Genomic DNA, 57,671 nt, shown 5'->3' on the forward strand with positions numbered 1-57,671 from the left:
ATTCCATACCGATTCTAATATATAATATATTGCTAATTTCTTATTTAATAGTTAGGTTTGATGTTAAATGTGTTCTGAGTACCGGACCTGGTCTCTGTATTTTTCCTTCAATTTTTTTTAAATTTTTTTGTAAAAGTACTATAGTTTTTTTTGAGTCTTCTTGTATGTTCTATAGTAAAAGTATGACAGGCTCTATCATGAGTTATGTAGCTAATCACATAATAGTACAGAATGAGGAATTATTGCAGGTCTACGATAAATCAGTGTTCTTAGGAAGGTTATGAAAATATTAGTTACTGTAGGTACAGGTTCTTTTGATTCCTTGGTAGAGCGTTGTGATAAAATCTCATCTAATTCAGTCGATGAATTTACTTTCCAAATTGGCAAAGGAGGATATCAACCTAAAAACGGTCTTTATTTTGATTTTTCTCCAGACTTAAATCTTACGGATTTTGATTTAGTAATATCACATTGTGGTGCTGGCACAGTTTTTAAGTGCCTTAACAGTAAAATTCCTTTGATAGCCATTCCTAATTTGGAGCGCAGTGATAAACATCAGTCTGAATTAGGATGTTATCTAGAAAAGCATAACTTTTGTTGTACATGCTTTGATTTGACTCACCTAAACAGATTAATTGTAGACTATGATTTTAAAAATTATAATGATTATAATAACATTTCTTTTTTTGGTGTTAGTGAGGTCATTGATATTATAAGTGATAGTTTTAAGGAATAGACATGAATATATTAGTCACGGGCTCATCAGGATTTGTTGGGGATTATTTTGTAAAGGCTGTTCAACCAGATTTATATCGAACCTCAACTTTATCATTTACGAAGTTTTTAAGTGGAAGTTATGATAAGTCTACTTTTTCTAATATCTCAGTCGTTATTCACTGCGCAGCACGAGTTCACGTTATGAATGACCATTCGTCTGAACCGTTAGATGACTACAGAAAAGTTAATACAATAGGAACTATTAAGCTTGCACAGCAAGCATTAGAAGCTGGTGTCAAACGCTTTATATTTGTTAGCAGCATAAAAGTTAATGGTGAGTCGACCCTAAGTGGTATACCTTTCACCGCAGTTGATCCAAGAGCCCCTGAAGACTTTTATGGGAAGTCTAAATCGGAAGCTGAAGAACAGTTGTTAGAATTTGCTAAAGAAACTGGGTTAGAGGTCGTTATTATACGACCAACATTGGTTTACGGGCCCGGAGTTAAGGCTAATTTTGCGTCGCTATTAAAATTAGCTTCAAAAGGTTTACCTTTGCCTTTCGGCAACATAAAACATAACAAACGAAGTCTAGTTTCAGTAAAGAACCTGGTTGATCTGATTATGAACTGTGTTGAACATCCAAAGGCTGCAAATCAAATATTTTTAGTTTCTGATGATCATGATTTATCTACTGCCTCAATGGTAAAGCATATGTCATATGCACTCGGAAAACCCAGTAGATTACTGCCAGTACCTTTATGGTGCTATCGCTTCGTTGGTAAGTTAACTGGTAAGTCTGATTTAGTAGATAGGCTTATAGGGTCTTTACAGGTCGATATATCACATACTAAAGATACGTTAGGTTGGGTTCCTCCACAGACGCTTGAGCAAGGTTTTAAAGAAACCGCAGAGTATTTTCTTCTCAATAAAAATAAATAGAGTACATAAATGATCCGCATTATCGATTTTTTAGCCTCCTTCTTTGGACTGTTATTGCTTTGGCCTGTTTTATTGGTCGTCACAATTATTGGCATGTTTGATACTGGTTCGCCTATTTTTGTTCAAACCCGTGTAGGCCGAAATAAAAAGCCTTTTAAATTGATTAAGTTTCGCACTATGTCTGTTGAAACCAAATCAGTCGCTAGTCACTTAGCGAGTAATGCTTCAATTACAAAATTGGGTAGCTTCCTACGTAAAACTAAGATTGATGAATTACCGCAATTAATTAATGTGATTAAAGGTGAAATGAGTTTGGTTGGTCCTCGACCGAACTTATTTAATCAAGAAGAGTTAATTAAAGAGCGCGATGCGTTAAGGGTTTACGATGTTTTACCTGGCGTTACAGGTTTAGCTCAAGTTCAAAATATTGATATGTCTACACCTGCTTTATTAGCAAAAACTGACAAGCAGATGATTGATAGCCTAAATGTTAAAGATTACTTCAAGTACATCATGATGACAGTCTCAGGTAGTGGTTCTGGTGACGCGGTAAAATAAATATGTGTCTCTGGTTATTAGTTTATTTTGCGCAGTTTTAGGAAATTAATTTATGTCTCGTAAATATTTTGGTACTGATGGAGTTCGTGGAAAGGTTGGTGAGTTTCCTATCACACCCGATTTCGCAATGAAGTTAGGTTGGGCTGCTGGGACTGTTTTGGCCTCAAGCGGTACTAAAGAAGTGTTAATCGGTAAAGATACCCGCATTAGTGGCTATATGCTTGAGTCGGCGATCGAGGCTGGTCTATCTGCAGCAGGTATTAATGTCGCGTTAGTTGGGCCTATGCCAACACCTGCGGTTGCTTATCTAGCCTCGACTTTCCGTGCTGATGCTGGCGTTGTTATCAGTGCTTCACATAATCCTTTTTATGATAATGGGATTAAGTTTTTCTCTAATTCAGGCACTAAGCTTAATGATGAGCAAGAACTTGAAATCGAAGCTCTGCTAGATAAAGCGATTAATCATAATGCGATGCAGTGTGTAGAGTCTGCTGAATTAGGAAAAGTAAGACGTATTAATGATGCTGCTGGGCGCTATATTGAATTCTGTAAAGGCGTATTCTCTAATGAGCTGTCATTAGCAGGGCTAAAAATCGTAGTAGATAGTGCCAACGGGGCAGCCTATCATATCGCGCCTAATGTCTACAGAGAGCTTGGCGCTGAAGTGGTTAGCATCAATGACAAGCCTAATGGGCTTAACATTAATGCCGAGTGTGGTGCAACAAGCCTAGATAGCTTACAAACTGCTGTGATTGTGCACGAGGCTGATTTAGGTATAGCGCTTGATGGTGATGCAGATAGAGTGATGTTCGTTGACCACAATGGCCATGTTGTTGACGGTGATCAGATCCTGTATATATTGGCAAAGTCTGCAAAACAGCAAGGGACTATGTCTGGTGGTATTGTTGGGACATTAATGTCTAACTTGGGCCTCGAGATTGCGTTAAAGGGAATGGACATTCCTTTTAAACGCGCTAAAGTAGGTGACCGCTATGTTGTAGAGCAATTAAAAGAGACCGGTTGGCGTATAGGGGGCGAGGGTTCAGGACATATTTTGCATTTGGATCATGCATCCACTGGTGATGGTGTGGTGGCTTCGTTATTGGTGTTACAAGCAATATTAGAAGCTCAACAATCATTGGCTGAGATCGTTTCTGGTATGAAAAAATTACCACAAGTACTGATCAATGTGCGCTTGTTGACTAATAACGCCGATGAAATTTTAAATTCTAACGTCGTTCAACAAGCTGTTATTGAAGCTGAATCAGTCTTGGCTGAAAATGGTCGTGTGCTACTACGTAAATCGGGTACTGAACCACTTATCCGAGTGATGGTTGAATCTACCGATGTCGAAATGTCTCAAGCACAGGCAGAATATATTGCAAATGCTGTCCGCTCTTAATTTACAATTTACATTGGTCTAAATGAAATATAAGCCATAGAGTGCGAAAGCGACTATGGCTTTTTTTGTTATAGAGTTACTTGCTCTTTCATCAACAAATCAAAAGCCTTTCCATCTGTTCTAGACGCATTAGCCACATATGGCGCATACACATCAAATAGAAGTCTTGTATCGCTGTGCCCTAGCATTTGCGACACGTATAGCGGATTTTCGTGTGCAGCGATATGTAGTACGGCCGCAGTATGGCGTGTTTCATAAGGGCGTCTTGGTTTTAGCCCTGCTTTTTTAAGTGCTGGATACCATAGCTTTCTACTCACATAGTGTGTTTCTAATGGTGTGCCAGACGGTCCGATAAACACAAAGTTTGAATCTGATTGGCTCGCCTCTTTAACCCGTTTAAATGCTTCATACACCGAATCACACATCTTAAGTTCTCTACGAGATTTCGGTGTTTTTACATCACATGTTTCGCCATTGACCCAGTTTTGTCTTATACGGATTAAACGGTGGTCAAAATCAATATGCTGCCATTCTAATCCATGCACCTCACAACTTCTCATCCCAGTCCAGAAGCGGACGATAAAGTAATCTTTCCATTGTTTGGGTACATGCGTTAAAAATTGGCGCACCTCATCAATTGTCATCGGGTGTGATTCGGCTTTTTCTTCTTTGAGAGAGCGATAGCGTCTCAATGAATAATCAAACTTACACTCTTCTGCTGCAAGGCTGACTATCGCCACTAGCGGCCACAGAATATTATTGATGCGCCTATTCGATAGCAGCCGAGTACCATCCTTTTTCTTGCCCTCCATTAATTCCTGACGAAAAAAATCAACTTGCGATAGAGTGACTTCGTTAAGCAAAGTATTGCCAAACTGGGGGATTAGGTATTTATCCAGCGTATTACGCACAGTATCGCGGTAGCTGTTTTTCCATTTGGCTTTTTGTCGTTCAAACCATTGAATAGCAAACGTATCAAAAAATGGATATTGGCGGTCGGGATATTTGTCTCGTTGTAGCTTCTCAAACTTGGCGACTTTTTTACTTTTTGGAAAGTAATCGCGGTACTGAAAACTGCCTAAATCAATTTCAGCATTCATTTGCTTGAGGGTGGCTTTGGCACTAGCGAGGTTTTTAGGTGTGGCCATCAGTTTGGTGCCTTCACGAAAACGGCAGCCATAGAGGTGTAGGTCGAACTGAATGCGCCCGTTAGGACGGATGCGAATATGAGCCATAATGGCCTCCATTGATTGCAGATCGTTAAATAGATCTGTCCCTTACCAATGGAATTCGTTAGAATTTGTCCATCGGCTGGATTCGGTTAATAGACTGCGCAGCCGGTACGGGGTAGGGTGGTTGCCGCCACTCTGCCCCAACTGCTTTTTTTATAGGTTAACTTATTTTCTACTTCTCGCTTGTCAGTCGCGTTTGCCTGTCTCGCTTGTAAAACACGCTTTCTTAAAGCAAAAGCTAACCTAGCTTACTTATTTTGTTTTTTTTCCTTTTCTTTGTTGCTAATGACCAATATTGCTTAAAATAGGACTATTGGTTAAAAACACATCTATTACTATAGCTGTAACTGTATATTTGTCCAGTGCTAATGGGAAGTGCTACTCAGAGGTACTATTCACAAGTACTAATCGTAACCACTAACTACCTTGAAAAACGCCGCTACAAGTACTAATCACAAGTGCCGCTTATAAGCTATGTTCATAAGTAGTCGTCGTAGCGTTAATCAGTGCATGTTGTTATCAAAGGCGCATCAACACTTACTTATGCTGTTAATGCCGCTGACTGATAATAGCGATGTTTTCAAGATAGCCCTGTGTCAGAATCGTTGTCAGCGCTAACGCTAGTGCTAATTGATGTTAACTGTAATTTAAATCGTTAAGTACAGACAATGCTTTATGACTGCCAAATATTTTGGTCACACAGTGGATATAGAGCAGCCATTATCAACTTGATACTTTCAGTGTTTTTCAAGGTGGTCAGGCACCCTGTGTCGGTATTGCAAGCTACCTTGAAACACGCTGCTACTTTCAGCGTTTCGATTGCTGTTTGCAGCAGTTATCTACTCTGAAGCGCTTAAAGTTAGCCTGAGTTGACACCGACCACATAATCACACATCCTCAAAACCAAGCATATCAAATTGATTTGATTCATCACCGATAGCATTTTGTTGTTTTAGCATGATTTCTAGTTTGGCTTTTGAATTAAGTACCAACTCCATTTTGGGTGAGGCGTATTCGATATCAGTGATGCTTTGATAAGGATCGCTATTATTTCTGTCGTTATAAAAGCCCAGCTTTAACTCGCCTTGCTCATTAATTAATACTGCGATTTTCATTTGTTCTGCGCTAGTCATATCTTTGATCGGCACACGATTAAGCTGACTTAAGTTGATGCTGTATAGCGAGGGCTTGTCACATTCGATATGTTTGGTGCGGATAAAACGGTTACTACCGGTTTCTTCAACTAAGCTGGCAAGCATGACATAGTCTGCATCGATATAGAGTAGCGCTTGGTTGGCTTTTTTTAACGGCGTAATCGACAAGTACTTTTTAAGATCTTCCTTAAAATCGTAAATGTTGATGATAATTTTCACTTCGGTTCGATACACTGTTTCTTTTTTCAATCGATATTCACGCAGCGATGCCAACGAGCTTGAGCTCACGCGGTTCCCATCACTAAATATCGCGCGTTCATCATCCAAATAATACTGGATCTGCTCTGCATCCGAGTTATGGCAGATCCGTTCCAGTTGTACCACGCTTTCTTTGTTGAGCAATATGCCATGTGTGACGTCCATATTTTCTGGTAGCGCACAGGTTTGAATGTTGTTATCACGCTCAATGCGGACTTTTTGCTGCTCTTTATTGAGTTCAAACACATCAAAAGGTTGGTGAGAATCGGCGACTTCAAGGATCACCCTAGCTGAATCTGTTGGTAATACTTGGTAAGTTTGATTTTTATGTTGTTCAAGAAAGGCAAGGTGGGACTCTATCGGCGGTTTGGCTTGAATATAGAGGCGAGAGACTTGCGCCATCAGGCCATTAAGAAGCGGTAGTTTTTGCTGTTTGCCATATTCCACTTCGATGCTGATTGGGGTTTCATCTAAGGTGTTTTTTGACTCCGCTCGCCACCATGTACTAAAGCTACTGGCACATAATGACCATTGACCTTTTTTGAGCCCCCAGTCGCTATTAAGTGGTAACTTAACCATAGAGGGAAAATCGCTCTGCCCACCAATTAAATAGCCGACCTCTTTGGTCTCTATCACCACGGTGACATAAGGGATCGGATCTTTGTCGCTGATGTCGTCAACTAGGTGGCTTATGTCTCGTTTACTGTCAGCATTAAATTCAAGTTTTGGCATGTTGGGATCCTCTTAAGCAGTGATAGTTGATAAATTATCAAAATATTGGGTGAGTGGACGTTTGAATGTTGCAGCGGAAAAAGGTGTGTGCAGGGTGATGTTAAGGCAGGTGTCACCAGCAGGTATAACCTTATGCTGCACCTTGTCTTGTTTGCGCGCAAAGCGGCTTTTGACCAATCCTAGTTTATGGCTGTTAAGGCTTTTTCGGTTTTGCACTAAGGTCAGTGTCGCATCGAATGATTTCATTGCGCCTTGATGACATAAGCTTTGAAACGCCTTAAGCGTGCGCTGGTTACAGGGGCAATTGAAGACCATATCGAGCTTACTCGGCTCATCTAGCCTTGCTAAACTTTTACTCGCCTTTGCTTCAATTACTCTTGCACCGCCTAAGTGCTTAATCGCAGTGCGTTGCTTTTTATCCAGCACGAACCCTTGGTGTTGCCCCAATTGCTGCCACGCTTCGCTAAGGGTTTTCATGGTAAGCTCACCCGTTGTCAACATGCGTATCGCCTGGCCATTCATGAGATAAAAAGTTTGTTCGCTATGCCATTGCCTTGGTATATGCTCACTCCATTGTTTCAACCACTTATCGTCGCTCCATTGTTTATGCTTAGAAATGGCCTGTTTGGGTACCACCCTTTTTAGGAGTTGCGCCTCACTAAAGCTGGGTTGATGGTACTTTTTGGCTTGTTCAGGCAACGCTGCATATTCAGGACTGAGCTCTGCAAGCACTCTGGAGATATCATTTGACCCGGTAGGAATATCTAAAAGGTAGCGCAACTCATCACGGCTGTAGTTGCGTTTATGTGGTTTAAATAGCGGAATGATCCGCTCAAGGCCATGCAGATAATGACGCCGAGTGGTGGCATAGTGTGCATGGCCAAATTGAGCGCTAATCACGTCAAAAAGCAAGCTGTCGTTTACCTCGCTAAAATCGCGGCCTTCTAACCAAAAACTAAAGCGTGCTAAGCAATTTTGCTGAGTCAGCATCGTTTGCATGGCGTTATCATCGAGCAACGAGGCTAAATGGTTATCTGCGCGCTCATAGGCCAAATGCAATCCTTGCAGATAGGTGAGTTCTACACCTGAGTGGCGTAAATGATGAAAACGTACCTGCTGACCAAACAACCCTTTGAGCACTTGCGTCACCGGATATAGATAGTGACTGGCGCGTGAAGCAATCGATTCACCACATAAGGCCAATAATGGTTGTGCGTTATCACTCTCTGCATGCATCTTAATGACGATACGTACGAGCTTTGCAGCGACTTTTGGCATGACGATATACACATGGCGAGTTTGCCGACTTTTTGTTTGGCCCTCAGGAGTCCCTGTAATCGTCAGCTGAAAACGGTTGTTTTGATTGCCGACTTGACGAATATCGCCGACTCGAAGACGCAATACCTCTCCTCGACGTAAAGCGCCGTAAAACCCAAGTAAGGCTGCAACACTGGCAAACAGCCGTTGCAGCACGTGACCATTGTTGGATGATAGTAAGTGCTCGATAACCTGATGTAACTGCGAGACGCTCAGCCGAAAAGGATCAATACGAGCAGGTAAGCTTGGCTTTTCAAACTGACTTAAATCAAGGTGGTCGGTTAATGGTTGCTGTGCCACGCTGCGCAAAAATTGGTAGAAATGCCAAGCCTGAGAGTCTTTGCTCTCAAGCATTGCAAATGCTTGCTGCGCCCATTCGACTAATTTATCGGGTTCGCAGGCTGCTTGATATGATAACGGAGCAAGGTTTTTGTAAAAGTTGCTATAGCGGTCGACAGTATCCGCAGGGAGGTTGTCACGTTTAATTCCGCCCTCAATAAATAGCGATTCACAAAAGTGAAACAGCAGTTTGGGGAGGATGTTATCTTGAGTCCAATTGGGCACCAATGGCATGACGGCTGATGCTGATATGGTGCTTTTACGGCGGTAATACTTGATTAAATCTCTGTGCGGCCAATGAGGCTTGCTCGATTTTGATGTAATGCTGCCTTGCTTTTCTAATTGAGGAAATACGATAGGCTGATAAAGCGAATTTTTGACTGCAACAGGTAGAGTCGGGTTGTAGGTGTACGCCAATGTTGCGACATGGCGTTGAGGATCGGAAATATCACGCAATAGCTCGGCAGGCACTTGATAATGATGATGCCACAACGATTGAAACGTGCGCTGCCAGTGGGCTGCCGAGCGCGGAGTGAGGTAATAAGGCTGCGCCGATAACTCCTGATTTAACGCTTGTATCAGTGCATTGGTGGTTGGCACCTGAGTTTGCTGCAGCATATATTGTTGTAAGAGCCGATAAGCAAACAACGGCAATGGCAACCGAGTAAAGCTTGGTTGAGTGTTGTTAGCAAACGCAGCGATAGGCGTTGGGTGCGGCACCTTAAGGGTATATTGACCTTCAAAATACTCAATGGGCTCAGCACTACTGAGAACCGCTTGCCAGTAATTCAATGGCAGAGGAGCGACCTCTATGTAGAGTACAGTAAGTAACCAGGCTAATTCGCTTTTTAACTCGCTCTTAGGTTCGGCGATAAAGTGCTGGCGTTGCAGTTGGTAGCCTCGAAGTAATGTACCTGCATTGTCGTTGAGGATTTGTATTTTACGCATCCACTTGAGTGCAATATCTGTGAACTGTTTTTCTTGTCGCTTAGGCAGCGTCCAATCACAGACATCATGCAGATATTGTAAGACTTGGTTTCGTGCTCGTTTAAGTCGGCGTTGACGCCCCGTGGGGATGTCGGTAATAGCTTTATTGATTAGCTTTAGGTTTACAGCCTTGAGTTGACGTTCGCGGGAGTGCGGTTCCATGCGCAGGCATATCCATTCTATATCGGTGCGCTCTTCTATCGCTTGTCCCTGATCTATATGGTAGCGCTGTAGCGTACTGTAATTGAGCATATCACTTACCCTCCGTGAACGGTGGCAGCTGTAAAAAGTCACTAATGCCATTGAGGTGCTTGGTGAGCTTTTTTTGCGATGCAGGGAAGTGCATATCACTGCCAAGGTGTTCACCAAAAGAGGAATGTCCCATTAGCTGGTCAACATCTTGGGTGGATAATACCGGATCGAGGGCCGCTCTGGCATGCTGAGCAAAAAAGTGCCGTAGTTGGTAGGGCACCACTCGATCGTTTGGGTAGCATTGAGACCAATGTTGCATCATAAAGTGCCGTAATGCTTTTGCTGTAAGTGGCACCGGCTCACCCAGTTCATTGACTTGAAACCACAGCAATGCAGAGGGAGTATACATTGGGAAAAGTTGGTTGAGCTGATGTTTAAGCTGTTCAAATCGCAGGATTGCTTGCTGCAGGTAGTTAGGCAGCGTCACACTGCGCCAGCGACCTTTGTCGCTAACAATAGCGTGTTGAAAGTTAAAGCAGCAAGCTTGCTCAAGCGTAATGGCATGAGTCGGGCGAACGCCAGTTAATACGATGAACAGTAATGCGAGTTCATTGGCGCGAAAATTAACTAACTCACGGAGGGTGGTTATTGTGTGCTGCGGGTGGGTAAGTTGCTGCGCTTGTTGGTGAATATGACGAAAAAAATACCGTACTTTGTCCACTTCCAACATACGCTGTGAGCCAATGGGAAGCGGTGGGGTTTTGATATAGGTTTTCGTTGCCTTAGTGAGATCGAGGTGAAACTCTGCAATCCTGCCGGATTCTGATAAGTACGCTGGTAGCGGATCGTTTTTATGTAACAGTGAGCGCTCATTTGCACTGATGGGGAGGGATACATTGAGCATCGGTTCGAGCTCAGGTGTCATCAGAACTTGACGTAGCCTATCTAGATATCGGGTTTGCGCATGAAAGATCTCATAGCGGAGCTGCTCGCTGTCTTGGTATTGATAGGCACTGGCAGAGTGATGATGTAGTCCCTCTTCTCCGAGTAGCATACGTTTACTGAGTGTCGATAGCCCGCTATCAAGATTGGCCAACGTTTTAAAGTAGCTAAAGAATCCGTCACGGCGTATGCGATGTCGCCCTAATAACGAAGATGGTGTACGCCACTTTTTCGTCAATCCATGAATGAAAGCCTCTTTTTCCTGAATAGATAATCCCCAATGCTCGGTAGTCTGGGTTAATGCATGACTAAAGTAGGCATTGAGTCCGTTTGGTAAGGGTTGCCATTGCCATTTAATACCATGGTGTGTGTCGTGCGCCAGTGCATACTCGACCCAGGAAATATTATTCATCCGTACTCGCCGTAGTGAATTGGCTCTGCACGGCTCACTGCCGGTGAGGATGTTTATCGTGGGGATATCGTTAGTAGTCCGGCAATCAGCAAGTTCGCCTGTGAGCCATAGGTAGGTAAAATAAAACCGCTGTCGATCGTAGGAGTTTATCTTACCGTCAGAGGCAGGTTGTACGCGCGGTTTTAATCGGTGCAGAGCTGTAAGTAGTGTTAGAGCTACGCTCATTGGCTCTGGGTAGACACCGCCGCTATTACGCTGACGCGCCTGACGTTTGATAGCACTTAGTTTACTCATGACTTAAATCCTTATCGTCATTGTTGACGATCTTGTGGGTGGGAGTCCGGATTGCTGATGGTGATACCCTAGCGAGGAGTGCCAATCGGTTCTTTTTAGGCAGTGATATGGATGATAGTGCTGGATTGGATTTGGCGGTGTCGAGTCGAGTGGCTAAGATTTTTAGCGACGAAGATTGGTAGTTGTATTGCAATGCAGGCAGAGTGAGCATTAATGTCGTGATTGTCTGTTCGATGTTATTGTCTGAACTCGGGTGCACACATAGGCTAACTTTTTGAGATTGCGCGCAGGGGTGTTCTCGCAGTAGCGCAAACAGTGGTTCGGGCATTAAAAGCAGATAGTGATCCGAAGTTGAGGCTATTACATGCAGGGTTAGTGTCTGCAGCAAGAGCTGTATTTCGTGCTCATGAAGTTGTTCAACCACGTAAGGGGTAAACTGCACCGTTATCTCATCGCTGAGTATACTTGCGACCATCGGGTGGTACTCGAGGGTAAAACTGCTAATCAAGCGCTGCTTTGTTTTCATAGCATTCCCGCAAGGATCCTTTCTCGCGCCCTGTTGTCGATTCTTTTTTGCGATAAAAGGCTGTTTACTCATGCCCCCTCTAACTATTTTAGCTCTGATTGCCGAGGGGGAGAGCTGAGCCAATTCACTAAATCGTTTTTTTGAGAGTGTTGAAAAACCGTGTGCTTTAGAAGTGCATATTAGATGATGTAGCATTTCAGGCAGTCGCTTTTGATCTTGGTACACTAACGTCGGTTTAATTAAGGTTAACGCGGTCAAAGCCGGTTCAGCTTTCTTGTTAATGAGTAAGGGGGCTATTAGTTTTTGATAGCTCGGTTGGATCCGCTGTAAATCCAGTAATGGCATATCAACTAGTTGCTCACAGGTACCGTAGCTAGAGTTGCGTGCAACAGGAATTGGGGGGCTATCTAGGATTAGCTGAACTTGTTCAATAGTCAGCATATGGATCGTAGGGAGCACTGATAATGAAAAAACATCACCGGAGAGTAATGTGATCAGTTTCGGATGGTGCTGCAATTGCACACTATTGAGTATGACTTTTTTTGATTTAGGCATCCTGCCCTCCTTAACAATCCGTGTTAGATCTCTGTTTGCAAATACTTGAACAATTAACTACAGAGAATCGACTTAGTCCTTTTGCATTACTGTATATATATACATATGCATATATTGGGTGAGAAGTCAAAGTGATTATTTTTCGGTGAGAACATAAAGTGTCTCGTTATCCACATCCCCCAAAATATAGGATTGTAGGACAGTATTTTAGTGTGCGATAGGAGATTGAATTTAAAGTGAATATCTTGATTTTGGGTAAGTTCTATTAATTGTTAATCAAGTAAACCTTCTAGATTCAGCGCTAGATTTTTCCGTAAGTAGAAAGCTGGTTTTTTTTAAATGAAAATTCAAATCGACTCAGCGTGAATAAAACGGGTTAAAGCGCTAGAAGGGAAAGATCGATGCTTAAAAGCTGTACTCAGAAGACCGACTCAAAGTCGAGTTGAGCAAGGAGGCGATGGTAAGAAAGTGGTAAAGTTATCTCTGCAGGGTGAGATGGTAAGGTACGGTGTAAACTCAAGTTTGAGCTAATACATATATAAGCGCTGATAATTTCTGTTTCCAATAAGCAGTGCTTAATCAAGCACTGCTTATTGGACGTTTACTAGCTAGTTCGTTCTGAACTGAAATAGTCGTAGAGTAGATCGAGCGGTGTATGCCCTGAGTGTTCGAGTATTCGCTGACGAAATAGCCCCTCAGAACAGTGCGTTAACTCATTCCAGTCGGGTTGTTCAGATAGAAACAATTCACCACAATGATCGGGATTGACGGCGTTCCAAATATCCTTAATTTGGCTATCGATATCATCGTCGAAATTCAGATTTTTTCTTAAATCGAGAATAAATCTGTACCATTCATCGTAGGTTAGCCATGCGCCGTTAGCATCGACAGGCAAAACGTAAAAGGTTATATCAGGAGAATATGGCGAGGGGTTAGCATAATAGGGCGTTTCTATGATCTCACCATTATCGTGAATAGCAACACACAAATCGCCTTGACTAAAGGTACACTGCACATCGCTTTCTAATAGTTGAGCGATGTGTTCATTGGTTGACCATGAATGCTTCTTCACGCCGGATGATTCGAGTGCTGCTAAAAACTCATTCACCTTGAGCAGCACTGAACTCTGCGCTTTCATTGCCTCTAGGCCGCTGAAACCTGCATTCCTAGCCAGAGCCTGGTAGCCCTGATTGAGCTTACATTGTCGTATTTCAGTTGGAATGTCTCGAAATTCGAGTTTAAAACAATCTAAAAGAGCGGTTGTAGATATTTCAACAAAATCTGAATATGCATTAATATTCATAATATTACCTCGAGTTATATTGGATTTGACTGCCTATCGTGTTTGATTTTATTGATACGGCGTTCACCAACAGTACCGAGCTAGTATTTTTTCTGAATAAAATCTCATTTTTACAGCAAACACACCATAGCCATGAGTGGCTGTTCTCAACCTACAACTACAATGGCTTTATGTCAACCTAGTATTTCAGTGGGTTTAATAGCAAGGGTGCCAAGCTGAGACGCCTGCTTACGATTTAATCCCCTGTAGTGGGAAAACCTAGTACAGGCGCTCTAGCCATGATTTTGGAGCGTAAAAGTCGCTTTTACTTGGCCAAAAAGTGGCTTCTAAGTCTGCAATAGATGTAAATAAAGCGACAATAGATTTACTTATGCTATATAAATAACATGTTCATACTATTGCAGCTGATAATGATCGAGAGATTGCCAAACACGAAGAGATAGTAGAAGCATTGAATGCTGATATTTACGTTGCTCATCCCTATAGTTCATAGGGGCGTGGTGCCAATAAAAACGCTAATGGTCTTTTGAGGCTGTATCTACAGTAAGGCACTGATTTAAGAGTGGTAACAGATAAGGGTATTCTATTTGCACAAAATAGAATAAATCATCGACACAAAGAAGTGTTTAGGGTTCGAGCAGCCTGCAGTGGTTTTTAAGGGTATGGCTTTAACTGCTTGATATTAGAGAGTATCGCACCTCGCTGTTGAATGCTAAGGATTATCGACTTGATGATTACCAAGTGATGCTAGATAGCATACTAGAATATATCCTTCGATAACTAACGATATAGCATTATAAGATCTATTAATAAGCATATTTCAGCGACAAAAGGGGTTATGTACTTGCTAGTCATAACTGATGTTATTCGGCACTCATCATACTCCATGGCGATTTGAGCATTTTTAATACTCATCAATCGGAAAGTGCCAATAACAACAGGGTCTATATTTGTGCACAACCGCAGACTATCAGTGATATCTCGGGCTACGGAGCGGTTTGTGAACGTTCCTACACCTATAGTGTGGTTGCAGCGAAAGCCAGATATAAAGGGCTGCCCAGCCGTTTGTGATCGTTCATACACCTATAGTGTGGTTGCAGCGAAAGCTTGATATAACGGGCTGCCCAGGCGTTTGTGATCGTTCATACACCTATGGGGGATTGCTGCGAAAGCCTTGGTATCTCTGGCTGCACCGTAGTTTGCGATCGTTCCTGCCCCTATGGGTATTGCTGCGAAAGCCTTGGTATCTCTGGCTGCGCCGCAGTTTGTGATCGTTCCTGCCCCTATGATTGACTGCAGTGAAATCCTTGGTGTCTCTGGCTGGCCAACGGTCTGTGATTGTTCGTACCCCTATGATTGACTGCAGTGAAATCCTTGGTATCTCTGGCTGCACCGCAGTTTGTGAACGTTCCTGCACCTATGATTGATTGCAGTGAAAGCCTTTGTATCTCTGGCTGCACCGCAGTTTGTGATCGTTCGTACCCCTATGGGTGATTGCTGCGAAAGCCTTGGTATCTCTGGTTGCACCGTAGTTTGCGATCGTTCCTGCCCCTATGGGTATTGCTGCGAAAGCCTTGGTATCTCTGGCTGCGCCGCAGTTTGTGATCGTTCGTACCCCTATGGGGGATTGCTGCGAAACTAATTCATCAATCGGAAAGTGCCAATAACAACAGGGTCTGTATTTGTGCACAACCGTAGAGAATAATGTCTGTGCCGACATTTGTGCATATGCGCACAACCGTAGAGAATAATGTCCGTCCCGACATTTGTGCATATGTGCACAACCGTAGAGAATAATGTTTGTGCCGACATTTGTGCATATGTGCACAACCGTAGAGAATAATGTCTGTGCCGACATTTGTGCATATGTGCACAACCGTAGAGAATAATGTCTGTGCCGACATTTGTGCATATGTGCACAACCGCAGACTATCAGTGATATCTCGGGCTACGGAGCCGTTTGTGATCGTTCATACCCCTATGTTTGATTGCAGCGGAAGCCTTCTAGTGCTCGCAGAGACAAGTTGAGTACGCTTTTAACAACCAGTGCTGGTTCAATAGCAACATCGGAGTAAATATACCCTCGGCTACGACTACCATGGTGTTCAGTACATCGCCAAGACTTAATCGCTTGCTCATCAATCCAGAATGTCAGAGAGTCACGATTGACGAGTGCTTTGTTGTACCGAGACCAATTGGTTATTTTATGTTTAGACTTTCCCATCTTGCTGCTTTCTCATAACTACCTTAGGAGATCAGAGCACGCTAACGGCAAAAGGTTCCATTCGATTTAGGAAACAGGGCCCCTTCATCCCAGTATCCCGCGTTACTTCTAAGCGGAATCGTGGGCTTACAACCCTTGCGTTTTAGTAGCTTATGACATGCTTTAGTGTCATAAGCTTCGTCAGCTGAGACTTGAGTTATTAGCCTTATCTAGGAATTAAGTAATGTCGGTAGAACTTCATTGTCAGTGACATTAACTAAAGAGACTCCCGCAGATACAACTTCATGCGTACAGCTATCTACTGCCAGGTGTAGCTTTCGCCAAGTACGTCGCTTCTCTTTACCATGCTTACGGGTTTTCCACTCGCCTTCACCATAAACTTTCAGACCTGTTGAGTCGATGACGACATTCGCCACAGTGCCCCCCTTTGCTTATATGTACTTAGGTTACTTTAGTGGGGGGCTATTTTTACGGGTTGCCAAAACTGATACGTACTTTAATAGGTACACCTTTGCGTTTTGAATTAAACTGTACCTATTAAAGTACATGTTGAGGTGTTTGTGACTGTTTACAGCTTTACCGAAGTAAGAAGTAATTTTAAATCTGTTTGTGATCGTGTCGTCAATGACTGTGAGCATGTGGTGATCCACCGTAGAGATGCTGAAAATGTCGTTATGTTTTCTGAGTCTGAGTTCAATAGTTGGAAAGAAACGCTGTATTTACTTTCAAATCCAGTTAACGCAAAGCATTTGTTAGATTCAATAAAACAGGTTGAAGATGGTAAGCTACAAGAGCGTGAGTTATTGGATTAATGAACATTCTTTTTTCAGACAATGCTTGGAATGACTACCTTTATTGGCAGCAGCAAGACAAAAAAACACTGAAACGCATAAAAACACTCATCAAAGATTGTAGAAGAGCACCTTTTGAGGGGATCGGGAAACCTGAACGGTTAAAAGAGAACCTTTCTGGCTATTGGTCTAGACGGATCTCTGATGAGCAGCGATTGGTTTATAAAGCGACTCAAGATACTTTAATCATTGTAAGCTTACGTTATCATTATACGAATAATGGCTGATAGAATGAATAACAAGGTGCTAAGCCTGAAAATGGAGGGTTTTAAGTGCTGCGATTGAAAAAAGCTAAACAAGTCATCGATCGTGAACAAAATCTAAAACTGAGCCAAGCTGACGCTATGTTGTTAATGGAAGCTTTAGACCGCCCAGCGACTCCGAAGCCTAAATTATGTGTCAGGTAGCCTCAACGGAGACACGACTCAGTTGCGGGTCAAACCCAATACCTGACAGTAAACCATCACAATCCTCCTCATTTTGCCTTAGCCTATCAAAGGTATAAGTGCTACTTCTCCTCCTGCCCATAAATAAATGAGCAGGTATCCTTGCTGAAAAATGATGAACTACTCGCTGCTAAAGCCACGACCGACAATAATTGTCATGCTGCCCAGTTAACGTCAATAAAGTTACTGTAATTTATATTACAGTAACTTTGTTGACGTTAGGGTGGGAGTTCCCTATGCTAGTTGATAACACGCTATCCATTAAAGTGACGCATAGTGCAACAGTTTTACAACCGGAAAAATGAGCTACAAACCTTAAGAGCAGTATCAAACAATGTTATCAATACCAAAGCACAGCTCAGTGTTATGGTAGGCAGAAGGCGTGTTGGTAAAACCCGTCTATTAAATGAAGCATTTGCTGGCACAGGTATAAAGTACCTGTATTTATTCATCAGTAGAAAAAATGAAAGCTCATTGGTTGATGAGTTCACAAACATTATCCGAAATGAGTTAGAGGCAAAGTTTTTCCACCCTCAATCACTCAGAGATATTATCGATTTTTTGCTCGATTATTCGAAGGCTCATCCACTTACTGTGATCATTGATGAATTCCAAGACATAGACATAGTCAACTCGGGCCTATTTTCTGATATTCAGAACTTATGGGATGCAAATAAACGAGAATCGATGATGCACCTGGTCTGCTGTGGCTCTCTTTACAGCATGATGACAAGGATTTTTAAAGGCAAAGACGAACCTTTGTTTAACCGTGATGATTATTTCTTTAAGATTAAGCCACTGCAACCATCGTACATTGTTGATGTAATGAAAGATCATCAACAATTCAGTGCTGAGAGCTTATTAGATTGGTGGTGCTTGTCCGGTGGTATTCCCAAATACCTCGAATGGTTAACTCGTTTTTCTGGACAAAACGATAACCTTTTTGAGGCTGTTATCTCTGAGTTTTCACCGTTTATTAAAGAAGGAACCCACAGGCTAGTTGAGGACTTTGGCTCAGAGCATCGCGTTTACTTTGATATTCTCGGCGCGCTCGCAAAAGGCTACACGAGCAGAGCTCGCATAGAGACTTTTCTGGAGCTCAGCGTTGGTGTGCACCTAGAAAAACTTGATGAAGTCTTTGATGTTATAACCAAAATGCGTCCGATTAGCTCTAAAGGCACATCAAGAGATGTTCGTTACTCAATTTCGGACCCTTTTTTAACCTTCTGGTTCAGATTTATCCACTCAAACAAAAGTGCTGTTGAGATGGAGAATTATGAGTATATCAGAAGGCTTATTGAAAGGGATTTTGAGGTCTTCTCTGGGCTAGAGTTAGAGTCATTATTCACCGCTATTTTAGTTGAATCAAAACAGTACGGCCGTATCGGTGGCTACTGGGATGCTAAAGGGCATAACGAAATCGATATTGTTGCTATCAATGATCTAGATAAAAAGATCCTGATCGCTGAAGTTAAGCGTAAACAGAAGCGATATAGTGAAGCCAAGCTTATCGAGAAATCTGTAAACCTATTGCAAAAGTTAAACGTTAAAAATTATAGCGTTGAGTATAGAGGGTTTTCTCTGGATAATTTGATTGAGGTTATGGAGGAGAATCAGGCAAATTAACTATGCCACTTCACTTTGTTAAGAGCGGACTATTAGAGCGTGTGGCAAGAGGTGTGTATGTGTATGGCTTATCAAGAAATAAACGCACTTCTAAAACGATTGAGCAAATCGCCCGCCAGCACATGGCTCACTGAATTACAGGGGCGTTATACGGCAAAAAGGAAACGTAGCAGTTCACATTAAAAAGGCGCTAAAATTTTCACTTAATTTAATACTAGTTTGGTGGCGTCATGAGATAAGTTCTAGCTGATTGTTCAGCAAGTATTACAGAGTTAAAGAAGAACCCTACAGCTCTTTTGAACGAAGCTGATGGTTCTGCTATAGCTATTTTAAACCACAATAAACCAGCGGCTTATCTAGTGCCTGCTGAAACTTACGAATTTCTAATGGACATGTTAGATGATTATGAGCTATCTCAGCTTGTTGAAAGCCGCAGACTGGATTTATCAGATGCTGTGGAAGTCAATATCGATGACTTATAAATTAAAATTCCTACCAGCAGCACAAAAAGAGTGGAGCACATTAGCTCCGCCGATCAAAAATTAGTTTAAAAAGAAGCTAATTGAGTGTCTCGAAAACCCTCATGTGTCAGCATCGAAATTACGCGGTTATGATTCTGTCTATAAAATCAAATTACGTACAGCAGGCTATCGTTTAGCTTATGAAGTTATTGATGATGAAATTGTTGTTTATGTCCTAGCTATTGGTAAAAGGGACCAAGATGCAGTTTATAAGAAGTTAGCCTCGCGCTTTAGTTAGCCGTACCACATACAAATATGGATAGACAGCGCGTCGCCGCGTCCTTATCCCGAGTGTTGAACAAGCCCAATTGATACAAATAACTTCAAGATGCAGGATTCAGCATGTCGAGAAGTGACAGAGTTCAAGGTAGTTAATTGCTCCTGCATTAACGGCCTTCCCACCATATATGGCGGTCTTCATGAGATTGTAGGACTCGTTATTCTCGGCTCTGGCATCCTGCTTGGCCCTACCTCCTGCATCTATGCAGTCGTAATTCAATATTTCATAACACAGAAAAATGTTGCTTCTCGCCGTGCCCTACGGGATCTCTGAAACGAGCATCTTGAGGTTGCTTGGGTATCGTATTTTAAGCCAATTCAACATTGAATACCTGTATAGTGATAACGCAATACTAAGCCCTTGGAACAGTAGGCTCTTTGTAAAATGATAATACTTAATTAATGGCAAGCCGCGTCGCCGATAATGGACGATGTTTCCAGGCTTTGTTTAGAAATCCCGATGCCTACTATAGGATCCAGAGACGAGTACAGTAAAAACGAGATGAATGCTTGGGTAGCTTTAAGCTGCTGAACAACTGATGAAATTCGCGTGAATTAACAATATTAAAGAGTCGTGAGCGATGAATTTAGGCCGAAATAGTCCTTGCCCATGTGGCAGTGGTAAAAAATATAAGCGTTGTTGTATGGACGGCGCGTCAAAACTGCATGCTGAAATGCTTGATGATGTTGAGCAAGTTGTGGCGATGTCACCCAACTTGACGATCGACGAGCTTAATGTGGTCATACAAAAGAGAAACGATGAGCGCAATAACCGCGCTAACCCTGACTTTTGCGGGCTGTCACCCACACAAATGGGGAATTGGCTATATGCACCATTTGATGAATTGGCTTGGGTGACAATTTGTTCGCCGGAAGTGCTTTCAACTAGCCCTGTAATGCGCTATTTGACACTGATTTTAGACGAAGCGATGCAAAATGACGGTTCGTTTAAAGCCACCAGTAAAGGAAATTTACCGGCTAAATTAGTCAAACAGGCCAGTGATTGTTTACCAGAGTTCGCGCTGTCACAATTTGAATGGCATACGAGTATTAGCATCAGTGAATTTGCGGGCAGTAATGAAGATAAATTTAATGCGTTACATTACACCCGCATTTTGGCCGAAATTGCCGGTATTATTTATCGTCGTAGTGGTCGATATCATGTCAAAAAAGCGGCTTTGACACAGTATCAGCGCCACGGTATTCATGCTTTTTTCAAGCCGATGCTGGAAGCGGCAACCACGAAGTACAACTGGGGTTACTTAGATAGTTGGGAGCATAGTATCGAGCTGAGAACTTTTTGGCTGTTTATGCTGTGGCGTTTACAAACACATGCTAGCGTTGAACAGTTGATTGATGAAGTCGCCACGGCATTCCCAGATCTATTACTTGATAGCCAAGTTGATGATTATCGCACGCCAATCCAGCAATTGAGTAGGTTAATAGAGTTACGCTTTATTGAACGTTTTTTACAATACTGGGGTTTTGTGACGATCGATCCCAAACGGTTGTTCACGCAAGAGCATGTATCACGAAGTGTGCAAGTTCAGCCCCTGTTAACGCAGACCTTTCAATTTAATACACAGCACTAGCAGATTAGCATGAGCGAATATCAATCCTACCGTTTTGAGTGTGTAGATAACTATCCTGCAAGAGGGGGTTAGGGAGCAAGCAACGAGAGGCGCTGAGACAAATTTCAAGCCGGGCCGAAATCACAGCGACTTCTTTTCAGGTCGTTTATCACTACAGCGACCTAAAGGCTGAAGCCTACGATATTGTACTTGATTATTTTGATGTCGGTTTCTATTACGCAGATTGGGGCTGCATAGACGTTTACATAAAACTGCCCATTGGCACTTTACCAAGTACACTTATAGGGTTTAGTCAACATGGTTTATCTGTTTACGAGTCAGCTCAATGGCAGTTGCTCGTTTTTTCGATAGAAGACTACCCTGGGTATTTTGATGATGAACAAGCGGATGACTTTTTTCAGCATATAGTCACGCTTCGGACGGAATTAATCCAAGGTGACTGGCGCTTGCTTTATTTTATGTGGCTAAAAGCGTTTGATACTGTTAACGATATTGCCGCAATACCTATGTTTGAGCTAGGGCAGTTAACGCGTCAGCAAGCGATAGCGATGACGAAGAAAGAAGCTGTCAATAAACAAGGGGCATATCAATACTGGCTAAACGCAAAAGTGATAACCCCCTATATTGAGAAAGGCCTGAAGCAATTTAAGCAAGAGCAAGCCGCTGTGTTAGCACAAAAGCAGCTAGCAGAAACAGCGCTAAAAGAAGCTGAGCATACAGAGGTGTACAGGCAGCGAGACCATGTTTGGCAGCAAGCGCAAATACAAGCAAAACGTGCGTGTGCCAGTGGTTATGATCAAGCATCACGCGACGTGCACTTATTGGCCGAGGCTTATCATTCTAAAGGCGAGCGAACAGCCTTTGAACTCCGTTTTAGACGTTTTGTATCAAACAATAAGAACCGTAAAGCGCTGCTAACAAGGTTACAAGGTTTATCGCTTGGGTGTGACGTTGCAACTTAATCTGGATGATACTAATCACATGTCAGTATGACGGAGTCAGGCTAATTATATCGTTTTGATATTATCAACGCTTAGAGCCAGGCCTAAGATTATATTCCCGTAATGGTGAATTGATTGCATCGACATAAAAGTAAAGCATGTTGATAAAGCTTAAAATGTCGACATGACTCTTTCGAAGCGCTACGCGTCTCACATTGACATGATAAAACACTATGTTGAATAAACTGAATCGGCAACATAAAACGACCTATGTTGTAATCGTAGCCTCGACCGTTCATATAAGCTTATATTACTTACGATAAGCTTATACTGTAAAAACCGTGACTGATATTATACGTTTACATTAATGTAGTTGACATGAAGCCATGATAGAACAAGAAGCAGATATAGAGGTTAGAGCGATACGTTATGCAAAAGCTAACCGAACTCGTATAGCAAGAGAATTGACTGACTTTTCGCTCTATCCCGCAGATGAGAATCCTGTATCTATTTTTATGTGCGGCTCTCCAGGCGCAGGTAAAACAGAAGCATCTAAAGCGTTCGTTGAGCTGTTCGATGAGACGGCCATTGTTAGACTCGATCCTGATGAGCTTAGGGACTATTTTCAAGAATATACTGGGGACAATTCATACTTGTTCCAAAAAGCAGTTAGCTTTGTCGTTGAGCGCACACTTGATAGATTATTCAAAAATGATCAAAACTTTATTCTTGACGGGACACTGTCTAACTTTGCTGTTGCTTGTAAGAACATTGACCGCTCATTAAAACGTGAAAGAGGCGTACTGATTATTTTCGTCTATCAGGAACCAATTCTTGCTTGGGAATTCGTTCAAGCGAGAGAAAAACTTGAAGGCCGACGCATTCTAGCGGATACATTTATCGAGCAATTCTTAAACTGCCAACAGGTTATAAAACAAGTTAAAGAGAAGTATGGCTTCAGCATAAAAATAGACCTTTTGTTAAAGAATAACGACGGCAGCATCACGACAACATTGAAGCCGCCGAGCTGCACATTAAAGAGAATTACACTCGCGAAGAGTTGAGAAGGTTGATAAAATAAGCCCGCAAGGCTATTTTTTAGGCTGTTTAAAGTGAGAATATTATGTTTGGAAACGCTAAAAAGAAATTAACGACATCTAAGCTTTCAGCCTTCGTAATGAACGCCAGCTCTGAGGAAAAAGAGCGCATTTATACTCAGGTTATAAGAAAAGCGACTGAGTCGCAAAATAAAGTGATTGAAGAAGCTAAGTCTGTATCAGCATAGCGCTCAATGTAGCATTATCCCCCTCTCATCAGCAATAGCCGTAGGATGAGTCATTAAGTAGATTTTACGTACTTGTCTATCGATACAAGGGTCTGATCTTGGCTCGTTAATAAAGCAACATTACCTAGTTGCTCTGAATAAAACGAATACCTCCTCCACTCGGGATAAATAAAATTATTTTATATCTTAGTCAAAATAGCCTCAAATGGTTCTATAGTTAAAGGCTTTTCAGCTTTAAGCGCAGGAGTTTGATAAGCTCTCTGAGCTTAAATGGAAATAATGGTGTTTTTACCGTGCGGTAGAATAGTCCTAAGTATAGAGAGCAGGCTGGCGTTAAACCGCTATAGTCAAATCTTGGGCATCGCTTTTTTGTACTCGAAACATTGCACCTAGCTTGCTGCACGCTTTAAATGCGATCTTTTTGAAATCAGCTTACAAGTCATGGATGTTTACCGAAATCGTTTCTTCATTTTCTCGCTCCGCAGCAAGAGATAACAATTCTAAATCTTCAAGACGATCCATAAGTAACTCATAAGCTTCTGCTGGTACACAATAAAATGCTGGCTCATTTCTGTTCAGAACAGCAACTGCTTCGCCATATGCACTTGAGGCAACTTTCATTGGATTAGCTTTAAACTCGGTAATACTTGCTGCTACATCAGCTAAAATTCTTGTCGTCATAGCGGTCTCTAATTAAGTTGTTTATTCGGTCATTATGGCGTGTCATTGTGGCTTGGAGAAGTGAACAGTGTGATTTGTTACATTCGACGTTGCAGGTTTATCGTTATGTTTGTTTAGGAAGCAAGCTACCTAATTCGATAGAACACCCTAGGTCGTTACATCTAGAACTGCTATTTGCTCCACAACTCCACGCTAGCCTTCAAATGCTAGGTTAAAATAACGTGTAAAAATTAACGTATAAGGTATACGTGGTAGTTTGGCATAACATGTAAAACCTAATAGGTTAAAAAATCATTCAAAAATTAACCTATCATGTTTTAATGTCACTCTTGATAACCTAATTTTTTCAAAAGTTGTTAACTCATTGGTTAAACAGTCTTTCTATCGTTTTCATTGGCAGAAACATGCGAACGCGTCCATTATGTTCACACAATACTTCAAAGCCAAATTTTGTATAGAATGCCTGTGCTGGATCAGTGAGGCAGTCCACCACAATAGCATATGCTCTCATATGTTGGTTAACCTCCCAAAGGTACTTCAGTGCTCGGATTAAACTGATTTTCCCTAGCCCTGAGCCGTGAAATTCCTTATGCACGGCTAATTGAGCTAAAAGAAACACTGGAATTGGGTATCGAGGAAGCTTCTTTGCGAGTTGCGCAGGTAAGGTTTCTCGACTGATTGAGCTAGGCGCAACACTGTAAAATGCGCATATTGCAAACTTCTGATTAAGCAATGGCTGAGCACTCGGTAGGATCATAGTTCGACTAATGCCTGCTTCCATATGCTTTGCTGCTTGAGTTTTGATAAATGTATTTAGCTCTTGCTCACCACAGTCGAATGAGTTGCGGTCGTGATATGATTTACTCAGTTCTACGAACTCTTTGCCCCAACTCACTTGATACCACTCTCATCTGTGAATTTTACAGCTGCCAACAAAGCTTGATTTGGCGCTTTTGCCTTGTCACAAGCAGCTATAAATGTGTCGAAGATATTATCTTGAACCACGATTTTTTCGTGCTCTTCAATTACCTGTGTTGCATCTTCGTCCATAAGCCTAACGATATATTCAGTTAAACTTTTCAGACCAAGCAATGCTGACGCTTTTTCAGCTTTCGCCTTTATTTCTTCATCAAGACGGATATCTAAACGTGCTGTTGCCATAACTCCTCCAGTGTACGGACGTATTCCGTAACATCAGAAATTATAATTCAAATAATGATTACATTCAATTTGTACGGAAAGATTACGGATTTAAAAAGTAATGATTTCGATGCGATACTGAGACACGTAAATTGGTCGGGAGCTGAGTTCAGATAATTTTTAGTGTGGCAAAGGCACAGCTGTTACTTCAGGAAGTCTTCTCGATATAGGGCGCATCAATTTCAAATATTAGACGGGGAGCATTGTGGCCTAGCATTTGAGATCCGTATAGCCGGGAGCATGTGGTGCAATACTGCTGTCGTATGCCGACTCCTGATCGGCCAGCATATCGATGCCGAGCATATCGGTCATGATATTGACACCGACGGGAGGGAACGGGTCGGCAATGATGGCTAAAAAGGCGCATCGATATTAACGGCTAACTTGATGCGCCATTTCTCCATCAACATAGCGGGTTTTACCGCTGATACGTGGTTACTTTCAGCCGTATAAGCGGCAGTGAGCGTGAGTGTTATCGCTTTTTCATCTCAGTCTACACTGTCTCAAAGGCACTGAAATCGACCGTTTTCAGTCTCATGCAGATGGGGCAGGGCGCAGAAAATCCTTAAATCTAAAGGGAAATGGCGGCATTTTCGTTGTTCGGTAAAATAGCGCTAACCATTCCCCTTATTTTTTAATGTTTATTTTCAATTGCTTATTTTGTTGTGGCGTGGTGGGTGGGGGACGTTTTTCAGTGCAATAGGCAGACTCATAATCACATCATAAAGTGATGAGAATCAGTGTGTAATCGACTCAAAGCGCTGCGTATATGGATCATAAGCAAACTATGCTCGAGATCTTATTGAGCAACATTGTTATTTCGGTACGTTCATCACTCGCCAATAAACTGGGCCGGTTAATCCGCAAATGACAGCGAGGGAGCTGAACATCTCGAGGCGATTTCGAGTGGAAGTGACTGCCTTTCATGGGGGACTTTAGGGTCATTAATGACTTAAAAACCTCTTTAATGTGTTATATTGGGTTCATTAAGTCCGTTTTTTGTATGTTAATGTGTCATTATTGGTTCAATAATGGTTGAGCTGATACATCGTGATAAAAAGATCCGCTTCAGTGTCTCTATGTTAGGTTATTTAAAATCATGAGCGAAGGCAGGCGTAATAATGGAAAAGGTATCTGATAGTATGGGGCGTCCTTCTCTGCGTGCTAAACGCTCAAATATTGACGTTAATGAAAAAGATGCACTGATGTTGGCAGTGAGCCGTGAGCTGTTAACGGGCCGAAAAACACCAGGGCAAGCACTTAAGTTTTTACGGGTTGAAATGTTATCGGTTAACCAAGAACAATATGCACGGATGGTTGGTGTCACACGAAAGATACTCTCTGAAATCGAAGGAGATAAGTCAAAAGCAAATGTTTACGTGCTTAATAAGGTGCTAAGAGGCGTGGGCCTGTGTGTCTCTATCTTACCCAGAGATAACTATATAAAAGATAAGCTATTCAATGAAGACAACAATCTTGGTTAGCCTTTGAGTTTTACGCAATGGTGGGCAAAGAGGGAGGAGTTAAGTGTATTCGGCTAAATCAGGATAATATGTGTTGATGTCATTCTGAACAAAAGGACAGCTTTCCTAAATTCGCCATAATTCAGGTTGGTGTTAATTAACGAAGCGAAACCCAAAACTAGCCGACTCAACGCGATTAGATACCAAAAAGCAACAAACGGTGAGCCTTGAGTCGGTTTATTGCTTACTTAGATTACATCATATTGCGGCGCTGACATGCTCTTCAGGTTAAATCAAAAGTGTTTTTAATTACGTTTAATCACTCAAGTGAATAGTACGACTTTGGCAGAGAACTGCTGGAATAGTAAGACTTCTTCCCTAAGCTGTGTAGTCGATTGGCCATGCGCATTTTACCAGAACAGTGCTGTTATCATATTGAGCCTGTACTGATTTAATTGCTACCTCCTTCGTGGCTTAACTTGAGATAGTGTTGATATCGTTAACTATGGTCGTTTGCTGCGATTAGTTTATCAATAAGAAAGTCCCAGGCTTATCGCACTGCGGCTTAAGTTTGCTCGCATTGTTGTAAGTGAAGCAGGGGCAATGGATGGTACATCATCGTTGAAGATGTGTGCTATTTGCTGCTCCTCTATGATCTTAGGAGTTTAGAGGATAAAATTTAGAGCAAAACGGGTAATTTTTCGTTTAGTACTAGCAGTACTTTGGTATTGATATATGGTAGTATCTGCTTGGTTGTATCATCATTTCTTTAGTAATTTAGTAGTCATCTCTTATGAAGCCTTCTTGCCAAATGGAGCAAAAAATGGACTTTTTGCAATGCTTGTTTTCATTAAAACGAGTGGAAAAACGAATTGTTAGCGTGTTAATTGACTCGTTATTTTTAGTTATCGCGTTTTGGGCGGCAGTACTTGTCCGTGTTGATGATATCAGTGCGCTGACGAACGGCACATATTGGTTACTGATCGCAAGCGTTGTGCCGCTGAGTATTCTAGGCTTTGCAAAATTAGGCCTATATCGTGCGGTACTGCGTTATATGGGATTGCAAGCTCTGAGCGCTATTTTATTGGGCGTCGTCGTCTCTACAGTCAGCTTAGTATTGGCTGCTTATTATTTTGATTCACAACTTCCTCGAACCGTACCCGTTATTTACTCCGCATTTGCACTGGTTTTTATTGGTGGCACACGAACCATGGTACGTGCGCTAGTTGGCACGGGGATGAAACGTAACGGTGAGCCGGTGATTATTTACGGTGCTGGTGTAAGTGGTCGCCAACTGGTAACGGCGCTAGTACAAAGCCATGAATATTATCCATTTGCTTTCGTTGATGATGATAAGTCATTACATGGCACGGTCATTCAAGGTGTACACGTACATTCGCCATCGATTATGCGTAAGCTCATAAGAGAAAAGCAGGCAACTAAGGTGCTGCTAGCACTGCCTAGCGCGTCGCGTTCGCGCCGAAAAGAGATTTTATTATCATTAGAACAACTCGCTGTGCAGGTACTCACCTTACCGGCCATGGCCGATCTAGTGAGCGGTAACAAACTTTATAGTGACATTAAAGAAGTCGAAATTGATGATCTTCTAGGCCGCGACAGTGTTAAGCCACGCGATGATCTGATGACGGCTAATATCCAGAATAAAGTGGTGATGGTGACCGGCGCGGGTGGCTCTATTGGCTCTGAGTTATGTCGACAGATTATTAAGCAATCACCAAAGAAACTGGTGTTATTTGAGCTATCTGAGTTTGGGTTATATTCAATCGAGCGAGAGCTTTCAGCTTTGGCTTTAGGGCTCGGGCTAGATGTTGAAATCTACCCAATGTTGGGTTCTGTACAGCGAGAGAATCGTATACAAGCAGTTATGGAAGCGTTTGAAGTGCAAACGGTTTACCATGCCGCGGCCTATAAGCATGTGCCGTTAGTTGAACATAACGTAGTAGAAGGTGTGCGCAATAATGTGTTTGGTACCCTTTATACTGCACAAGCGGCAATCGCCGCAAAAGTAGAGACATTTGTGCTTATTTCTACGGATAAAGCGGTTCGCCCAACCAATGTGATGGGGACTACAAAGCGATTGGCCGAACTTGCTTTGCAAGCATTAGCAAACGAATCGCATTCAACACGTTTTTGCATGGTGCGTTTTGGTAATGTGCTTGGTTCATCGGGTTCAGTAGTGCCATTGTTTAGAAAGCAAATTGCTGCTGGTGGCCCTGTTACGGTAACCCACCCAGAAATTACCCGCTTCTTTATGACGATACCAGAAGCGTCGCAATTGGTGATTCAAGCTGGCGCGATGGGTAAGGGCGGTGACGTATTTGTTTTAGACATGGGCAGTTCAGTTAAAATCGTTGATCTCGCGGCAAAAATGATCCGCTTAAGTGGCTTTGAAGTTAAAGATGATATTAATCCTGAGGGGGATATTGATATCGAATTTAGTGGTCTCCGCCCAGGAGAGAAGCTGTATGAAGAGCTGTTAATTGGTGATGATGTGACAGGCACGAACCATGAGCGGATCATGACAGCGAATGAATCATATCTGCCTTGGCATGAGCTTGAAATCATCCTAAAGCGACTAGATACAGCATGTCATGAGTTTCAGCATGAAGCGATCAGGGAGATCCTACTGAGTGCACCTACCGGGTTTAATCCTACTGATGGCATATGCGATTTAGTTTGGCAACAACGTGAAGGTGAGCGTCAGCAGAGTAGCAAAGATGAAAATGTGCTTTCTATCGTTTCTTAAATTAACGGTTTGAACATAGCAAAGCCAGCTCATTGAGTTGGCTTTGTTGCTTTTTGGCGGAATGATTTAATTGCTGAGGCCTATCTTGTGCTCGTACTGTATTAAACGTTTTTGTCTATTTGGCCTATCCTACAGAATACTGTTTCAAACATGTATTTTATAATATGTTTAATTACGAGTGTTGACCTTGAGAATTACCGCTAATAGCCAAGCTATTACCAAAGGGATTGTGTTAGCTGGTGGGACGGGTTCACGTCTTTACCCTATTACGCGAGGAGTGTCTAAACAGCTGCTCCCCGTTTACGATAAACCGATGATCTATTATCCTCTGTCGGTGTTAATGCTTGCCGGAATTCGGGATGTGTTGATTATTACCACGCCAGAGGAGCAGATGCTGTTTCAGCGTCTGCTCGGTGATGGTAGTGATTTTGGCATTCACCTGTCTTTTGCTGTTCAAGCGAAACCCGAAGGCATTGCTCAAGCGTTTGTGATTGCGGAAGACTTCATTGGTAACGATAATGTCAGCCTTATACTTGGCGATAATATCTTTTATGGTCAAGGCTTTAGTGAAGCTTTAAAGGCTGCGGCTAATAAGCAATCTGGCGCCACTATATTGGCGTATCAGGTACAGCAACCTGAGCGATTCGGTGTAGTAGAATTTGATCATTCATTTAACGCTGTATCTATTGAAGAAAAGCCCACTCAGCCCAAGTCTAACTGGGCGGTAACTGGACTCTATTTTTATGATAACCGTGTTATTGAAATCGCTAAAGGCTTAAGTCTATCCTCTCGTGGCGAGTTAGAAGTTACAGAAATTAATCAAGCTTATTTAGACCAAGGTCTGCTTCAGATTGAGCTGCTCGGTCGCGGTTTTGCTTGGTTAGATACCGGCACTTTTGACAGTCTGCAGCAAGCCTCCTCTTTTGTGCAAACCATCGAAACGGTGCAAGGTTTGAAAATCGCCTGTTTAGAAGAGATTGGTTGGCGAAGTGGTTGGTTATCTGATGGCGATATTGAGCGTCTTGCACTGCCTATGCTGGGTAATAGTTATGGGCAGTATTTGCTATCTTTAATTGAATGAACAAAGAGGGTTCTAGGTCAAAGCTATGAAGATCCTAGCCCCTAGGAAAAGCAAAGACTAATAAGCAACAGCTGGAAAGTGCTACAAGGTCAAAGGTGCTACTGTTTTGCTTTTGATTTTCTAGTAGGCCGAAGGCCGTCCTCGGAGCGAAGCGTCCTAGCGTATTGTTTTAAAGTAGGTCGGCATTTATGCCGTCAGTTGTTTTGGGTTTGTAAGTGATGTTGAAGGGCTAAAGCCCAACCTACAAATATACTGTAGGTATGTGCTTGTGCCATAGTTTTTAGCTTTAATCTTATTTTGGTTGGTAGTAAATGGGTAGAGTTATTTTAATCACCGGTGGGGCTGGGTTTATTGGTTCTGCGTTAGTACGATTTTTAATTGAAAATACAAATTGCTTTGTGGTCAATTATGACAAATTAACCTATGCCAGTAATTTAGAGTCTTTAGCGAGTATCGAGTCTTCTAATCGCTATCACTTCGTACATGGTGATATTTGCGATAAAGTGCAGCTCACCAGTATATTAAGTCAGTTTACTCCGGATATTATCATGCACTTGGCTGCCGAGAGTCACGTTGACCGTTCAATTGATGGGCCTGCTGACTTTATGCAAACGAATATCATAGGTACCTATACCCTGCTTGAGGCTTGTCGTGAATACTACTCTTCGCTGAAAGACGAGAAAAAATATGGGTTTCGTTTTCACCACATTTCAACAGATGAGGTATATGGTGATCTAGCAGAGGGTGAACTGTTTACCGAGAAGTCCAGTTATGCTCCTAGTTCCCCTTATTCAGCCAGCAAGGCGGCTTCGGATCATTTAGTTCGAGCTTGGTATAGAACTTACGGTCTCCCTGTGGTTTTATCCAATTGCTCAAACAACTATGGCCCTTTCCAGCATAACGAAAAGCTCATTCCTCAAACCATCATGAATGCGCTAATTGGTAAACCTATTCCTATTTACGGTAATGGCTTACAAGTCAGAGATTGGTTATACGTTGAAGATCATGTTAGAGCGCTTTATAGCGTCTTGTGTGATGGTGAGATAGGGGAAACCTACAACATCGGTGGTAATTGTGAAAAACGTAATATCGATGTTGTAAACACCATTTGTGAGCTATTGGAAAAACTCGTTCCGGGCAATGTTAACTCACTGGCTGCTAGTGGTAATGCCCTCGGGTTTAAAAGCTTAATTACTTATGTAGACGATAGACCAGGGCATGACGTTCGTTATGCGATTGATTCGAATAAGATCCAACGTGAATTAGGTTGGAAGCCTATTGAGTCTTTTGAATCAGGTGTTAGGAAGACGATAGCGTGGTATGTAAATGAGGCCGGTAAAGTCTAAGACGGTACAAGCAGAGAAGGAAAAGCGAAACGGCCTGTGGCCTGACGGTATACGGAACGTTTGCAGGCTCGCTTACGGAACGCTTTGCTGACTTTTCAGGCTGAAAAGTGCACAGTACTTTTAGGGCGTAACTTCGTCACCGGGAGAACGTCGCTACGCTCCTTCTAGGTTCTAGGGAAAGTGAGGCCAACTTACATAAAGAAAGTTCTAGAGAAAGCTAAGACGATTAAAAGCTGGTAAAGCAGGAAAGCAACGAAGTGGACGTTTAGGGGCTTTGTTTTCTGCTTCCCTTGCAGGCCGGAGAGCGCTCTAGCAGTGAGCCTGCGAACGTCCTAGGCTCTAGAACCTGATTAGCTTTTACAAATGTGAGTCCATAACAAGACTTTGTTGTTATTGAGTGTTATTTTACACCGACAATATTTTGCTGGTTTTATGATGAAAGTTGCTATAGCAGGGACAGGCTATGTCGGTCTGTCAAACGCAGTATTATTGGCGCAAAAGAACTCCGTCGTGGCTGTTGATATTGTTGCTGAGAAAGTGGAGATGATTAACCAAGGTCGATCACCTATAGCCGATGTTGAGATAGAAGATTATCTGAGTAACCATCAGCTTGATTTAACTGCTACATTAGACAAACAGTTAGCGTATCAAGGTGCAGACTATGTGGTTATTGCAACACCTACCGATTACGATACCCAGACTAACTACTTTAATACTGCATCGGTTGAAGCTGTCATTCAAGATGTGTTAGCCATTAGCCCAAATGCGGTCATGGTGATAAAATCGACTGTGCCTGTAGGTTATACCGAGTCAGTTAAGCAGAAGTTTAATACGCAAAACATCATCTTCTCACCTGAGTTTTTACGTGAAGGCCGCGCGCTTTACGATAACTTACATCCTTCACGTATCATTATCGGGGAGCGCTCAGAACGAGCTGAAGTATTCGCTAACTTACTGAGTGACGCTGCGGTTAAACAGAATATCGATATCCTTTATACCAATTCGACTGAAGCCGAAGCCGTTAAGCTGTTCTCTAATACCTACCTTGCGATGCGTGTAGCCTACTTCAACGAGCTAGACAGTTACGCAGAATCTCATGGTTTAGATTCACGCCAAATCATTGAAGGTGTCGGCTTAGATCCACGAATTGGTAGCCATTATAACAATCCATCTTTTGGTTACGGTGGTTACTGCCTGCCGAAAGATACTAAGCAACTGCGTGCAAACTATCAGAATGTGCCAAATAGCCTGATTAGCGCAATTGTTGATGCTAACTCCACTCGTAAAGATTTTATTGCCGATTCTATTATTAAGAAGCAGCCTAAAGTAGTGGGTATCTACCGCCTAATTATGAAGTCAGGTTCAGATAATTTTCGTGCTTCATCTATTCAAGGCATTATGAAGCGCATAAAAGCTAAGGGAATCGAAGTTGTGGTATTTGAGCCAGTGCTTAATGAGCCTGAGTTTTTTAACTCGCGTGTAATGCAAGATTTGAATGAATTTAAACAGCTTTCAGATGTCATAGTGTCAAACCGTATGGTTGATGACTTGGCTGATGTCGCTGAAAAGGTTTATACAAGAGATCTGTTTGGGTCGGATTGATTAAAAGCTAAGAAGGGCGCTGCGCTTCTAGGACGTGACTTCGTCACTGCGAGAGCGTCGTGTTGCGACTTCTAGATTCTAGGTTAAAGCAAAGCCGGAACAAGCAGAGACGGAAAAGCGGAACGGCCTTTGCCCTAACGGTATACGGAACGCTTCGCTGACTGTTGGGAGCTAAGAAGGGCGCTGCGCTTCTAGAGCGTGACTACGTCACTTCGAGAGCGTCGCGTTGCGACTTCTAGATTCTAGGTACAGGCTAAGACGAATAAGTAGAAATTAGAAGAGAATAAGAAAGGTTACTGGTGGCGCCTCTGGGCATTTGACTTTCCTAGTAGGCCGGGGGCCGTCCTCGCAGTGAGCTTGCGAACGCTCTCGTAGCGAAGCGTCCTAGAACCTTCTTTAACAAAAGAGATTTTTATGAAGTATTTAGTAACAGGTGCGGCAGGTTTTATTGGTTCAAAAGTCAGTGAACGTTTATGCGCCGCAGGTCATGAAGTGGTTGGCATCGACAATATCAATGATTACTATGACGTAAACTTAAAATTAGATCGCCTTAAAAATTTGGAGCCACAGGCTCTTTTTTCATTTAAGAAGTTAGACTTAGCAGACAGAGAAGGCATTGCCGCTCTGTTCGCTGAAGAGGGATTTGATAGAGTGATCCACTTGGCTGCGCAAGCCGGAGTTCGCTACTCTATTGATAACCCAATGGCCTATGCCGATAGTAACTTAGTCGGGCATCTGACCATTTTAGAAGGTTGTCGTCAGTATAAGATCCAACATCTAGTCTATGCGTCATCGAGCTCTGTTTATGGCCTTAATTCAAAAATGCCGTTTTCAACCGATGACAGTGTCGATCATCCTATATCTCTGTATGCGGCGACCAAGAAAGCCAATGAGTTGATGTCACATACCTATTCTCATCTTTATGGTGTACCAACAACCGGCCTGCGCTTCTTTACTGTTTATGGTCCTTGGAGTCGCCCAGATATGGCTATGCTTAAGTTCACTAATAAAATCGTGAAAGGCGAAGCTATTGATGTTTATAACCACGGTAATTTGAGCCGCGATTTCACCTATATCGATGATATTGTAGAAGGTATCATCCGTATTCAAGACAGTATTCCTGCTGCTAATCCAGATTGGAATGCTGCTGAGGCAACTCCTGCGACTAGCTCTGCACCGTACCGTGTGTTCAATATCGGTAATGGTAGCCCAGTTAAGTTGATGGATTACATCTCTGCACTTGAGAAGTCATTGGGTATTGAAGCCATTAAAAACATGATGGATATGCAACCTGGTGATGTACACTCAACTTGGGCTGATACTGAAGATCTATTTAAGACTGTTGGTTACAAGCCACAAACTAGCGTCGAAGAGGGCGTACAAAAGTTTGTTGAGTGGTATAAAGAGTATTATCTTAAAAGCTGAGAAGGTTAAAAGCCGGAACAAGCAAAGACGGAAAAGCGGAACGGCCTTCGGCCTGACGGTTAAAGGCTAAGAAGGTCGCTGCGCCTTTAGGTTAAAAGCGAAGCGTTCGTCTTAGCCTTTGACTTTGCTTTTGACTTTCTAGCAGGCCAAAGGCCGCTCTCGAAGCGAAGCGTCCTCGTAGTGAGCTTGCGAACGTCCTAGAATCTAAGACCTTCTATTAACCCTAGAATCTAGAACCTTCTTTTACTACGTTATTTTAAAAGAGCATGATGAAATTAATCCCGACTACCATTCCTGATGTGCTGCTGTTTGAACCGAAAGTATTTGGTGATGAACGTGGCTTCTTCATGGAAACCTTTCGTCAATCAGAGTTTGAGGCGTTATTTGCCGAAGTGGGTATGGCTTATCCGAGCTTTGTGCAGGAGAATATGAGCCGTTCGGCTAAAAATGTACTACGTGGGCTGCATTATCAAGAAGTACATCCCCAAGGTAAGCTTATTCGAGTGACTGCTGGTAGTATTTTCGACGTTGCTGTCGATATTCGCAAAGGCTCAAAAACCTATGGTCAGTGGTTTGGGCAAGTGTTGTCTGCTGAAAACCGCCTGCAGATGTACATCCCACCGGGCTTTGCCCACGGCTTTTTAACCTTGAGCGATCATGCTGACATTATCTACAAATGCACTGATTATTATGCGCCTGAGTTTGAGAAGTGTATTGCTTGGAATGATCCTCAATTAAATATTCAATGGCCGTTAGAAGCGGGCGTAGAGCCGATTTTGTCGGAGAAGGATGGGAAGGCGCTGCGCTGACGGTTAAAAGCTAAGAAGGGCGCTGCGCTTCGAGAGCGTCGCGTTGCGACTTCTAGATTCTAGGTTAAAGCAAAGACGATACAAGCTGAGATGGGAAAGCTGAACAAGCAAAGACGCTGTTGTTTTTTGCTTTTGATTTCCTAGCAGGCCGAAGGCCGTCCTCGCAGTGGGTTTACGAACGCCCTAGGTCCTAGAGCCTTATTTATTCAGTGAGCCTGTGAACGTTCCGTCTTCCGTAAGCTAAGCGTTCGTCTTTATTCTTCGAAATTTTTAATTGCTTCAATAAAGTCTTCAAAGTCACTTAAATGATGCTTGATAACATGAATAACAATATCAAGGTTTAGCTCTTGATAGTCGTGTACCGCAATGTTTCTTAGACCCACCATTTTTTTTAGGTTATCAGCTAATGCTTCAGTCACTACATTATTTATTGCTAATAGTGTTAAGCTATCTCGGCTACTTTGCGGTACACCGTATTTATGCTTGCGGTTTAAATGATTTGCTATATCAATGCAGGCTTCGCAACTACGTTGTAGGTTTAGTATCACACTGTCTTGCAGTGTAAATTCTTGTTTAAATGATGAACCATCACCGTATACATCAACAATACGCTTTAGACAGCGTTTAATAGTGGCTATTTTATTGATGAGAATGTCATTCATCAGTTGCTCCGTTGCTACTGCTATCGTTCGCTTTATTAGAAGTTAAATCAGCCAATATCATGCTTCTTTCTACTTGTAGGTGTTGGTACATGGACATGGTCTTAACCGTAAAATAATTATCGTCATTTTGGCTTCCCCACAGTAATACCCCCTGAGTAATTACTTGCTGGCACAATACGGTTGACGCGGTATTTAAATCTATTAAATCGACATCTATATTGAGTTCACATGCCAATGTTTGAGCAAGTTGCCAACGGCTGAGGTTATCTAGGGCCTTAGCTGGCAATATAGCAACATCTAAATCACTTTTAGGATGTTGCTCACCACTAGCAAAAGAGCCAAATAAATAGATAAGTTTTACATCTGGGACTTTAGCGAGAATGGAATCAATCAAAAATGTTTTATTTAAATTAAACATAATTATAAAAATAGTCCATGTAACTTTTTGGTTTTGCTCAGTTGAGTGTATCACAGTGAGTTAAAGCTAAGAAGAAGGGCGCTACGTTTCGAGGTTAAAGGCTAAGAAGGTAGAAGCAAAGACGGTTAAAAGCCGGTACAAGCTAAGACGGAAAAGCGGAACGGCCTTTGGCCTTACGGAACACTTCGTTCACGGAGTACGGAACGCTTCGCTTACGGTTAAAGGCAAAGAAGGTTCTAGGCTCTAGGAAAAGCAGGTTCTAGGTACAAGCTGAGACGGTTAAAAGCCGGAACAAGCCAAGACGGGAAAACGGAAAAAGCCAAGACGCTGCTGTTTTTGCTTTTGATTTTCTAGCAGGCCGAAGGCCGTTCTCGAAGCGAAGCGCCCTCGCAGTGAGCCTGCGAACGCCCTAGTATCTACAGCCTATCTTCTCCTCCAACGCTTCAAATGCTGTTGGCGTATCCTTTCCCCAAAAAAGTTCGCTAACGCTTTGGTAGTTCTCTCGGTAGCTTTTCTTTTGCTTGACGATAGCCTCTGGTGCTAATGCCCCTAGTAACTCATTAAAACTCGTGCATTTAGGGGCGATAACAGGGAGCTTTTCGGCGTATTCGTACATATCGCGGCAATCTTGTTGGTAATGCTGTTCATCGAAACGGTAAAAATAGATAGGCGTGCTTAGTGGCAGGGCATCGATAAATAAAGAGGAATAGTCGGTGATAAGCAGATCCACCTCTTGCAAGAAGCCGTATACGTCTTCTAACTGCGAAATATTGATGATATTAGGGTAACTCGTCAGCTCATCTGCCAAGCTTGCCTCATTTGGGTGTAGTCGTAGTAAAAATAGTTGGTTATTAGTAACTAAGTGATTCGATAACTGTTGCCAGTCAAAAGCGCTGCTGTAAGGGTTACCTTGTTTGTGGCTATCGCGCCAAGAGGGGGCATACAGGATGATGCTAGGCTTATCAGCTTGGTCATTGCTCTCGTGAACACTGTGGTAATGGCTTTGGCTCGCACTTTGGCTCGTACCCTGAAGAGCGTTTTGATTGAGTTGCGAGCGCTGGCTTGGGTGAATTATGTAGTAATCGGTTCTTGGATTAGTTGCGCGTAAAAGCTGTGAGCTGTTAAGTCTAAATGCGCTACTAAAGAGGGAGTCGATAAGTGGACTTGGGCTTAACATTAAATCGGGAGTGATGCGTTGCTGGTGGGAAAATAGCCATTGCTTATATAACGTTAAGCTTCCTTTTGGGTTAAACACTTGCGCCATAGGGCCTGTGTTAATGTCGAATTCAATTTTTTTCATCGGCAATCCATGCCATAGATTCACCTTCAGCGCTCCATTTGCAAGCCACTGATTAATATCGCCGATATAACTATTATAGAAGTAGTATTTGGCGGTTAGGGCGTGATAAATCCCCTTCATCGACCAGCGATAATAAACCTCCAAATTTTGACTCTGCAGTTGTTTAATCACATCTTGATCGCCGCTAATCCAGATACAACGGATAAATTTTGTTTGCTGCCAATGTAAATACAAGTATTTACTGTTGTCGCAATACCTTTCCTTGTAGCTACCAAACAGTGCCTTGTTTGAGCTGCGCGGGGAGAGAGCCGAGAGTGTAAATATCAGCTTTCTGATAATCGCTTTTATCCAGTCAAAAATAGCGTGCTGCATTACTTATTTATCTTCTTGGTCGATACTGAACGGTTTGTGTTAGTGTCATTGCTAGCCCCAGTCTTGGGATGCGCTAAATTACTCTTGATCTCGGTGGTCGAGATCTCGCCTGTTCTATCTAAATAGATAACCTCACACAGTATAGATAGTTCGTCAAACTCGCCTTTCCAATCGTCGCCCATACCAAAGATACTGACATCATATTTACAGATATCCTTCGCCTTTTGATTCCAGTGGGTTTCAGGTACAACCATATCCACGTATTTGCAGGCTTCAACAATTTCAGCCCGCTGAAAGTAACTAAAAAATGCGGCCTTTCCCTTCATGGCATTAAACTCATCGGTCGATACCGCCACAATCAGTTTGTCGCCTAGGGCTTTTAAACGCTTAAACAAGCGTACATGGCCGTAGTGAAATAGATCGAATGTGCCATAGGTGATAATCGTTTTCATAATGACTCTCCTCTAAAGGAACTTGCTGAATTTAGTTAAGGCATGGTGCTTCCTAATATCCTGTTCACTCTGAATGTGTTTGTATTTGTTGATGGTTAGCGTAACTAAATGACTGCCTGATGAGCTTAAAATTCTTACTCTTTTGCTTCGATAGCATGAACTCCGTTTCGATAAGTGTTTTTTCCTCGTCGGGAAGGGTAAAGGGCAGTAGTTGCAATGGTCCATATAGTCCGTATTCACTATTGGTGGATTGCTGTTGCGGCTGTAAAAATGGCGTACGCCCAAACAGTTTTAGCTGCCCTGTTATTACGAGGTAGAGCTGGGGAAGCCGACTGAGAAAGAGTGATTTAAGATCCCAGCGCCAGCAGGAGTAAATTCTGTTATTTAGCTCGACTCTTTCTTTTATCCGCCAGCCTTTACTTGAGCCTGTCAGGCTGATCAGCAACAGGAGTGGGGATACGAGCAGCCCCAACATAAACAGAAGCAAGGCACATAATCTATCGAACCGCTTTACTCTGTTATTTGGTGATACGGTATGGTTTATCGCTATGATGCTGTCATCGTTAAGCCTAATGGCTGCCCCTGTCTGTGGTGTTAACAGCATATCTTTGCAGATAATCGCATTGCTCACGTTTAGCCCTTGGCCTACGTAAGAGTCATCGAGAATAATGCAGTTTTTGAGTCTGCATTTAGCTTCTATAAGGCAGTTCTTACCCACAATCACGCTCTGCTCCATGTTAACGCTTTCATCTATCCAGCTGTTATCGCCAATCACTCCCCAAGCGTTCTGCATTCTCAGTTGCCCTGTCTTGGTTTGGCTGCCGATATAAAAACCATTAGCTTCATCAGCGCTACTGCAATAGCGGCCTTTTGGCGTGGCGCCCACGACCTTTTTTAGAGCCATAGCCTGATTGGCCTGCATATATTCATCGAGTGAGTTGAGCATAAAGCAGTCGCCATGTAACACCTGGGTGACTGTGTTACCCATACTGTTTCCCTGAGTCGAGGTCTTATGCTCAGTTTGGTCATTAGAGAGAGGCCAATTGAGCTTCTCTGTCTGCTTTATGGCGGCGGGGAGCATCATTAAGCCTGCATTTTGGTTGTCGAGCTTTGCAATAACAAAGCTTTCGCTCATCTGTTTGCTAAATTGCAAAAACGAATTGATACATGGGCTTCTGAGTATGTCACCGCGGGCAAGTAGGACAGGCTCGGTCTTATCTAGCGCCAGCCTTGGGATGATCTTGGAGGCATCTTCCTGCTCTTTACTCAGAAAATAGTCGACCTCTAAGCCCCAAAGCTCCCCATTACCGACTAAGGCTTTTATTTCGTTAACGTGAGTTGAGATCACCAGCTTTACTCGCTTCACTCCCGCCTCGGCGAGATCTTCTAATGTGTACTCGATAACGCTTTTATTACTGATTGGTAATAAGGCTGGGCAGTAATAACTGCTCAATGGTGCCAGCTCACTGCCGTTACGGTTTGCAAAAATAATCGCTTGCATATGCAACTCCTTAATACGCGCCACGGGCAAAAATAACGGCGGGGATGGTTTTCAGCAGCAACAGTAGATCAGCACTAAACGATTGTTGATAGATATAATCGATATCGAGTTCAACCTGCTGCTCAAACGGAATGGTTGAACGGCCGGAGACTTGCCAAATACAGGTGATGCCAGGCTTTATCGTTAAGCGATTTCTATGGTGTAGCTTGTATTGTTTTACTTCGCTGACTAGGGCTGGACGGGGGCCGACTAACGACATGTCGCCTTTAAGTACATTCCATAGCTGGGGTAACTCATCGATTGAGGCCTTACGGATAACGCGTCCAACTATGGTGATCCTAGGATCATTCTTTATCTTAAAAATGATGCCGCCATCCATCTCGTTACTGTGGTTTAATGTCGCCAGCCTCTGCTCTGCATCTTGGTACATAGAGCGAAACTTCCACATGGTAAATGGCTTGTTATTCAGCCCAGCTCGAGGCTGACTAAATAGCACCGCGCCTTTAGACTCGCAGCGGATAAGGAGCGCGATGCAGACTAAAAACGGTAATAGCAGGACTAATAGGCTCGATGAGACCAAGATGTCGAATAAGCGCTTAGCGCCGCGACCGAGATGCCTATTTAGATTAAACATTGCACGGCGCAGGTTAGCTTGCTTAGCATCAAACTGCGGGACTTCTCGGTTCTTACTGGTCGCTTTATTGAGCTCAGTTTGAAGCTGCATCTTGGTAAGGTTAGCGTCTGCTGTTGCTCTCGTTGTCCAAGGTGTGTGTGGGTGATTGTGTTGCTTCTTTAGCTGACGGTTTTCTCGCCACACGCGAAATAGAAAGCTTGGGTTGCCTATGATATAGCGTTTCCACATTCTCTTAGGCTCTTGAAGTAAACGGTAACTCCATTCAAACCCCATCTGTCTTAGCCATAAGGGCGCGCGTTTGATACGGTTTGCGTAAAAATCGAAAAGACCGCCAACACCTATCCCAATAGAGCAGGTCAGTCGCTGCTTATTGGCAGCAAGCCATAACTCTTGCTTTGGTGCCCCCATAGCCACTAGCAGAATATCGGCGTTAGACTCATTAATTGTATCTATGACGCCTTGATTGTCTTCACTGCTTGCCTCGCTATTGAAATAACCTGAATGGCAGCCTGCAATATTGAGTTTTGGGTATCGCTGCTGCATGTTATTGGCAGCGGCTTTTGCAACTCCTGGGCGACCACCTAACAAAAAAATTGACAGATTATTGGTTGCTGCGAGCTGACAAAGGCGTGGAAACATGTCGGTGCCATTGAGGTTATCTTGCAGTGCTTTCGCTTTACTTAGGCAGGCTAGTCGAACGCCAATGCCATCGGCGAAAATGTGCTGAGTCTGTTGTAAACACTGACGATAAGACTCGTCTTGAGTACTAATATTGAGGCAGTCAGCGTTAACAAAGGCGTAGTGTTGCATCGGCTGAGGCTTTCGCTGACATTGCTGTAGCACTTGATTTAACAGTTGCGCCATGGTCCAGTTATCAAGTTTGATGCCGAATACACAGATCTCCGGGTTGTTTCTGCTTGGCTTATTAAAGGCGATACGAGTGACTGCCAATACAATCACAAGCCTTACGAGTGCAAGCAGATAGCGGGCTAAGCTGCTATGGGCCTTACCAAGTGATCTAGGATCAACCTCAAAACGCAGTCCCGTTGCGGCGTTCATCTGTTCAATCGAGGTGAGTCCAGGCTTAATAGGATAGATTTTCTTAGGGGCTTTAACAGTTTCTTTATTAGCTAAACCATTGCTGGAGCTGGTGGTCGCTTGCTTATCTGCTGACGACTTATCTGTTGTTAACCTATCTGTCGCTAACTGCTCAAGATTCGTGTCAGCATGTGCATCTTCTTTTAGCAGTGCGAACTTCTGCTCAGAACCTAAAACTGAAATCTCCCCGCTTAACAAGTTAAATAATACCGGCAGCTTCTTTAACCAGCCCGTATAGGAAAATTGTTTTAAGCCTATGCTCTTATGGTCTAAGCCGTGAATATACACAGTTTCAAATGCACTATTTAGACTGAAAGCACTCTTTAGGTAGCCATATAACATAAACGGCGAGCTTATGATTAACATCAGCAAAGCGATGAGGAAGTCGAAACAGCGAATACTGAAGCGTGACTGGTCATGATAAGCGGCTTGGGCCGTTGACTCTGTGTTCGAGACTATATCTGAGACTATATTCGAGTCGGTATTCAAGTTGGTATTTTCCATTATTGAGTCCCTTCTGGCTTATAGTGTTAATACATAATCTAGAACCTGCATATACTAGGCCATAATTTATACCTTTAATATTCAGTGTTTTATGCTGTTTTCTGGGGCGTGTGCTTAAAACTGTTGAGTCATTTGCATCTTGCAAGGCAGGCTGCAAATGACTCTAGAGGAGGTAGGTTGGAGTTACTTTAGCAGCGCAGCGCTTACGCCATCGCGGTTGATTTTCGCGGCCTGAATACGCCCGAGTAACCGTTGCGCCTGATTTTCACAAAGCTGATAGAGTCTGAGTGGTAGCAGTTTTAATAGGTAGGCAGCCGCCATGGTGGCTAAGGTGCGTCCGGTTTCAGCCTGAATGATCTCTGGGGCGGTCTTAAGAGCAAGGTGCAGGTATTTAACCGCCTGTCTGCCATTTTTATTTCGAATGGCTTGCCTTGCTATGTACCTGAGCTGGTAGGCTCGCGCTTTATCTTCATGCTGTGCTAAAAGTGCTGGCGCATAGCCTTTGGCTTTATTGATCATATTTTCCCAAGAGGCATATTGCTTATTAAGATCAGCGGATAGTCCTTGCGCATTTAAGCGATAGAAGGTGAGAGGCGCTGGGATCCCCTCTATTTTCCAATGGGTGGTGGTCACAATCCTTAGCCAGCATTCGATATCTTCAGATTGGCGAAAGTTCTCGTCGAAGTAGCAGCTATGGGGCTGGCTCCTATTAAATGCTTGGTAGCGAATATCCGTTAGGGTTTCACGGCGAATAACAGGTGCAGACCCATTACCCACAGGGTTGCGGCAGAGCAGATCTTGTGCCTGAATATTGGTGAGCTGAGGCATTTGATAGACATTGAGTTTTTGTCCTTGATAGTCCATGAACAGCGATCGTGAAAAGCTAATTCCCACTTCGGGCGCGTTGTCGAGATGGGCAACGTGTTGTTCAAGCTTTTCGTTGTGCCACATGTCATCTGAATCGAGAAATGCCACATATTGGCCTATGGCGTGGCGAATGCCTGTATTTCTCGCCGCAGCAAGACCTTGGTTATGTTTATGCTCAATAATTCTAATTCTAGGATCGTTAAAACGTTTACAGATAGCCAAGCTGTTATCGGGTGAGCAGTCGTTAATCAGCAGTAGCTCAAAGTGTTGAAAGCTTTGGTTTAGTACTGAGTTAATCGCATCTTCAACAAAAGCTTCAACATTATAGATGGGCATCACGACTGAAACCTTCATTGATGCGACTTTCCTGTGGGATAAATTAGCAGTCATAATGTGCCTCCGAGCGGTAGTGAGCGGTGTCGGTTATTGATTGAGTCAGCTTTAAATAGAGGGTGAAACTTGGCATAACTAAAAGGTGTGCTAATAAGATCCCTAATGCCACGGCCTGCAGCCCCCATAGACTCGACAGTGCAATCGTGATGGCTAAGATAGCGGTGAATGCGCTGTTATATAACAGGTTTAGCTGACCTCTACCTGAGCTAATTAAATACTGACTGGCGGCTTCACCCAGTGGCCTCACTAAACCACTCAGGCAAAGTAGGATGAAGATAGGAAGCGCTCCCGCATCTAACCATTTCTGACCATAAACCCAAGGGACATACAGCGGTGCTAATAGAGCTTGTAAGCTGATAATTGGCAGTGTCAGTAACATGATGAACTTCAGAGATTGAAGGTACTTCTGTTCTAATGTCAGCTGTTTAGGATCGGTTTCTTTACCTGTTTGACAAAGGTAGGAATAAAGCGCTGTGCCGTAGCTTTGAACTAACCCAAGACTAATGCCTAAACTGGCATTGAAGGCAAAGAAGTAGACGCCTAACGCTTCTATACCGAGAAAATAGCCCACTAAGATGTAATCAATATTTTGTCTTAATGCGATAGCGAGATCCCCAAGGCCAACCTGCAGGCCAAATTTGAGTATGGTTCGGGATCTTGCGGGTAGTAGCTGCCATCTAGGCTCTGAAACACAGCCAACTAAAAGCTCCGGCAAGGGATTATGGTATCTATGAACCCCAATCCATATAAATACCACAATGATTTTGGGCAAAATAATGGCCCAAATCCCAAGCCCGAGTAAAGCAAAGCTGCCGGTGAGTATTGCATCAAATACTGTTTGCCATAGTACAGCCCTACCTACCACACGCATCCGATTTAAACGTAGATTGATTGCAGCGTAGAGCATGCCAAAGGGGAGCAGTAAATAGCTTGTTGCCATGAGTATCATGGGAAGAATTAGCTGCAAGTCATCGTAGTAGATTGCAAGCGGCCAGCTGAGTAAGCTCATGGCAACGAAGGCGATGATAGCGGCTAACCAGTTGACTCGGTTGGCCGCAGATAGAGAGCGTTTAAGTTGGTTATCATCCATCTTAATCAGTGCCGCACTAGAGATGCGGCGGGTTGGTGTACAGATAAGCTCAAAGCAGGTGAGTATGATGGCAACCTGGCCGAAAACTTCAGGGGTGAGTAATCGCGCAATGATAATGCTGGAACCAAGACGAACCACACGACCAAGCACTTGAGCCGAACCTAGCCAAAAAAGACCTTTGGCCAGAGCACCGTTTAACAGTGTCGATAGTGATCTTTGGTATAGCGATTCACTTTGCATAAGAGTACCTGCTTAAGAGGAACATCGAATAACTGCTGTTCGAGTGATATGGCGTTAGCCAGTAGTACTTATCTTTAATACAGAGTTCATGCCAACCTTTACTGAACAGTTGGATATTGTTGAGTCTATTGATTTTAAAGGTAATTTCTGGTTGTGTTACGAGATTGGAAGTCGGCGTTGTTTCTATGAGACGAAATGGCATCAGTGCATTCGCATATTGCAAATCAAAATAAAAGAAGGGGAAGAGCAGGTTAAAGCTGAGAAGGTCCTAGGCCCTAGGAAAAGCAGGTTCTAGGTAAAAGCAAAGACGATTAAAAGCCGAAACAAGCTGAGATGGATAAGCTGAGACGGAACGGCCTGTGGCCTTACGGAATACGGAACGTTCGCGAGCTGACTTACGGTGAAAGGCTAAGAAGGGCGCTGCGCTTCTAGGACGCGACTTCGTCACTGCGAGAGCGTCGCTACGCTCCTTCTAGGTTCTAGCGAAAGCAAAGACGATTAAAAGCCGGAACAAGCTGAGACGGTAAAAGCTAAGGCGGGCAAGCTAAGACGGAAAAGCATGAAAGAGAAATAACTTGGAATAAATGAAAGATCAAAGGTAGCGCCTGTCTCGCTTTTGACTTCTTAGCAGCGAAGCGTCCTAGAAGTGAGTTTACGAGCGGACTATAGCCTAGAGCCTAGAACCTTCTTTTAAAGCTGCTCCGACGATAACAAGCCCAGGCCAGAATAGATAGGCGAGGATCTCTAGGTTTTCACCGAATGTATATAGAAACAGCTGAAAGATGATTGAGACGGCGACGGCGCTCAGGGCTGAGTGAAAAAGGGTTTTGAGCAGAGCTAACAGGGTGACAAGCAGAGGAATCGCCAAGGCGATAGCGCCCACAACGCCTTTCACAAATAATAAGCCATACCAAGTATGGTGGGAGCCAATCGGCATATATTCCACTAGGTGTGGGCCACGTTCCACAATGCCGTGTCCCCAGACTACAGCTTCATTGGCCCAGCGCTCGAGGGCAATATTAGCCAACTCCTGGCGCACACGGGTTGAGCCAGCTCGGGCGGCTTTAAAGGCTTCCACGCTTTGTTGCATCTTCTCGACAACATAAATTCCTGCCCCCCCAAGCAACATAAAGAGGGGAGTTGCTGCGAAGTAAACCCATGGAGATCTACACCAGCGGATAAACATAAAAAAGCCTATCAGCAACAGGTAACACACTAAGGCTAGTCGAGATTGCGACAGTAAAATCATACAAAAGCTGCCTGCAAAGCCATAGAACTTGAATCGTTTGACTTTTTCTTGAATGGCAAAGGTAAAGAATAGATTACCAAGCATGCCTAAGGCCGGTGCCCAGGGAGTGAAGAGTCGCCATCTTGGTAAGCCACTGGCAGGGTCTATCTCATATAGGCTGACGTTGAAAAATTCGGGGCCAGGGCCGCCAATAATGCTTAAGGGCGATGTGTATAGGGTGCTGGGAAGTTTTACTACCCAAGCGAGTATGAAGATTGGCAGCAGGATAAGTGTATGTTTGCAGACGATACAACATGCCCGATAGATAAGCTCAGGCCTGATCTGTAGGCTGCCCAGTAGTGGAAATATAGCCAAAAGAGCCCAGCCTTTTGCCCAGCCGATACTGGACTTTATCAGTTTAGCTAGGCCTAAATCGTGTGTCAGGTGGCCGATTACCAGTGCCAATAACATCGTAGCCATAGCGGCTAGCCAGCAAGCTTGTGTTTTGCTGACGGTATAACTTTTTTTATCCAGTAATACTCGCTTTAGCATGCGTAGCAGTAATATCCAGGCAATAACGGGGGCAACGAGATACATCGCACCTAAAACCCAGAACAGATAGGTGCCGGTAATTGAGCGCCAGATGATTACTTCGTCAGAATTTTCTGGAGTATAGGTTTGCGGATCCATAGCATTCCCATCCCTGCAATCAGTGAAATTGAAGCCGCTACGCCGCCAACTATTGCCAGTAGAGAGCGCAAGTTATCGGGCTGTTCTGCTAATGTCGGTGCAGCCATCAGTTGCAGTAACGGATAGGCTGCGTATATGTCGGCTTTACCTAGATCCATTTTCGCCAGTGCGGAGGTAAAAACTGCGGTAGCGACTTGGTGTTCTCGTTGCAGTCCTTCGAGCTTTGCTGCATCGTCGTTACTGTCGGTAAACCTGTGGTCCCAGTCGTGGATCTGATCTGACAGGGTATCAATCTGATGCCTAAGCCCTTCGGCTTTGGTATTGAGCGAGAGTAATTCCTGCATAAGCTGAGCCCGGCCATCTAAATCATCAGCAGACAGCATCAACATTAAGCGTTTATCGTTATAGCCAAGTAGCGTCTTGCACCGTCGAGTTAATGCGTTGAGTACAGACTTTTGCTCATCTTTATAGGTAACGACCTTTGGATGACGCTTGCCAAAGCGACTGCTGTACTCTGCAAGTGTCGCAGTGACATTGGTATAGCTGATGAGTAGCTGTTGAAATAGCTGATCATTTTTCAAGGTCAATAATCCCGCCGCCTGTTTTGGCGTTAAGCTTAGGTGGATTTCTAGCATTTTCTGGCTGGCTTTTACGCCTTGTAGCTCTGAGACTAAATTGACTTTGTTATGTCTCAGTCTCTCCATGGTCAAGGCTAGTTCTTTGAATTGATCCAGTGAAACAAGCCCGTGTATCGATTGAAACTCGAGTAATTTCTCTTGAGTTAAATTCACTTTATTGGCGAAGGTGGCCATGCCAACTCGGATGGCATCTTCGCGCTGCTCAATTTCATCTCGGCGAAGCTCGGCTAGCAAAGCTTGCAAGCTGTGATAATGTGCCCAGGCTTTTTGCTGCGCGCCCTTGGCCGTAGGGCCTTTTATGCTAAATTGCATGATCCCAGTTTGGTTAGGTAGTTTTAATTTTGGCATGCCAAACTCGCTGCCTTTAAGGTGCATTGTTTTGGCGGCGGCGTTGATCAGGGTTTTACTCGTTGCAATAGACTTATAGTTGACTCTAGGGTCGATTGCGCTACTCGCATAAGGGGAGTTGGTAGAGCTATTAGCTTGCCCCACACTATCTAGGCTAACTAAGGCTCCGGCGCCAGCTCCGGGTAAAATAAGCGTCCATTGGCTGATGTAACGGCTTGGACTTAACACAGTGAATAGCAGTACTAGAAACCAGATACTAAGCAGCAGTAGTGAGGTGACGATGAGATAGGCACGCTTTCTCTTATGCACCGATAGCTGACTACCGTTTACAAAGTAGTGCTTTAACCATAAAAGAGGCCTGTAGGAGTGTTTTGTTTTCATCATAACCTCCTTGTATCGCTTCTATTACAGCAACTCTAGCAGAGTCGCTGGGACGAGTACTTCGGTGATTGAACGTGCAATTTCTCGTATATTGGTGACGCGAGAGTCATAACAAGCGATCCCATCACCTGGCATTAAGATAGGGTTCATTCCCGTTTCCCAAGAGTGTCTGATTAAGTTATCCATTGAGCGTTCTACCACATCGACTTGGGCGGTTAACGGGTTCTTAGTGATCAGTAACAAGTAGCGACTGGCATTGGTTGACTGTGCACCACCGACACAGTTGGCTGCGATGGCGCCACTTAACAGGCGAGTACCATAAGGGAATCGGGTCGCGTCGGTGTCGACAGCTGACTGCGCGTTACTGGATGCCGGTTGGGTTAGATTCGATATAAAGACTCGAATACCCGGAGCGGTAATTTGCGATGGGCGGGCGAGCACATCATCAAAATAGTCATGTTGTGGTACATGAATATGATCTCCTGACATCAGGGTGAACTTGGGGACAGGGTATCCATGGATCACGCCTGATAGATCTAAGGTAAAGCTATGTTGTCCTCTGAACACCGTAACCGCTGAAATATTGGCATCGGGACGCACTCCGCCCGATGCTCTCAGTGCCGATGCGATGGTACGCTTAGCAGCTTGGTCGCCACTGTGGTTGCCATCATCATCGATGATATCAAGATCAGATTTCTTATTGATCAAGTGTTGACCCGGTTCGAATACTCCACCAGACACGGTTACCTCAACGGGCGCCCAGCTTAGGGGAGTGATGCTTAGGCGAACGCTGTTTTTAAGCATGAACTCTTCATCGACTAGGTGTTGCTGGAGTGAACTTGTTAGCTGTGCAATATCGAGGCCCTTAGCATGAATCGGCGCCAAGTAAGGCAGATAGATATAGCCATCGTTATTGACTTCAACATCTCCGCTGAACTCCTCGCCATTGAGCACTCTAATCTTGAGTTTGTCACCTACCGATAAGCGAATATTTTGAGGTAAGTGCAGCGGTTGTTGTGACTGGCCAGCATGCATTAACCAGGTATTGCCCATTGTACTATCGGTTCTTCCCCTGTTGATGTTAGCCGCTTTGTCTCCGTTTTTGCTGCGCGTGTAAGGGGTGTTACGGTCATAAAAGTGGCACTGAGTCATATTGTCATTGTTATTACCCTTGCAGATAGTGGACTCTTCAGGGTGATGAGGCGTAACGCAAGCTGTGAGCAGTAATAAAGCGATACAGGTGATAAACCTGAGAGTGCTCTTTACTTGGTGCGCTTGTTTGCGTGCAGTAACAATGTCTTGTTTGAGACTCATAACCGTGTCCTCTTAGTGCGCTGTTTGGCTAAGCTCATTACAGATGTAATCGACGGCTGCTGCTTCATCTTCATAGATAGTAAAGATCTGATGTAAGCGAGTAAGTTCAATGAGCGAACGTACGCCAGCGGTCGGTGACAGCAGGACAATCTCACCATTGTCTTGCTCTACACGTTTTAAGGCGGAGATCAGCACTGATAGGCCACTTGAGTCGATATATTCCACCTTGTGTAGGTCAATCACGAGTTGGGTCATCCCTGCATCTATTTGCTGTAGTATTGCGGCTCTAAGTGTCGGCGTTTGCGTCATAATCACCTCATCAGGTAGGGTGATCTTGCATGCATTATTTTGTGGTAATTGAGAGAAAGTCATATCGCCATCCTTAAAAATGCACTTGGCATTTTGCGTGGTTATCGAACAGGTATAGAACCTATTAACTCTTTGCTTACTAACAATGCAAACCTGATGCCAAACGCTATATGGTTGTATTTGAAGGCTTTACTCTTTGTTTTATGTGTTGCTGACCTCGTTTGAATCTAGGGTCTTGATTTGCGATGCAAAATGGGAGCTGGCTAAGAAGGGCGCTTTGCTTATAGAGCGTGACGATGTCACTTCGAGAGCGTCGCGTTGCGACTTCTAGGTTCTAGGGATTAGGAAAAGCGGGTGCGAGGTGAGAGCAAAGACGATTAAAAGCCGGAATAAGGTGAGATGGAAAAGGCTAGGAAGGGCGCTGCGCTTCTAGAATGTGACTTCGTCACTGCGAGAGTGTCGCTAGGCTCCTTCTAGGTTCAAGATAAAGCTGTGACGGAAAAGCGGATAACGGATTTAGGAACGTTCGCAGGCTCACTTACGGAACGCTTTGCTGACGGTTAAGGCAAAGAAGGGCGCTGCGCTTCTAGGACGTGACTTCGTCACTGCGAGAGTGTCGCTAGGCTCCTTCTAGGTTCAAGATAAAGCTGAGACGGAAAAGCGGATAACGGATTGCGGGACGTTCACTGGATCACTTACAGAACGCTTTGCTGACGGTAAAAGCGAAGGCGGACAAGCATGAAAGAGAAAGAACTTGGAGTAGATGAAAGCTAAAAGGTAGCGCCTGTCTCGCTTTTGATTTTCTAGCAGCGAAGCGTCCTCGTAGTGAGCTTGCGAACGTCCTAGATTCTAGATCCTTATTTCTTCAGCGAGCTTGTGAGCGACCTAGAGCCTAGCACCTTCTTTTAATTAAACCGCGATACTAAACTGCAAGTGAGTCCCTGCAACAGTTTCTTGAATGCGAACGTTGTCCATCCAACTCTTGATGATCCAAAGACCTCGTCCAGAAATGGCTTCTGCTGGTGGACAATCAGTTGGAGGTGTGAAGGGCTGCATCTGTGAGTTATCCAGTAGATCGATAACTATCTGCTGATGGTCACAGTGCAAGATGATGATTAAAGAGTTAATTTTTGGGGCTGCATGGGTAAATATATTAGAAACCGCCTCCAGAACGCAGGTGATCACTTTGAAGCGCTTAGTGTCGGACACCTCGTTTTGTAGCATGAACTGCTCTATCTCTTTGCTGATGGAGTGGTTGGCAAAAATATTTCGATTTAGATTAAACTGTAGGCTATTCATAGCGTTTCCTTACATTTGATAACGACAATGAGATAAGTTGTTTGTGGCAGAGATGAGCATTAAAGAAATATCGTCCTGCGCTTGCTTTTCTTGCCACAGCTCGGTGCTATAGCAGAGATAATGGAGTAGTTTTTCTGCTGGTAACTCTCTGGCATCGCTCACGTTTTTCAGCAGCTTTGTCAGCCCGAAGCTGCCAAATTTACTGTGCCTGCACTCATAGATCCCATCTGAGTAGAGCAATAACTGTTGCTCTTTCTCTAAGGTGAAGTGCTGACTCTGATAATTGTGCTGTTTGTTTATGCCGATAGGCAGATGAGACTCAATGTAACTGTCATCGACAAATTTGGCTCCACTCGGGCTAACTATAATAGGCGAAGGGTGGCCGGCATTGATTATTTCGACCTCTCCCGTCCTGGTGTTGGCGATCCCGATAAGCAGCGTTGCAAAGCGGCCGCACTGCTCTGGATCATCAAACTGCCGATTAAGATTGTTTGTTATTCGTGCTACATCGAGTGACTGCCAGACTTTTTGGTTACTCGATAGATGATGCGCTAGGGTAAAGCTCAGCATCGATGCCGCCGTGCCATGTCCACTAACGTCCAGTAGGTAAAAGCCTATGTGCTGCTGGTCAATATTGAAGCATTGAAACAGATCGCCAGCGAGATCTTGTGCTGGTTTAAATTCGGTGGTGACGCGCCAGCCTTCGCTTAAGTTTGAGTTTTTGGGGAGCAGCGCACGTTGAAGCTGAGCGGCGAGAGAAAGATCCTGTTTAAGGCAGTTGAGGTAATCTTGCTCCTTTACTAGCATCTGGCTGAGTGTTTTATTATGACTGGTCAGCTTATGTTGCATCTCTATGATACGCAGCCCAGCGAGAATTCTTACCTTCAGTACACCGCTGTGAAAAGGTTTTGCGATAAAGTCATCGGCGCCAGACTCGATACCTTCAACGATATGTGCGTTCTGGTTATTGCCGGTAAGCAGTATGGTATATGGCGTGCAAGGCATAGATTTTATGGTTTGACATAGTTCAATGCCGCTGATTTGAGGCATTATCCAATCGGTGATCACCATATCCACATGTTCGTTTTGAAGGTGTTCGAGGGCTTCTTGTGCATTAGAAAAGCCTTGAGCTGTAAATCCCATTGAGTCGAGTAGGTTTAGTAGTAAACAGCGTTCACTATCGCTGTCTTCCACCAGGATAATTTTATATTGGCTGACATGCTGTAAAGCTAAAGGCGTTGTCATTGTCTTCTTCTCAACCTAGTTTGCTCAGGGGTATTTTGTAATAAAGCAAGCTCTATGCCAGACAGTGGCCATTGGGATGGCTGTGTTTTAAGAGGTTTGTTGAACAGGGCGAACAGTAACTAATGAGATGGGCTGAGAGTATTTGCAAAAAGGCAGATTTATAGTCACTGCTTAGCTTTAATTTTATGATTTAAAAGAGTTATCGGCGGGAGGAGCAGTTTGTTAAGTAGACCGATATATTAAGCATTAGCATTGTGGCGTAGGGATTGCTTGGACTAACTAATAGAGTTAAGCACTATTGGGGAGCTAATGTGATGTCTAGCCTTAAATCGTTTAGTAAAGTGGCTGTTTTGTATTGGTTTATGCTTATGCCCTGTTCTAGCTCGGCAACGGCTGTAGACAGCATTGAACCTAAGGTGTTGACGTTTGGAGTCGTGCCACAGCAGGCGGCGAGCACCTTGGCAAAAGGCTGGGCCCCTGTGTTGGCGGAGCTATCGCAAAATGCGAATCTTAATTTGCAATTTGCAACTGCGCCGGACATTCCAACCTTTGAAATGCGTTTAGCAAAGGGGGAGTATGATATCGCCTACATGAACCCTTATCATTTTACCGTATTTCATGAATCTCCTGGTTATATCGCATTGGCGAAAGAGCAAGATAAATACCTAAAAGGCCTTATCGTTGTTAGAAAAGACTCCTCTATATCTAAACTTGCCGAGCTTGATGGCAAATCTTTAGCCTTTCCGGCTCCCGCAGCCTTTGCGGCTAGCGTGATCCCTCGGGCGATATTAAAACAGCAAGGTGTTGCTCATAATACTAAATATGTAGGTTCCCATGACTCAGTCTATCTTGCAGTGGCTCAAGGTCTTGTCGATGCGGGTGGTGGTGTGGGGCGCACATTTAAAAACATGGACGGTGATGTTACTCAGCGGCTAAGAGTGCTTTGGAAAACGCCGGGTTACACTCCCCACGCTATCGCGACCCACCCGCGAGTCTCTAAGCAGAGTCGTGAGCAGTTGTTAAGCCAGTTGCAGGCTCTCTCGACCACGAGTAAGGGACGCGCTTTATTAGCGGGATTAGGGTTTAAAGCCATGGAGGCTGCGCAAAACAGTGACTGGGATGATATTCGGGCACTGTCACTGAGTGAGCTTAACGAGCCACTAAAGGGGAGTCACTAGTGTCATTTCGAATAAAAACGATTCTCGGGATCGCAATAATCGAAGGTTTGTTACTGATGCTGCTGGTTTATACCAGTGTCGATTATCTAAAAAGCTCGAATCAAGCGGAGATTGAAAAGCGCGCCAGCTCGACCGCATCTTTGTTTGCTGCAGCTGCAAAGGATGCGGTGATCAGCAGTGATCTCTCTACGCTGAACGTACTTGCGAATGAGTTGCTAACCACCTCTCAAGTTCTCTATGTCAACATTTATGACCAAAATCGATTACTGGTGAGAGCTGGCAGTCACAATGGCATCTCAGCGGCCTCATTAGACAGCGGAATTATTAATGTTGATGACGGGATTTTAGATATTGAAAGAGGTATTAAAGAGTCGGGATTTAACTATGGCAAGGTTGAGTTGGGCTTTGACACTGGTCAGCTAGAGAGCTTTATTATCGATGCCAGAACTCGTTTCTTGACCATTGCAGGTATCGAGATGTTCTTGGTCGCACTATTTTCTTGGCTGTTAGGCCACTATTTGACCCACAATTTGGCACTGCTTAAAGGTGCATCTCAGCGTATTTTACAGGGAGAGTCGAAAGTTCAGATCCCTGTTAGCAGTGAAGACGAGATAGGCCAAACCATGCTTGCCTTTAATCAGATGGTAAACAAGGTGGCAGATAAAAATCAGGCGTTAGAGAGCGCTAATATTAGGCTCAATGCCATATTGCAGACCGCTGTGGACGGTTTTGTGGTTGTCGATACGAAAGGGATAATTGAAGAAGTTAACCCTGCGGTAAGTCGCTTGTTCGGTTACAGCTCGTCTGAGTTGATAGGGCAAAATGTTTCATTATTGATGCCATCGAATGAGCGTAATATGCATGACGAATATATCCAACACTACCTAACAAGTGCTGACGATAAGAGGGTAGGCAAAGGACGTGAGCTGCTCGCACAGAAAAAAGATGGCAGCCTTTTCTCGATAGAACTGTCTATCTCAAAAATGTGTATCGATGGTGAGCAGCTCTTCTTAGGCTTAGTGAAGGACTTAAGTGATGTGAAGCGTGCTCAAGTCGCAGCCCAAAGGACGGAGTCCATCTTGTTAGCCACCTTAGAGGGCAGCAAAGATGCGTTGGTGACGATTGATATAACCGGTGAGATCCTAGAAGTGAATGACGCGGCATGTTTACTGTTTAAGTTTCATTCTGAGCAAATGATTGGCCAGCATTTAGAAGAGGTGTTCTTTAGTGGAGAGGAGAGGCAGCGTTTTCACACGATTTTAGATGAGTACAGTGCAACGGGAGAAGGCGTGGCAATTAAGCATTCGACGCAAATGCAGGCCAGTCGCTCTACTGGGGAAACCGTTCCTATTGAGTTAACGCTTATTCCTGTACAGCTCGGTAATGAGATGTTGCTCACCGCATTTATTCGAGATATATCCCGTCGAATGGAGTACGAAACCCAGCTTAAATTGGCCAAAGAGCAAGCCGAGCAGGGTAGTGAGGCGAAATCACGATTCTTAGCCACTATGAGTCATGAGATCCGCTCACCACTGAATGCGGTGCTGGGAAGTGTTGATTTAATATTGGACTCAAGATTGAATAAAGAGCAGCGCATCTATGCTAATACCGCCAAGGAGGCCGGAACCGCACTGTTGAGTACGATTAACGATATTCTGGACTTTTCTAAAATTGAAGCTGGACAAATGGTGCTAGACGAGAGCGCTTTCTCTCCTGCTAAGCTTGCGATGCAGGTGCTACAGGTGTTGTCACCCAAGGCTCAGGATAAGGGGATTGTGATAGCGATTTTTGTTGATCGCAATGTGCCGGAGACGTTAATTGGTGATGGCCAAAGATTAAGGCAGGTGATGCATAACTTAATCGATAATGCGATTAAGTTTTCTTTTGGTGGCTGCGTAACCATTGAGATGTGCCTCGCCGATGGCGATGCCGAGGAGGCTCGTCTGTGTTGCAAGATCTCGGATCAAGGTATTGGAATAAGCGAAGAGGCCCAATCGACATTATTTGAAGAGTTTAGCCAAGTACATGATAGCCATAATACAAACTACAGCGGTACAGGTCTCGGTTTGGCAATTTGTGCAGAGCTTATTACTCAGATGGGGGGCCATATAGACGTTACAAGTCAGCATGGTAAAGGGAGTTGCTTTAGCTTTGAGCTATTGCTGAAACGAGATGAAGGTGCTAACCCTGAATTCGCACCTCTTCCTAGTCACTCCCGCGTACTCTTGGTACACGGCAATGAGATTTATCGTGATGTCATTCGCAGACAATACAGCCAGTATGGCGTGACATCGGTCTGCATCGACAGTATAGAAGCAATCTTTGATCACTCGCAGGTACAAGGTCGTTTCAATCTGGTGTTGATTGATGAGCATTGCCTACTCGATCTAAATCTTAACCGGGTCGAGAAAATCAAACGTGAAATCCTGCTCGCTGAAGGCATGGTGGCGGCATTAATGACCGTTGTTCTGCCTGAGGCGTCTGTCTTACTCAGGCAGATAGGATTAGAGCAGGTGATTAATAAGCCTCTTGGCCGCGACATGATGCTTGGAGTGCTTCGAGGGGAACACGAATCATCAGCTGAACAGACTCCACATGAGCCCGAAATATCCGCTAAGCTAGAGCAGAGTCTTCCCATTCTTTTGGCTGAGGATAGCCCTGCAAATCAAATTGTTGCCAGTGCTTTGCTGAGTAAGGCAGGTTTTAAGGTTGAGATAGCCAATAACGGCGTTGAAGCTTTGAAAATGGCCGCAGATAAAGAATATGGTTTGATTTTAATGGATATGAGAATGCCCGAGATGGATGGTATCGAAGCCACCCAGAAAATATTGCAGCGTAATCCATCACAGGTAGTCATTGCGATGACGGCGAATGTACAAAGAGAAGATGTAGAGCAGTGCATGAATGCTGGGATGAAAGATTTCGTGCCAAAGCCTGTTAACCGAGAAGATCTTGTTAATGTGGTAAATCAATGGATTGTTTCGGCTAAGGAAGAGACTATAGTTACCACTGAACTCGATAGACTGGGCACTCAGTTGCATGCGGTGGACAATCATGCGGTGGATAATAACGATGGAGCAAATATTGACGGCGCGAAAGTGGTTCCGTTTGAGCGAGTAAAGCGAATGAGTAACGACAGCAGTAAAAGCGGCATAAGGGCGCGTTTACATGTCGATCCCCAAGGCGATGAGGAACAGATGACAATTATTGATGAGGCAGTACTTAACGAGTTAACAGAGATGTTAGGTGAGCAAGCGATCAGTAGAATGATGACGGTTTTCTTAATCGAGGTGCAGGAGCGATTGAGTGTATTGCGCCTACTGCTTTTAGAGTACCAGAACGGAAATGGACTCGACCTAGCTGAAATCGATCTACAGGCTCATACTCTTAAAAGCAGTTCAGGCAGCTTTGGGGCGGCGGCACTGTCTATTGTGGCAAAAAGGCTCGAGTTAAGCGCTAAAGCCAAAGAGACGGAACGGGTGCCGGCATTGCTCGATGAAGTGATAGCGACA

General features: G+C 43.7%; 44 protein-coding genes and 5 pseudogenes (1 of these 49 running past the window's edge). 24 read left to right on the forward strand and 25 right to left on the reverse strand.

Going from position 1 to position 57,671, the window contains the following annotated elements:
* The first annotated feature begins 280 nt into the window (after nt 1-280).
* Genes pssE through glmM form a run of 4 tightly spaced genes read left to right on the forward strand, consistent with a single transcriptional unit; the run spans nt 281 to nt 3,616 of the window.
* Nucleotides 281-736, forward strand: a complete 456-nt coding sequence (pssE, locus tag L1D44_RS14090) for a PssE/Cps14G family polysaccharide biosynthesis glycosyltransferase (RefSeq protein ID WP_239891585.1) — start codon at nt 281-283, stop codon at nt 734-736.
* A 2-nt stretch (nt 737-738) separates the two neighbouring features.
* Nucleotides 739-1,656, forward strand: coding sequence for an SDR family oxidoreductase (locus L1D44_RS14095; protein ID WP_239891587.1), 918 nt, complete (start codon nt 739-741; stop codon nt 1,654-1,656).
* 9 nt (nt 1,657-1,665) lie between these two features.
* Nucleotides 1,666-2,214, forward strand: coding sequence for a sugar transferase (locus L1D44_RS14100; RefSeq protein WP_239891589.1), 549 nt, complete (start codon nt 1,666-1,668; stop codon nt 2,212-2,214).
* 52 nt (nt 2,215-2,266) lie between these two features.
* Entirely contained in the window at nt 2,267-3,616 is a 1,350-nt protein-coding gene (gene glmM / locus L1D44_RS14105; protein WP_239891591.1) for a phosphoglucosamine mutase, read from the forward strand.
* Nucleotides 3,617-3,684: 68 nt separating this feature from the next.
* On the opposite strand, the gene L1D44_RS14110 is transcribed toward glmM, so the two are convergent.
* The 6 genes from L1D44_RS14110 to L1D44_RS14135 all read right to left on the reverse strand — a co-directional run bounded on the left by L1D44_RS14110 (nt 3,685) and on the right by L1D44_RS14135 (nt 13,859).
* A complete protein-coding gene (locus L1D44_RS14110) occupies nt 3,685-4,851 on the reverse strand; it encodes a DUF3596 domain-containing protein (RefSeq protein ID WP_239891593.1) in 1,167 nt (388 codons plus the stop codon).
* A gap of 884 nt (nt 4,852-5,735) precedes the next feature.
* Complete coding sequence (locus L1D44_RS14115; protein WP_239891595.1) at nt 5,736-6,992, reverse strand: hypothetical protein; 1,257 nt, start codon at nt 6,990-6,992, stop codon at nt 5,736-5,738.
* 12 nt (nt 6,993-7,004) lie between these two features.
* Nucleotides 7,005-9,887 carry a hypothetical protein gene (locus L1D44_RS14120; RefSeq protein WP_239891597.1) on the reverse strand — a complete coding sequence of 961 codons (2,883 nt, stop codon included), beginning with the start codon at nt 9,885-9,887 and terminating at the stop codon, nt 7,005-7,007.
* A gap of 1 nt (nt 9,888) precedes the next feature.
* Nucleotides 9,889-11,475 (reverse strand): hypothetical protein, encoded by a 1,587-nt coding sequence (locus tag L1D44_RS14125; protein ID WP_239891599.1) that lies wholly within the window; start codon nt 11,473-11,475, stop codon nt 9,889-9,891.
* Nucleotides 11,468-12,556 carry a hypothetical protein gene (locus L1D44_RS14130; RefSeq protein WP_239891601.1) on the reverse strand — a complete coding sequence of 363 codons (1,089 nt, stop codon included), beginning with the start codon at nt 12,554-12,556 and terminating at the stop codon, nt 11,468-11,470. The genes L1D44_RS14125 and L1D44_RS14130 overlap by 8 nt, the downstream gene beginning before the upstream one ends.
* A gap of 604 nt (nt 12,557-13,160) precedes the next feature.
* Nucleotides 13,161-13,859, reverse strand: a complete 699-nt coding sequence (locus tag L1D44_RS14135) for a hypothetical protein (protein WP_239891603.1) — start codon at nt 13,857-13,859, stop codon at nt 13,161-13,163.
* 245 nt (nt 13,860-14,104) lie between these two features.
* On the opposite strand from L1D44_RS14135, the pseudogene L1D44_RS14140 reads away from it, so the two are divergent.
* A pseudogene (locus tag L1D44_RS14140) lies at nt 14,105-14,539 on the forward strand (IS30 family transposase); the annotation flags it as partial.
* A 1,316-nt stretch (nt 14,540-15,855) separates the two neighbouring features.
* Here L1D44_RS14140 and L1D44_RS14145 read toward each other — a convergent pair.
* Nucleotides 15,856-16,083, reverse strand: a pseudogene (locus L1D44_RS14145) (transposase); the annotation flags it as partial.
* Nucleotides 16,084-16,163: 80 nt separating this feature from the next.
* Nucleotides 16,164-16,499: pseudogene (locus L1D44_RS14150) on the reverse strand (transposase); the annotation flags it as partial.
* Between the two features lie 144 nt (nt 16,500-16,643).
* Here L1D44_RS14150 and L1D44_RS14155 point away from each other — a divergent pair.
* The 10 genes and pseudogenes from L1D44_RS14155 to L1D44_RS14200 all read left to right on the forward strand — a co-directional run bounded on the left by L1D44_RS14155 (nt 16,644) and on the right by L1D44_RS14200 (nt 23,624).
* A complete protein-coding gene (locus tag L1D44_RS14155) occupies nt 16,644-16,895 on the forward strand; it encodes a type II toxin-antitoxin system Phd/YefM family antitoxin (RefSeq protein ID WP_239891605.1) in 252 nt (83 codons plus the stop codon).
* Nucleotides 16,895-17,161: a Txe/YoeB family addiction module toxin gene (locus tag L1D44_RS14160; protein WP_239891607.1), complete on the forward strand. Its 267-nt coding sequence runs from the start codon at nt 16,895-16,897 to the stop codon at nt 17,159-17,161. Before L1D44_RS14155 ends, L1D44_RS14160 begins: the two co-directional genes overlap by 1 nt.
* A 54-nt stretch (nt 17,162-17,215) precedes the next feature.
* Nucleotides 17,216-17,341, forward strand: a pseudogene (locus L1D44_RS14165) (DUF1778 domain-containing protein); the annotation flags it as partial.
* A gap of 315 nt (nt 17,342-17,656) precedes the next feature.
* On the forward strand, nt 17,657-19,006 hold the full coding sequence (locus L1D44_RS21855; protein WP_239891609.1) for an ATP-binding protein: 1,350 nt from the start codon (nt 17,657-17,659) through the stop codon (nt 19,004-19,006).
* 263 nt (nt 19,007-19,269) lie between these two features.
* Nucleotides 19,270-19,488: a type II toxin-antitoxin system Phd/YefM family antitoxin gene (locus tag L1D44_RS14175; RefSeq protein ID WP_239891707.1), complete on the forward strand. Its 219-nt coding sequence runs from the start codon at nt 19,270-19,272 to the stop codon at nt 19,486-19,488.
* Nucleotides 19,478-19,765 (forward strand): annotated as a pseudogene (locus tag L1D44_RS14180) (type II toxin-antitoxin system RelE/ParE family toxin). Before L1D44_RS14175 ends, L1D44_RS14180 begins: the two are co-directional and overlap by 11 nt.
* Nucleotides 19,766-20,387: 622 nt before the next feature.
* Nucleotides 20,388-21,398 (forward strand): SEC-C domain-containing protein, encoded by a 1,011-nt coding sequence (locus tag L1D44_RS14185; protein ID WP_239891611.1) that lies wholly within the window; start codon nt 20,388-20,390, stop codon nt 21,396-21,398.
* Nucleotides 21,399-21,844: 446 nt separating this feature from the next.
* Complete coding sequence (locus tag L1D44_RS14190) at nt 21,845-22,360, forward strand: hypothetical protein (protein ID WP_239891613.1); 516 nt, start codon at nt 21,845-21,847, stop codon at nt 22,358-22,360.
* A gap of 365 nt (nt 22,361-22,725) precedes the next feature.
* Complete coding sequence (locus tag L1D44_RS14195) at nt 22,726-23,403, forward strand: zeta toxin family protein (RefSeq protein ID WP_239891615.1); 678 nt, start codon at nt 22,726-22,728, stop codon at nt 23,401-23,403.
* 59 nt (nt 23,404-23,462) lie between these two features.
* Entirely contained in the window at nt 23,463-23,624 is a 162-nt protein-coding gene (locus tag L1D44_RS14200; protein WP_239891617.1) for a hypothetical protein, read from the forward strand.
* Between the two features lie 432 nt (nt 23,625-24,056).
* Here the strand turns inward: L1D44_RS14200 and L1D44_RS14205 are convergent, their stop codons facing one another.
* The 3 genes from L1D44_RS14205 to L1D44_RS14215 form a co-directional block, all read right to left on the reverse strand.
* Complete coding sequence (locus L1D44_RS14205) at nt 24,057-24,305, reverse strand: type II toxin-antitoxin system Phd/YefM family antitoxin (protein ID WP_239891619.1); 249 nt, start codon at nt 24,303-24,305, stop codon at nt 24,057-24,059.
* Between the two features lie 361 nt (nt 24,306-24,666).
* A complete protein-coding gene (locus tag L1D44_RS14210; RefSeq protein WP_239891621.1) occupies nt 24,667-25,200 on the reverse strand; it encodes a GNAT family N-acetyltransferase in 534 nt (177 codons plus the stop codon).
* Complete coding sequence (locus tag L1D44_RS14215) at nt 25,197-25,466, reverse strand: DUF1778 domain-containing protein (RefSeq protein WP_239891623.1); 270 nt, start codon at nt 25,464-25,466, stop codon at nt 25,197-25,199. Before L1D44_RS14215 ends, L1D44_RS14210 begins: the two co-directional genes overlap by 4 nt.
* 1,160 nt (nt 25,467-26,626) lie before the next feature.
* Here L1D44_RS14215 and L1D44_RS14220 point away from each other — a divergent pair.
* From L1D44_RS14220 to rfbC, 7 genes are all read left to right on the forward strand, one after another.
* Nucleotides 26,627-26,989 carry a helix-turn-helix domain-containing protein gene (locus L1D44_RS14220; RefSeq protein WP_239891625.1) on the forward strand — a complete coding sequence of 121 codons (363 nt, stop codon included), beginning with the start codon at nt 26,627-26,629 and terminating at the stop codon, nt 26,987-26,989.
* An 802-nt stretch (nt 26,990-27,791) separates the two neighbouring features.
* On the forward strand, nt 27,792-29,735 hold the full coding sequence (locus L1D44_RS14225) for a nucleoside-diphosphate sugar epimerase/dehydratase (RefSeq protein ID WP_239891628.1): 1,944 nt from the start codon (nt 27,792-27,794) through the stop codon (nt 29,733-29,735).
* 187 nt (nt 29,736-29,922) lie between these two features.
* Nucleotides 29,923-30,816: a glucose-1-phosphate thymidylyltransferase RfbA gene (gene rfbA, locus L1D44_RS14230; RefSeq protein WP_275660487.1), complete on the forward strand. Its 894-nt coding sequence runs from the start codon at nt 29,923-29,925 to the stop codon at nt 30,814-30,816.
* 311 nt (nt 30,817-31,127) lie between these two features.
* Nucleotides 31,128-32,162 (forward strand): dTDP-glucose 4,6-dehydratase, encoded by a 1,035-nt coding sequence (gene rfbB / locus L1D44_RS14235; RefSeq protein ID WP_239891630.1) that lies wholly within the window; start codon nt 31,128-31,130, stop codon nt 32,160-32,162.
* 435 nt (nt 32,163-32,597) lie between these two features.
* The gene (locus tag L1D44_RS14240) at nt 32,598-33,764 is read left to right on the forward strand and encodes a nucleotide sugar dehydrogenase (protein WP_239891711.1); all 1,167 of its coding nucleotides are present in this window, start codon (nt 32,598-32,600) and stop codon (nt 33,762-33,764) included.
* Nucleotides 33,765-34,178: 414 nt separating this feature from the next.
* Nucleotides 34,179-35,189 (forward strand): NAD-dependent epimerase, encoded by a 1,011-nt coding sequence (locus tag L1D44_RS14245; protein ID WP_239891632.1) that lies wholly within the window; start codon nt 34,179-34,181, stop codon nt 35,187-35,189.
* A gap of 269 nt (nt 35,190-35,458) precedes the next feature.
* Complete coding sequence (rfbC, locus tag L1D44_RS14250; protein ID WP_239891713.1) at nt 35,459-35,998, forward strand: dTDP-4-dehydrorhamnose 3,5-epimerase; 540 nt, start codon at nt 35,459-35,461, stop codon at nt 35,996-35,998.
* A gap of 254 nt (nt 35,999-36,252) precedes the next feature.
* Here rfbC and L1D44_RS14255 read toward each other — a convergent pair whose 3' ends face one another.
* From L1D44_RS14255 to L1D44_RS14320, 14 genes are all read right to left on the reverse strand, one after another.
* On the reverse strand, nt 36,253-36,660 hold the full coding sequence (locus tag L1D44_RS14255) for a DUF86 domain-containing protein (RefSeq protein ID WP_239891634.1): 408 nt from the start codon (nt 36,658-36,660) through the stop codon (nt 36,253-36,255).
* On the reverse strand, nt 36,653-37,078 hold the full coding sequence (locus tag L1D44_RS14260) for a nucleotidyltransferase domain-containing protein (RefSeq protein WP_239891636.1): 426 nt from the start codon (nt 37,076-37,078) through the stop codon (nt 36,653-36,655). The genes L1D44_RS14255 and L1D44_RS14260 overlap by 8 nt, the downstream gene beginning before the upstream one ends.
* A gap of 409 nt (nt 37,079-37,487) precedes the next feature.
* A complete protein-coding gene (locus L1D44_RS14265) occupies nt 37,488-38,750 on the reverse strand; it encodes a CDP-glycerol glycerophosphotransferase family protein (protein ID WP_239891638.1) in 1,263 nt (420 codons plus the stop codon).
* Nucleotides 38,750-39,202, reverse strand: coding sequence for an adenylyltransferase/cytidyltransferase family protein (locus L1D44_RS14270; RefSeq protein ID WP_239891642.1), 453 nt, complete (start codon nt 39,200-39,202; stop codon nt 38,750-38,752). Before L1D44_RS14270 ends, L1D44_RS14265 begins: the two co-directional genes overlap by 1 nt.
* A gap of 64 nt (nt 39,203-39,266) precedes the next feature.
* Complete coding sequence (locus L1D44_RS14275) at nt 39,267-40,703, reverse strand: NDP-sugar synthase (RefSeq protein WP_239891644.1); 1,437 nt, start codon at nt 40,701-40,703, stop codon at nt 39,267-39,269.
* A 10-nt stretch (nt 40,704-40,713) separates the two neighbouring features.
* Nucleotides 40,714-42,939 carry a WecB/TagA/CpsF family glycosyltransferase gene (locus L1D44_RS14280; protein ID WP_239891646.1) on the reverse strand — a complete coding sequence of 742 codons (2,226 nt, stop codon included), beginning with the start codon at nt 42,937-42,939 and terminating at the stop codon, nt 40,714-40,716.
* A 183-nt stretch (nt 42,940-43,122) separates the two neighbouring features.
* Nucleotides 43,123-44,196: a glycosyltransferase gene (locus L1D44_RS14285; RefSeq protein WP_239891648.1), complete on the reverse strand. Its 1,074-nt coding sequence runs from the start codon at nt 44,194-44,196 to the stop codon at nt 43,123-43,125.
* Nucleotides 44,186-45,529 (reverse strand): oligosaccharide flippase family protein, encoded by a 1,344-nt coding sequence (locus tag L1D44_RS14290; RefSeq protein WP_239891650.1) that lies wholly within the window; start codon nt 45,527-45,529, stop codon nt 44,186-44,188. Before L1D44_RS14290 ends, L1D44_RS14285 begins: the two co-directional genes overlap by 11 nt.
* A 670-nt stretch (nt 45,530-46,199) precedes the next feature.
* Nucleotides 46,200-47,447, reverse strand: coding sequence for an O-antigen ligase family protein (locus tag L1D44_RS14295; protein ID WP_239891652.1), 1,248 nt, complete (start codon nt 47,445-47,447; stop codon nt 46,200-46,202).
* Complete coding sequence (locus tag L1D44_RS14300) at nt 47,405-48,817, reverse strand: exopolysaccharide biosynthesis protein (RefSeq protein WP_345773639.1); 1,413 nt, start codon at nt 48,815-48,817, stop codon at nt 47,405-47,407. Before L1D44_RS14300 ends, L1D44_RS14295 begins: the two co-directional genes overlap by 43 nt.
* Nucleotides 48,818-48,838: 21 nt before the next feature.
* Nucleotides 48,839-50,128, reverse strand: coding sequence for a polysaccharide biosynthesis/export family protein (locus tag L1D44_RS14305; RefSeq protein WP_239891654.1), 1,290 nt, complete (start codon nt 50,126-50,128; stop codon nt 48,839-48,841).
* Nucleotides 50,129-50,140: 12 nt separating this feature from the next.
* Complete coding sequence (locus tag L1D44_RS14310; protein ID WP_239891656.1) at nt 50,141-50,500, reverse strand: STAS domain-containing protein; 360 nt, start codon at nt 50,498-50,500, stop codon at nt 50,141-50,143.
* An 846-nt stretch (nt 50,501-51,346) separates the two neighbouring features.
* Complete coding sequence (locus L1D44_RS14315; protein ID WP_239891658.1) at nt 51,347-51,736, reverse strand: ATP-binding protein; 390 nt, start codon at nt 51,734-51,736, stop codon at nt 51,347-51,349.
* Nucleotides 51,737-51,745: 9 nt separating this feature from the next.
* Nucleotides 51,746-52,981, reverse strand: a complete 1,236-nt coding sequence (locus tag L1D44_RS14320; protein ID WP_239891660.1) for a SpoIIE family protein phosphatase — start codon at nt 52,979-52,981, stop codon at nt 51,746-51,748.
* Nucleotides 52,982-53,295: 314 nt separating this feature from the next.
* On the opposite strand from L1D44_RS14320, the gene L1D44_RS14325 reads away from it, so the two are divergent.
* The gene (locus L1D44_RS14325) at nt 53,296-54,159 is read left to right on the forward strand and encodes a PhnD/SsuA/transferrin family substrate-binding protein (RefSeq protein ID WP_239891662.1); all 864 of its coding nucleotides are present in this window, start codon (nt 53,296-53,298) and stop codon (nt 54,157-54,159) included.
* A protein-coding gene (locus L1D44_RS14330) for a PAS domain S-box protein (protein ID WP_239891664.1) crosses the window boundary here: on the forward strand, nt 54,159-57,671 show its 5' portion. It continues 57 nt past the right edge of the window; only the first 3,513 of its 3,570 coding nucleotides appear in the window; its start codon is at nt 54,159-54,161; the stop codon falls past the right edge of the window. The genes L1D44_RS14325 and L1D44_RS14330 overlap by 1 nt, the downstream gene beginning before the upstream one ends.

Origin of the sequence: Shewanella sp. Isolate13, assembly GCF_022398325.1 — a bacterium.
Taxonomy (GTDB): domain Bacteria; phylum Pseudomonadota; class Gammaproteobacteria; order Enterobacterales; family Shewanellaceae; genus Shewanella.

Bases quoted from the DNA above. Each gene is read 5' to 3' on its own strand.
- L1D44_RS14195 (WP_239891615.1), top strand. From the start codon at position 22,726: ATGATAGAACAAGAAGCAGATATAGAGGTTAGAGCGATACGTTATGCA.
- rfbB (WP_239891630.1), top strand. From the start codon at position 31,128: ATGGGTAGAGTTATTTTAATCACCGGTGGGGCTGGGTTTATTGGTTCT.
- L1D44_RS14295 (WP_239891652.1), bottom strand. From the start codon at position 47,447: ATGGATCCGCAAACCTATACTCCAGAAAATTCTGACGAAGTAATCATC.
- L1D44_RS14120 (WP_239891597.1), bottom strand. From the start codon at position 9,887: ATGCTCAATTACAGTACGCTACAGCGCTACCATATAGATCAGGGACAA.
- L1D44_RS14205 (WP_239891619.1), bottom strand. From the start codon at position 24,305: ATGACGACAAGAATTTTAGCTGATGTAGCAGCAAGTATTACCGAGTTT.
- L1D44_RS14130 (WP_239891601.1), bottom strand. From the start codon at position 12,556: ATGCCTAAATCAAAAAAAGTCATACTCAATAGTGTGCAATTGCAGCAC.
- L1D44_RS14315 (WP_239891658.1), bottom strand. From the start codon at position 51,736: ATGAATAGCCTACAGTTTAATCTAAATCGAAATATTTTTGCCAACCAC.
- L1D44_RS14310 (WP_239891656.1), bottom strand. From the start codon at position 50,500: ATGACTTTCTCTCAATTACCACAAAATAATGCATGCAAGATCACCCTA.
- L1D44_RS14245 (WP_239891632.1), top strand. From the start codon at position 34,179: ATGAAGTATTTAGTAACAGGTGCGGCAGGTTTTATTGGTTCAAAAGTC.
- L1D44_RS14240 (WP_239891711.1), top strand. From the start codon at position 32,598: ATGAAAGTTGCTATAGCAGGGACAGGCTATGTCGGTCTGTCAAACGCA.
- L1D44_RS14125 (WP_239891599.1), bottom strand. From the start codon at position 11,475: ATGAGTAAACTAAGTGCTATCAAACGTCAGGCGCGTCAGCGTAATAGC.
- L1D44_RS14100 (WP_239891589.1), top strand. From the start codon at position 1,666: ATGATCCGCATTATCGATTTTTTAGCCTCCTTCTTTGGACTGTTATTG.
- L1D44_RS14280 (WP_239891646.1), bottom strand. From the start codon at position 42,939: ATGGAAAATACCAACTTGAATACCGACTCGAATATAGTCTCAGATATA.
- L1D44_RS14200 (WP_239891617.1), top strand. From the start codon at position 23,463: ATGTTTGGAAACGCTAAAAAGAAATTAACGACATCTAAGCTTTCAGCC.
- L1D44_RS14260 (WP_239891636.1), bottom strand. From the start codon at position 37,078: ATGTTTAATTTAAATAAAACATTTTTGATTGATTCCATTCTCGCTAAA.
- L1D44_RS14095 (WP_239891587.1), top strand. From the start codon at position 739: ATGAATATATTAGTCACGGGCTCATCAGGATTTGTTGGGGATTATTTT.
- rfbC (WP_239891713.1), top strand. From the start codon at position 35,459: ATGAAATTAATCCCGACTACCATTCCTGATGTGCTGCTGTTTGAACCG.
- L1D44_RS14115 (WP_239891595.1), bottom strand. From the start codon at position 6,992: ATGCCAAAACTTGAATTTAATGCTGACAGTAAACGAGACATAAGCCAC.
- L1D44_RS14160 (WP_239891607.1), top strand. From the start codon at position 16,895: ATGAACATTCTTTTTTCAGACAATGCTTGGAATGACTACCTTTATTGG.
- L1D44_RS14265 (WP_239891638.1), bottom strand. From the start codon at position 38,750: ATGCAGCACGCTATTTTTGACTGGATAAAAGCGATTATCAGAAAGCTG.
- glmM (WP_239891591.1), top strand. From the start codon at position 2,267: ATGTCTCGTAAATATTTTGGTACTGATGGAGTTCGTGGAAAGGTTGGT.
- L1D44_RS14225 (WP_239891628.1), top strand. From the start codon at position 27,792: ATGGACTTTTTGCAATGCTTGTTTTCATTAAAACGAGTGGAAAAACGA.
- L1D44_RS14320 (WP_239891660.1), bottom strand. From the start codon at position 52,981: ATGACAACGCCTTTAGCTTTACAGCATGTCAGCCAATATAAAATTATC.
- pssE (WP_239891585.1), top strand. From the start codon at position 281: ATGAAAATATTAGTTACTGTAGGTACAGGTTCTTTTGATTCCTTGGTA.
- L1D44_RS14215 (WP_239891623.1), bottom strand. From the start codon at position 25,466: ATGGCAACAGCACGTTTAGATATCCGTCTTGATGAAGAAATAAAGGCG.
- L1D44_RS14275 (WP_239891644.1), bottom strand. From the start codon at position 40,703: ATGCAAGCGATTATTTTTGCAAACCGTAACGGCAGTGAGCTGGCACCA.
- L1D44_RS14285 (WP_239891648.1), bottom strand. From the start codon at position 44,196: ATGACTGCTAATTTATCCCACAGGAAAGTCGCATCAATGAAGGTTTCA.
- L1D44_RS14220 (WP_239891625.1), top strand. From the start codon at position 26,627: ATGGAAAAGGTATCTGATAGTATGGGGCGTCCTTCTCTGCGTGCTAAA.
- L1D44_RS14325 (WP_239891662.1), top strand. From the start codon at position 53,296: ATGTCTAGCCTTAAATCGTTTAGTAAAGTGGCTGTTTTGTATTGGTTT.
- L1D44_RS14185 (WP_239891611.1), top strand. From the start codon at position 20,388: ATGAATTTAGGCCGAAATAGTCCTTGCCCATGTGGCAGTGGTAAAAAA.
- L1D44_RS14270 (WP_239891642.1), bottom strand. From the start codon at position 39,202: ATGAAAACGATTATCACCTATGGCACATTCGATCTATTTCACTACGGC.
- L1D44_RS14135 (WP_239891603.1), bottom strand. From the start codon at position 13,859: ATGAATATTAATGCATATTCAGATTTTGTTGAAATATCTACAACCGCT.
- L1D44_RS14110 (WP_239891593.1), bottom strand. From the start codon at position 4,851: ATGGCTCATATTCGCATCCGTCCTAACGGGCGCATTCAGTTCGACCTA.
- L1D44_RS14300 (WP_345773639.1), bottom strand. From the start codon at position 48,817: ATGATGAAAACAAAACACTCCTACAGGCCTCTTTTATGGTTAAAGCAC.
- L1D44_RS14255 (WP_239891634.1), bottom strand. From the start codon at position 36,660: ATGAATGACATTCTCATCAATAAAATAGCCACTATTAAACGCTGTCTA.
- L1D44_RS14290 (WP_239891650.1), bottom strand. From the start codon at position 45,529: ATGCAAAGTGAATCGCTATACCAAAGATCACTATCGACACTGTTAAAC.
- L1D44_RS14305 (WP_239891654.1), bottom strand. From the start codon at position 50,128: ATGAGTCTCAAACAAGACATTGTTACTGCACGCAAACAAGCGCACCAA.